This is a genomic window from Rhodococcus sp. 05-2254-6 (assembly GCF_002258565.1).
Classification (GTDB): domain Bacteria; phylum Actinomycetota; class Actinomycetes; order Mycobacteriales; family Mycobacteriaceae; genus Rhodococcoides.
The window spans coordinates 1-57,671 of sequence record NZ_NOZF01000126.1; the positions used below are offsets into that span (position 1 = coordinate 1).

The following is a 57,671-nucleotide window of genomic DNA, read 5'->3' on the forward strand; positions in this document are numbered from 1 at the left end:
GGCTCGCGGTTGGCGCGGCCGAGTGCTTGCGTGACGCGCTGGCCGACGCGGTGTCGCATGAAGCTGGCATCACCGAGATAAGCGACGACGAAGCGCTCGAATTCGCTGCTTGCTTGGGGTACCGATGTGATGATGACGAGCTTGCACAGGTCGCCGGCGAGGTCGAGACCGTCGTAGCGGCCGGCGGCGATGAGGTGGCCAGAGGGTGCGTGAGTCCAACTGTCGAATGCGGAGTCGTCACTGGGCTTCAGCCTAAATACAGTGAGCTTTTCCGCCAACAATTTGGTCTGTAGGGCGTCGGCTTCTGCGTGGCTCGAGCACAGCCACGCCGTTCTGCCGCCCGCTTCGGCCGACTGTTCGAGCGCCCAGGCAAGTGTGTTCGGACCGAGCGCTTCGTCTGGGCTGGGGTTGAGTACGAACAGACGCTCACCAGTGGATGCCGCATTCAACGGGTCGGCGGTTGACAGGGCCATAATCTGTCGGCCGCCTACTCGTCGTTGCAGGTCGTCCATGGTTCCGAGCGTTGCCGACAGGTAGATACGCTGCTTGGCACGTGAGTACCACTTGTTGAGGGTTGTCGGCGGATGATAGGGCCGGATCTCGATCCCGGAAGGCCCGATCAGTACCCCGCAATGCCCGAGGTGGTCTCGGATGGTGGGCCACACATATTTGGCTTCTTGGGCCTCGACGTACGGCGATGCTTCAATGGCGTTACGTATACGTTCCTCAAGAGTCTTCCAGTCCTTGAAGGACAGTAGTTCTGGCGGAGTACCAGACCGGGCTGTTCCGTCCTGCATGGCGTGCAGTCCGGGGTATGACGATGTGTATGTGATCACGAACCCGCAGATCGTCCGATAGAGCGACCTGGCCGCACCGCTTTCGTCGGGGATGCGAAAGGTCTGCATAGAACTCAACGGTTGTTCGGCGAGGTGAGCATCGTCGAAGATAACGAGGTCGGCGGGCTCGGGGACTGGGCTGGAGTTGAAGTAGACCCAGTAGTTCATTACGCCGACGACCTGACCCTGGTTGTAGTCGTCGAGCGTGGTCCCGCCGTAGGACTTGCCCGCGAAAAGGACCACCTCCAACCCGAGCTCCTCCGCTTCCGCTCGAACCCGCTCGGCGAGTTGACGTGTTCCGGCCAGATAGGCGACAGTGCGGCCTTGATCAAGCGCGTAGTCAGCGATCAGCAGAGCAACTAGTGTCTTGCCCTCGCCGGTGCCCATTTCGATTGCCAGGTCCGGAGTGGCCAAATGTTCTGCGGCATATGCGCTGAGAACTTGGCTCTGGCTGGGACGTAGCCCGATGAAACGTGCAGATCCCAACGCAGTCATGCGGTTTGCGAAGTCCGGCACGGTGCCATCGATCGTCAACGTCACATACCCTTCGTCGAGCCCAGCGGCTTTCGACTGTACCTGCGAACTCCCATGTTGTTTCAGGGTTTCCGACTCGCTGAGTTTGAGCGATAGCTGCCGACGCTACGGGTGCTATCGGCAGGTCGATGCTGGTTCCGCTAAGTATGCTGCGGGGCCATTTCGACGACGATGCAGTCGTGCTTGATCGGGGTCAGCCTGCAGTCATCGTGACTGAGGTCTAGGAGCGGACAGCCACGACCAGTACGAACAGCCGGTCGTCCGATCATTGTTCGGCATTGATTGCGATGCGAAATTCTCCTGCGAATCCGGTTCCGTCGACGGCAAACGTCCAGTCACCGGCGTCGTTCCGTGCCAGCTGTTGCACGCCGTTGGCCGTGTTGTCGGCGAGAAGTCCCAGCTCGGCCTCGTATTGCGGGTCGTTGCTGCCGAGAAACCGTTCACCGGTGTGCACGAACACGGCCGGTCCACCAGCGCGAGGGAACACCTGTACGTAATACTGCTTTCGGAAGATCACGTTGTCGGAGAACCCGACGCCGTAGCTGTCTCTCTCGCCGACGTATACATCGAGGCGGAAGACCAGACCCGGCACGTCCGTGTCAGGTTTGTCATCCTGATCGACCCAGCCTTCCCAGACCAACCGATCCGGCCCAGCCCACCCCGTGGTGCGATCGCCGGCATCGTCCAGGGGATTCCTGAGTTCACCTTCCAGGTCGGGTGGCCCGCCGAGCAGGTCCGGACGGTCGAACGGGCCGTAGCAGTTCTCCGCCTCCGGGCTTTGGTGAAACAGCTCGAAGTCCACGTACCGCGGTTTGATCGTCACCCCGAAGTAGAACTCACTTTTTCCGAAACAGTCCTGTCCCCGCTCGACTTTTGCCTCGTCGAGCCAGAGCTGGATGCGATGCGACCCGTGCAGGAACCGCATCGCTATCTCGTAGGATTCCCTGCACGTCACCAGTGAGTCCACCCCGCCGTGGCACTTGTGTACGAAGGTGCGGGGCGCGCCGGGAAGCTGCGCGGCGGACTGTTTGACGAGCCCATCGCTGCGGTTCGTACTTAGCGAACCTCCGTCGAACAGGGTGGACAGCCGATTTGCCAACGAAGCTCCGCTCGCGCCGTAGGTGCGGTAGTTGGTGCCGACGACAGTCAGGATCCGCTGGATCGGAAACGCGTCCAAGACCTTCAAGAACCTCGTGCTCGACGGCGAGAACGAGGCCAGTTCGTCGCTTGCGTCGCGCGCGCCCGGCAGCAGGTCGAGCAACCAGCGGGGCACGCGTTGAAAGGCAATCCCGCGGTGCGGTGTGCCGAGGGTGACGACGCGATGCACCAGTCTTTGAGCTGAATGGTGTGCGTTCTCTTCCATCGCCAACAGGGCCTCCCGCATAACCAGCCCACCCATGCTGTGGGCGATGACGTCGACGCCGTCGAATGTCTGGTTGTGCTGTTCTGACGACCGTTCGATCAGGGAAATGAGGCGGACCAGCCCTTCCGCGTATCGGGCCAGGGTCCGCGGCGAGAGGTCGTAAAATCGGTACACCCATATCGTCCCGGAAGTGGCCTCGTTGAGAACGCGCGCGGCCGTGCGCGGATCGATGACAACGCTGCCGCCTACATCAGAGGGGTCGTATTCGCCCGTGTCGGCGGGTCCTTCGACATTCTGCGCGTAGTAGCCCACAACGTTGGTCGCGTCTGTGTAGCGGTACCTCTTCGCTTTCAGTGCGCGGAGCAGGAAGCCCTCGTAGATGTAGTTGTCACCACGCTTGGTGGGGTAGACCGTGCCGTCGTTGTATCCCTGATACGCACTACGCTGATCATCAGCGACATCGACGCCGCCGAACCCCCTGATCAGGATTAACGGTCGGCATTTTATTTCGCCCATCTGAACCTCCACGAGTGTTCGTCGCAGCAGGCACATGCCCCCGCTGTAACTCGTCGTCCTTGACTCAAATCGACGGGTGGAGATACCTGAGGTGCAACCGCGAACCCGCTGAGCTGGTCGTTGCGGCCAGGCCGCTTCTGATGGTCCTCGTGTTGGGGGGCGATGTCACTGGTAGTTAGGGCTGACAACCGTTTGAACGGCAGACCCGTTGGCCTGCGGATGAGAATTCGAGCTGTTCGTGGTGTCCGGTCCTGACGCTAGTGTGCATCGACAGAGACAGCCAACAGGGGCCTTGGCCTATCGGTGGGGGTGAATGATCATGCGAGACAAGAGCGGTGGAGATGTGAACGTCGACGGAAGCGGGGACGCCGTAGGACACGTCGTGGACAGGTTCGCCGCGGTGATGACCGAATTCGACGTCGATACTGCCGGCGTGGGTGTGCCGTGTATCGATTCGGTGTGGCAGGGGGAGTTGCGGGGATGAGGGGCCGGCAGCTCGTCGTTGTTGACGTCCACACCACGGGGCCGTCGTTCGAGGCTCACGAGGCCTTCGAGCTCGCCGCGATCGACGGTGCATCCGGGAGGGTGTGGGATCTCGCGCTGCCTTTGACATCGGCACAGCTCGAACGGGCGGATTCAACATTCCTGCAGCTCAGCGGATACCACCGTCGACGGCTGGTGGAAAAGGCGCAGCATGACGCGTTGACCATTGGAACGGAGCTCGCGGCGCTCAGTGATGTGTTGGCTGGAAACACGCTCGGCGGCGCAGATCCGGAGATCCATGCGGCATTTTTGAGCAAGGTCTTTCACCGGCATGGTGTCCGGTCGCGTTGGCACCACCTGCCCGCAGATATCGCGGCGTTGACCGCCGGTGCCCATGGGATCCCCGCAACCAACATTCCGCGGCTGGAGGTGTGCTGCGAATTGTGGAATGTGCAGCTCGCGGAATTTCCTTCGGCGCTGGATCGGGCGCACGCTGTCGCCGATTGCTTCGCGGCGTTCGACCGCAGAAGCGGACGGGAATCGGTGTCGGCAACGCTCAGAGGCGAGTAGGTGTTGAAGCAGCCGCTTATTGCGCTGGGCCACACCTGAGCCCCGCAGTTCTGTCTCGGTAGTCACGCTATCGCAGGCGGCGAATCCAGACGAATGGTATTCTACGAGTTAATACTCGTATTTGATGGCAGCGGCCGTCACCGTTGGACGTGGGGATCTGATGGATCTGTTCATCGATGTCATAGCCTCAATCGCTTCCTGGTGTGCTCCGATGGTTCTGCTCGTGGCTGCCGCAATCCTCTTGGTGGAATCCGGCTTGCTCGTCGGGTTTCTCCTCCCGGGTACTGGCACGGTTCTGGCGGTCGGTGCTCTCGTGGGGCTGGGCGAACTTGATCCCGTCGTGACGGCGATCGTCCTGATCGCTTCGTCGACAGCAGGGGCTCAGCTGGCCTTTCGGTCCATCAGGCGTGGATCGTGTCGCGCTGATATCGCCGGCGCAGGCCGCTTTGCGCGCCTGATCAACAGGGTGCTTGCTCGGGCACGTCAGTTGTTTTCGGGGGATGCGCGCGTCGGGACAGTGACCACGCATTTCGTCGGAGGCGCGAGGACCTTGGGGCCACGTCTCGCTGCGGGTTCCTCGTTGTCGTTCTCGAGGTTCGCGGTGTTGAATATCGTCGCCGCAACCGTGTGGGTCACTCTTCTGTTGACCACGGGAAGCGTGTTGGGAGCCAACCCCGCGTGGATCCCCTGGGCCACTGGCGCTTTCGTCGTGGCCGTAGTTGGAGTCATCGCAATTCGGGCATTTCGGCGCAGTGACGCTCCGGTTCCCGGCGGCACAATTCCCGCCCGTCGATCTGATCGACGGGGCGGGAATGCGGCTGTGCCGTGCAGTTGTGCCCGTGTCATTCGCGGCCGGCTGATACCCAACTCATGTCGGGTGCTCGGGTTCCGGTGACGGCGTCGGCGAGGGTGTCGAGGACGGCGAGCTGGTCCGCGGTGAGTTCGATGTGCACCGAGCCCGCGTTTTCGGTGACCCGATCCGCATTCCGAGTGCCGGGTATCGGAACGACGGGCAGCGCGAACTGTGTACCTTTCACCCGTAGCCACGCCAATGCGATCTGGGCGGGCGTGGATCCGTGCTGTGACGCGATGTCTGTCAATGGGGCGAGGGCGTCGGTGTTCGTTTCGAATGCGTCGAGTTGAAAGCGGGGTAGATACCGCCGAAAGTCGTTGTCGCCGAGCTGTTCCTGTTTCACTTTTCCGGTGAGCATTCCGCGTCCCAGTGGGGAGTAGGGAACGAATCCGATGCCGAGTCGAGCTGCGGTCGGGACGATGGCGTTCTCGACGTCGCGGCTGAACAAGCTCCATTCGGACTGGACCGCGGCGAGCGGATGGGTCCGGTGCGCTCGTTCTAGTTCGGGGGCGGTTACTTCCGATACTCCGATGTGCCGGACTTTTCCGTCGGCGATGAGCTCGGCCATCGCTCCGATGGTGTCGTCGATCGGGATGTGTGGGTCGACCCGGTGAAGGTAGTAGAGGTCGACGACGTCCACGTCGAGGCGACGCAGGCTGTTGTCGATGCACTGGCGGACGTAAGCCCTGTCTCCGCGGCTTCTGCGGCCGGGTTCGGTTACGGAGGTATCGATACCGAATTTGGTGGCGACGGTGACCTCGTCGCGACGGTCGGCGAGGAGTCTGCCGATCAGTTCCTCGTTGGTCCCGAGGCCGTACACATCTGCGGTGTCGATGAAGTCGATGCCGAGGTTGACGGCGTGATGCAGGGTCTTCAGTGCTTGGTCGGGGTCGGATTCGCCGTACATCGAGGTCAATGCCATGCCGCCGAATCCGAGTGCGGATACTTCGAGGCCTGTTCCGAGGTTCACGTGTGGGAAGTCGGTCATGATGCTGTCTCCTTGGAGGCGCTCGTTTCGGGTCGACCGCGTTCGACTGCCTGTGTGTCCGCGGGTCCGGCCACTGCGGTGAGGTAGGTCCGTATGGCTGCAGGGTTCTGCAGCGAGCCGGTCATGCCCACTATGCGGTCGGGACGCACGACAGCGACACCGCCCTGTCCGAGCTCGCTCGAAACGATCTCGTGGGTGTCGATCACGGTGGGAGTTGCGCTCAGAAGTGTGGTGGGGGAGTGGACCACGACCACGACGTGCAGCCGCGACCCCCACGAGTCGAGGATGGCATGTAAGGCCCGGAGTTCGTCGATACTGGTGATGGTGGCCAGCGCCAGGACTCGTCGGTCATCGAGGAGGTCGGGCAGCAACTTGTCGACCTCTCCGTCGAACTGGACGGGATGCGGGGGCAGGAACTTGCCCGGCGAGATGGTTCGACCGCGCCCGCCCCCGCGGGCCACTGACGGGCCGTAGGCCGTATCGATCTGCGCCAGTTGAGGAACGACACGCCGGGTGAGGAGCCCTGTCGCCGAGAGGATTCCGAGGATTCGGTCGCGGATCCACCGCGAAACGGCAGCACGAGTTGTCCACAGTTTCGTCTGAAGATCGGTCATCGCGGCGACCGATTCTGCGACGGGTCGTCGTTCGAGTTCATATGTTTCGAGTAGTGCTGCATCGGCTCCGTCGACCGCTACTGCTGCAAGTTTCCACGCGAGATTCGCCGCGTCCTGTATTCCGGTGTTCATACCTTGACCTCCCGCAGGACTGTGAATATGTGCAGCGTCGCCGGCAAGGATGAATCGGCCCGACACGTAGCGCGAGGACAGTCTCCGGTGTACTCGAAAGTCGCTCTGCCAAAGCACATTACTGACCCGGAAGCGGCCGAGGCCGCGTTGGCCGAGCATGATGTTGGCGCGATCGGTGATCTGAGTCGGCGGTATGAGCGCAGGGGAAGCGGACTGACGGTGTCCGAGAAATACCCGGTGTCCACCACCTGGGAGCGGGACGACGACCGTCACCCCGTCCGGGTGGAGATGGTACTGAGCCTCCCCGACCGACCCATCGGTTTCTAGGGTGCCGTCCACCAGCAGAAAAGCGTCGTCGTAGCTGTCGCCGTCGAAGTCGATGGCCGCTGTTTTCCGCACGGTGCTGTGTGCACCGTCGGTGCCCACGATCCACTCTGCTGTTGTGGTGAAGCGGATTCCGCTCGGACCGACCAATGACGCCCTCGCCCCGTCGCTGGGCCCGGCAGGGTCCGGATCGAGGGCACCGAGGAACTTGTGCCGCCAGCGGACCGTACCTCCCAGCGCCTGGTAGAGCTCGAGGAGAGCTGCCTCGACGAGGGGCTGCGGAAGGGACAGTGGTTTGTGCAGGCCGGGCTGGTCGAGGCCGGTGAAGTCGACGTGGCCGATCTGTGACCCTTTCGACCAGTACGACGCTCGGTCGAGAGTGACGCCGGCATCGAATACCGCGGGATCGACACCGAGGATGCGCAGGCTCTCCTGGGCGGCACTCCAGAGTACGAGGGCTTTCGGTTCGGTCGAGGGCCCCGACTTGCCGTCGATAATCATGTGGTCGACGTTCCTGCGGGCGAGCTCGCAAGCAAGCGTCAGACCTGTGGGGCCCGCGCCGACGATGAGGACGGTGTGCTCGGTCATGTCCGGACTCCTGACGGGCGAGGCGGGGCGAGGCTGGATTGTTCGGCCGAGATCACGTCCTCGTATCCGGTGGACGGCGCGTCGCGGGGTAGGGGAGAGGCCGCTGCGTGCGGGTCTGCTGCCGCGGGGTCGACGAGGAAGTCCTTGCGTCTGATGAGGGTGAATGCCGCGATCGCACCGATGAGGGTGACGATTCCCGCGATCGTCGTGACCTGATGCAGCGCCGAGATGAACGCGATTTCTGCTGCCACCCCAACGTCCTGCCCGGTCTCTTGCAGCGCCGCGACGGCCCCGGAGGCCACGGCGTCGACGGTGGCGTCGAGCTGGGCCGGAGTCAGGGCGGATCCGTACGCGGTGTCGAGTTCGGATTCGATGGTGCGATGAGCCAAAGCTCCGAGTACCGCCACGCCCAATGCCGCACCGACCTGCTGGAATGTCTCGTTGATCCCAGCTCCCATCCCTGAGTCTTCGGCCCGAACGAGAGCCACTGCCGCGCTCGCACGGGGTGGATTGTGTAGTCCCATACCGAGTCCCGCGATCACAAACCCCGGTAACAACGCCGTCCAGCTGTCACCGACGTCCGCGAATCGAAACAACAGAAACCCGATTCCTGTGCACAACAGCGAGATTCCGATCAGAATCGATGTCGAGATCCGGGCGCTCAGTATTCCGCCCACGGCACCGGATATCAGCAGGACGCCGGTAAGCGGCAGGAACCTCAATCCGGTCTCGATAGCCGAGTAGCCCAGCACGCCTTGCATCCACAGCACCGAGAACAAGATGGTGGCCGTGACGGCGAAGTTGATCGCAAACGTTGCCGCGGACAGGCCGTTGAAGGAACGGTTTCCGAACAGGACCATGTCGAGCATGGGATTGCGGACGCGGCGCTCGACCACAGCGAAGCCGAGGAGGGCGAGCACACCGACCGCCAACGCTACCGCGGTACGTGGGTCGGTCCATCCCACGACGGGTGCCCGGATGATTGCAAAGATCAACGCGAACAGACCTGCGGAGAACAGTGCCAGACCGAGGGGGTCGAGACCGCGGCGCGCGGTCGATGTCTGGTGGTCCCGGACTTTCAGAGCGACGACGGCCAGAATGATCAGTCCCACAGGGATATTGAGGTAGAACACCCATCGCCAGTCCACTTCGGTGAGGATGCCTCCGATCAACGGTCCCGCAGCGATGGCGATGCCCGAGGTGGCCCCGAAGATGCCGAAGGCGGTTCCTCGTTGGCGGCCGTGGAACGTCGCTGCGATCATCGCTGGGCCGACGGCGTACATGATGGCCGCGCCGAGGCCTTGAACTCCACGTGCTGCGTTGAGCAGAGTTGCTGACCCAGCGAGACCGCAAGCCACGGACGCGAGGGTGAAGGCCAGCGCGCCGACGGCGAAGATCCGGGTGCGGCCCAGTCTGTCCGCGATCGAGCCGGCGGTGAGCAGAAACGCGGCCAGTGCCAGGGCGTAGGCGTCGATCACCCATTGCAACTGCTCGAAGCTGGCCGAGAGGTCTCGTTGTATCGCGGGCAGTGCGACGTTGACGACGGTGAGGTCCAAGAACAGCATGAATGTTCCGAGGCAGACCGCTGTCAGCGTCCACCAGCGTTCGGGGGCCGACTGCAGCGGTTCGGGGGTGCTCATGCGGACTCCTCGAGGAGCGCGTCCGCGGTGGGTTGCGCGGCCGGCTGCTGGCGTCCGAACCAGGCGTCGATTGCCTCGATGGCTCCCGCGGTGTCGGTGAAGTGATGTATCTGCATTCCGTGCGCTCGGGCGGCTTGGCAATTGCGTAGGTCGTCGTCGACGAACAGGCATCGAGCGGCAGGGACGCCGAGTCGTTCGGTCGTCCGGCGGTAGATTTCGGGTTCGGGTTTGCGGACACCTTCGTTCGCGGAGACGACCTCGACGCTGAACAGGCCTGTGGGGACGATTCCTCGCCACTCGGGTTCCCATTCTCGGACGTTGTTGGTCAACAGTCCCAGAGTTCGTCCTTCGGATTTCAGCGTGTGCAAGTAGTCGAGAAGTTCCGAGTTGGGGACCCGGCCGGAGAACCATGCCGGCCGGAACTGTGACAGGTCGATAGCGCGTCCGGTCATGGTTTCCAGTGCCGATCCGACTCGGTCGAGGAAGGCCGCTTCGGTGATTTCGCCGCGTTCGAGCGGGGCCATGATCGTTTCGTCCGGGTCATCGTGCGCGGTGAACAGGGCACCCATCAGGTCCTCCGGTTGCACGGACATGTACTCGGTGAACGCCGCGATGGTGTCGGCGATGGGGTTGGTCAGGACGCCGCCGTAGTCGACGACGAGAACGAGGGGACCGGTGTCGATACTGTTGTCGGACATCGTCATCCCACCTCGACCTGCGAGCGGACGATGACGACGTCACCCTGGACGAGTTCGAAAGATGCGACGATCCCAGTCCCGGACTCGGTGGGTGCGGTGTCGATCAAGCGGCAGTAGACAGGAAGCTCGTGTTCGGCGAAGTCGAGGAACTGGATGTCGTAGCGCACCGGGGAACCGACCGACGATTCCGGCAGTGAGTGGGTGTCGAGGACGGCGCACACCGATGCCTGCCTGCACGCTTCGGTCAAGAGCATCCCCGAGACGTGGTCGACCTTGTGATCGGAGAGCGACGGGTGGTTGTTGTCGACGACGACCTCGTACGTCGTGTCGGGGTGTTCGGTGCCGGTGGAGGCGATGACGACGTTCTTCGAGTCCCGCCGGGCAACGCGTGCAGGCGGAAGCGGCACGGCGGCAGAGGTATACGGCTGATCGGGGGTGTTCTTCGCTGCCCGCCCGGCCGCGCGCATCTCGGCGAACATCTGCTTGGGCATGAAGCTCAGGGATCCGACGAATTCGCCGACAGGCACGCCGTCGAGAACGGTCTGGTACCTACCGACCGCCCCGGTCAGGTACCCCTCGACGTGGAACCGCTTCTCGAATTCGACTCGGATGACCAACCGGCCCGGTGTTTCCCCGACCTGGAGGGCAGCGAGGTCGGTCACCGACACCGAGGCCTTGCGGAAGACGAACGCCCAGTCCTTGGGTACTCCGTAGAACTGGTGACTGATCAGGATCGAGGCCTGCCTGCATGCCTCCACGAGGATCATGGGGTCGTACCGGTCGTCGAGTCGGTCGCTGTAGAGGGCATGCCCTCGCGGTAGCTGCGCGGCGACGACGAATCGGTTCTCGCCCGTCGCAGCAGCGTCGGTGAGGAAGACCTCGCTGACAGCTGCGCGGTGGACGAGGCTTCGCGGCACAGTGCGATCGAATGTCAGTTCACTGGCGATATCGAACGGTGGTGTGGTGACAGTCATTTCTTCCCCCAGGAAGGTGGTCGCAGATTTTCTGCTTTGTGCGAAACGCACCGATCGGTACGTGGTTTCAAGTACAGCGCCACGTTTTCGATAAGTCAATTCTTTTCACGTTAATTCCAAATGTTCGGAAAGTGATTCCCGTAACAATATAATTTCAGTTCGAGCGCAGATATACCGCCAGTAATTCGAGCACTATTGTGAGCCTGTGCACACGGTTAAGTGCACAGGCTCGCAATAGTGCGTTCAGCTATTTGATGCCGATCTGATGCGGTCAGTGGGGTTGTCGGGCGTCGAGCCACTGGTCGAGCGAGTCGAAGACGATGGCGGCGTTCCGTGCGTGGCCCATGTAATGGCCTGCGTGAGGAATCGTGATCGCCTTTCTGTCCGATGTTCCGGTGAACGATGCAATATGTTCGTCACCGAATTGCACGCGTGCGTCGTCCTGTCCGTAGAGGCCGAGAACTGGAATGTCTATGCTCGACATTTTGGCCAGGTCGAGAAGAATTCCGGGGCCTTGTGAAAGCATGTCGCCGCACGGGTGTTGGTTCTGATAGGGCGCTGCTGTATCGATTACTTGTTGTTCGGTATCGGCATAGTTTCCTGTCACGAATTCAGTGGTTCCTTGGTCGTAAAAGGTGTAGCCCTTGGCGGCGGGATTGTTTTCCGATGCCGAGCCTCCGGTGAGGCAGCGTGGTGTGGCGGCGAAGAATCTGACGTAGGCCTCGGGTGTCAGTCCGCGATCGGCCCAGTCCATGACGACGAGAGCGTCGACGTCGTCGAAGGTGTAGGCCTCGATCTGGACGATCTGCCCGCCGTTCGACTGGCCGGCGAGGGTGATGTGCCCGAAGGTGGGGGCCGTTCCGGATGCATCCCATTGATAGGTGCCGGTACGCAGCGCTTGGACGATCTGATGGGCCATCGTTGCTTGGGACCCCACGCACATGGCCCCGCCTGCCGGAGCGTCGCTCGTGTCGTATCCGAGTCTGTCGATCGTCAGTGAGGTCTGTCCGCGAGCGGCCATTTCGTAGGTGTGGTGGTATCCCTCGACTGGAAGACGCCAGTACCATTCGCCGGCTGCGATGCCGTGTTCGTAGAGGGTGATGGCGTTGCCGAAACCCTCTGCGGGAGCGGTGAGATGGCCACGGATGGTGTAGGTTCCGCCGTCGGCGGTGCACGGGACGGCTGTGTCGTTGGTGTTGCGGACTGTGAAGGACACCGGTACGTCGATCACGTCCGATCGGGTCGGCTGCGCGGAGGCGATGGCCGTTCCACCGAGAAAGATGGCGGTCGACGCGACGGTTATCGCAATCGCGGCGAGGAGCCGTGAGAGGGGGTGATGGCGGCTGTCGAGCATGGGGTACTCCGATCGGGGCGGGGATGTGGTGGCTGGGAGCGTGCGAGTGCAGTGCTCATACAGGGGTTTTGGGTCTTCCAGGGTCGACTTCGGTACCAGGTGTATCGACGCGTGGAGCATCGGTGATGCCGATGAGCTGGTGCAGGCGTGCCAGTGGGCGCGGTGCCCACCAGTTCCAGCGGCCGGTCAGGGCCATGATGGAGGGGACGAGGATCGCTCGGATGACGGTGGCGTCGATCAGGACCGCCAGTGCCATGCCGATTCCGAGTTGCTGAAGGAAGGTCACCCCGGAAGTGGCGTAGGTGGCGAAGGATGCGGCCAGGATGAGAGCTGCTGCGGTGACGACGGGTGCGGAGCGTGAGATGCCATCGATGATGGATTGGCGATTGTCTCCGGTACGGTCGAATTCTTCTTTGATGCGCGAGAGCAGGAAGACTTCGTAGTCCATCGACAGGCCGTAGGCGATGCAGAACATCAGGATGGGGATGCTCGGCTCGATGGCACCGGTAGGGGTGAAACCCAGCAGCCCAGCAAGATTGCCGTTCTGAAAACCCCACACCAGGACACCGAACATGACCGTCAGTGACAGCAGATTCAGAATGGTGGCTTTGATGGGGGCGATGATCGATCCGGTCATCACGAACAGAATGGCGAAGGTGATCAGTGCAATGAGCACGGCCACGAGCGGGAGCCGGGCGGTGACGCCGTCGGTGTAGTCGTCGAGCATCGCGGGTGAGCCGCCGACGAGTACCTGGCCGGGAGGCTCCACCGACCGTACCGCGGAGACGAATCCGGCTCTGTCGTCCAGTGATTCGCGAGTCGGTACCACCGAGAGGTAGCTGCCTGCGGTGTCGGGAGTGAAACGGACGGCGCCGTTCGGTGGAGCAGTGAGCGCCCTGTCGGGTTCGACGGTGCCCAGTGCGCTGTCCACTCGTAGCACCTGGGGCAGTGCTGCGAGATCGGAGGCGTACCGAGCGAGGCCGTCCGGTGCGATGGTCGGTGCGACGAGCAGAATTGCGTCTGCATCCTCGCTGGCGTAGTCGTCGCGGATGGTGTCGTACAGGGCGCGGACCGGAACCGACTGCGGCAGGATGCGATCGTCCGGTGCGCCGAACCGAACGCCTAGTACCGGCGCTCCGAGCAGTATCAAGATCACCACACCGGCGATCGCGAACACTGCAGGTCGGCCGGTCGTGGCCACGGTGATCCGCCGCCACACGGTACTTCCGTCGGTGTCCGGTTCCTTGCGCCGTAAGGCGCGGTGCCCGAGCAGCACCAATGCGGCCGGGAGTACGACCGTAGCGGCGAGCACGGCGGTGGCGACGACGGCTATCCCGGCGTAGGCGAACGAGGCCAGGAACGGGAACGGGAAGACCAGCAGAACGGCCAGTGACGCGGCGACGGTGGCGCCGGAGAACATGATGGTGCGTCCGGCTGCCTGCGCTGCTCGCTGCACGGCCAACGTCAGGTCAGCGGTGCGGCGGGCTTCCTCTCGGAAGCGGTAGATCAGGAACAGTCCGTAATCGACGCCGAGTGCAATGCCCATCACCAGCGCGATGTTCGCCGCGAAGGTCGATACTTCGGTGAAGGCTGCCACCACGCGCATGATGGCCAGGGTGCCGACGACGGAGAACAGTCCGGTTGCGAAGACCACTGCGGCGAGACGGAGCCGCCGTAGGACGGCCCACAACAGTGCGATCACCAGCGGGGCGATGATCAGCTCTGCTCGGAGAAAGTCGGTCCTGGATTGTTCTGCGACGGAGCGGAACACCTCGTCGCTGCCGCCGAGAGCGATGTCGATGTTCGAGGTAGCCGACCGGCTGAGTGCCTCGTCGAGAGCGGGAAGGACCTGTTGCCGGATTTCGGTGGCGTCGCCCGGTGCCCACGCCTGGATCAGCGCCGAGCTGCCGTCCCCGGCGGCGAGGGTCGGAACCTCTTCGGTCCAGTAGGACCATGTGTCGTCGATGCCGGGGAAGGTGTCGACGAACTCGGTCAGACGTAACCCGTCCGCGGCGACGGCCGAGCTGTCGACGTCGCCGGTCTTCGCGGTGACGAGGATGGTGATGTTGGGTGTGCCGGTCTGAAAGGTGTCGTTGAGCAGCGCCTCGGCTGCCGCAGACGGGGCGTTGGTCGCCTCGAACCTGTTCAGGGACAGTGCATTCATCGCACCGGCAGCGACTGCTGCGAGCACGAGGAAGAGGACGCCGGCCACTACGAGGGTGAGGCCGGGTCGAGTTGTGGCGAATCGGGTGGGCATCGCGGGTCCCCCTGCTACCGTGGATACGAGCGATTGCTCGTGATTTGCGAGAATACGAGCGAAAGCTCGTCTTGTCTACCGGAAAGCCTGGAGTTCACATGCCGAATACCTCGACGCCAACTACCTCTCCTGCACCCAAGCGTCAGGATCGCGGACTCAAGCGCATCGCTGCGATCCTCGACGGTGCGGAGGAGTTGTTCGGAGAAGTCGGGTTCGACGCAGCGACCACGAACGCTATCGCCAGCAAATCGGGCATGTCACCGGGTTCGCTGTACCAGTTCTTCAGAAACAAGGAAGACATCGCCGCAGCATTGGCGGAACGCTACGTCGTGGAGTTGACCGACGCCCAATCGGCCGCGGTCGATCCGCGACCGGACGGCTTCGTGGAATCTCTACCGCAGTTCATCGACCGGGCCGTCGACAATATGGTCGCCTTCAATGCGGCCAATCCGGCTTTCCTGCAACTGTTCTCGCGAGCAGATACCCAGCCTGCCCTGTATACCGCAGTCGTACCATTGCAGAGCGAACTCTCCCAGAGGGTCGCCCAGACCTTGGCCGCACTCGCACCGACCCTGTCCAGCGAACGCATCGACCTCCACGCGCTGGTGGCCTTGCAGATCACCCGCGGAATGATGCCCGTCATCGCCGCAGAAAAAACTAACAAGAAGGACCAGCTCGTGACCGAGCTCAAGGCGGCACTGATTCGTTACCTGTCCGAGGCACTCGCCTCACCCTGACGGAACAGAGACCCGCGCCGCCGCAGGCCGTGCGTACTCCCAGTCTGAAAAAAGCTGCAGCAGTAGCTGTTTTGACGTTTTTCAGTTGTGCTGCCAGCAATCACTGCTTTTCGTACACTATGGGATCCGCGCCGATCGATACTTCGATGCGTGGTGGAGCATTCGGTCGAGGCTCAACGCCCCGCGTCGTATGCTCGGTCAGCGATCGGCGACCTTAGGCGCGCACCCGGCGGCGGACCATGCGACCGGCGTGCATCGCCGCAACTTTGGTCCAATCAGGGTGTGCAATTAGCCGTCACAGCTGGACCGATGACCGCCGGACTCACGCAGGTTCCGGTGTTGCCGCGCCGGTCACCGCATGACCTGGGGGACGGTTCGCTGTTTTTCGTTCTTTGGGTGTGTCGATCAATGCGTTATGTGCAGCATCGCGTACCCAGCCTGTGATTCTGTCGAGGGTTTCGGATGGCAGGTGCCATCGTTGCCAATACAGGGGAATGGTGACGTTGTGGTCGGGGTCGAGGTGAACGAGTGTCCCGTCGGCGAGGTCGCGTGCGATTTGTCCTTCCGGTAGCACGCCCCACCCGAGTCCGAGTCGAGCTGCAGTCAGGAATTCGCGGTTCGATGGGAGGTAGTGGATCGGGGGCTCACGGTGCGCCTTGATCTTGCGTAGATAGGCGTGTTGCAGGTCGTCCTTTTTGTCGAATCGCAGCATCGGGAGGCGGCTGGGATCGCAACCGTCGGAGTCGGCGTCGCGAATGAGTGAGGGTGCGCACGCGGGCCAATAGACCATGGCTCCGAGCGGTTCGACCGTACAGCCAGGTGCTGCGGTGCGTGAGGTCGTCACGGCGGCCATGACCGCGCCTTGACGCAGTAGAGCGTCTGTATGGTCCTGATCTTCGATGTGGAGGTCCAGCAGTATCCGTCGGTCGACGGCTATCGCTTTCATCACCGGTTGGAACCACGTCGAGACCGAATCGGCATTGATAGCAAGTGAAAAGCGCAGCGGTGCAGCAGTATTCGTTGTCGTTGAGCCGCCGCGTAGCTCAGCGTCGGCGTCGACGGTGAGGACTTCGATCTGCCGCGCGAGTCGGAGCAGGGCTTGCCCGTTTCTGGTGGGTAGTACCGGCCTGGTTCGCTGTAGCAGCGCGGCCCCCGACGCTCGTTCGAGCGCGGTAATGCGTTGGCTGACTGCAGAAGACGAGATGTGCAACGCCGTTGCAGCTCCCTCGAACGACCCTGAATCGCAGATCGCGGCAAGTGTGGCGAGCTGATCGTGGTTGTACATCCACAAATACTAAACCTAGATCAGCGATACTTAGGAAACGTGCATCGATGCTGGAGCGGTCGTACCGTTCTTGCCGTGAACAACCCCGTTCTGGCCTATCTCCCCGTCGCTATCGTCTTCGGAATAATCCCAGGTCCTGACGTCATGTTGGCGGTCAAGCACTCGCTTACCGGCGGTGTGCGTCACGGCATCGCCGTAGCTTTGGGTGCGGCGACGGGGTCGATGGCCTGGGGCATCGCTGCGGCCGTGGGGTTGGCGTCCTTGCTCACCAGCGTCCCCGGGGCATTCGACGCGGTACGTATCGCAGGTGCCGCCTACCTGGTGTTTCTAGGAATTCAGAGTATCTGGCAGCGCAAGGGCAGCTTCACCGACGTCGATGCCGCGACTTACAACGCGCACCAGCCGAAGTGGTCGCGAGCGTTCATGACCGGTTTCGTCGCGGACCTGTTGAATCCGAAAATGGGTGCGTTCTACCTGGCGGTGCTGCCGCAGTTCATTCCGCGCGACGGGAACGTTTTCGTTTGGTCCATGCTGCTCATGTCGATCGAGTTCGTGGTGGCGCTGATATGTCTGTCCTCGTACGCACTTCTTGCCTCGTCCGCTCGCCGGTTCTTGGAGAAGGGCCGCTTGGGGGCGTGGCTCGAGCGTGGACTGGGTGTTGTTCTGGTGGGATTCGGCGTCCGGCTGGCCTTCGAGTAAACACCCCCGCCGTCCGAGCCCTTCTCCCTTCGCTCTTTCAACTACTCGACCCGAGCCCGACCTGACTTGATTGTGTAACGACGCCTTGGCCCGGGTCCGCGCCCCGGGCCGTCCAATCCCGCCAGGTCTTGGCTTTGCCGTGCCCTAACCCGAACTTTCCTGTACCGAAACCGAACCATCACGCACACAGAGGGGTACCGATCAATGAGCGAAAAGCTCTGGGGTGGAAGATTCTCCACCGATATCACCGACGATGTACTTCGCTACACAGAGACAGCATCGGTAGACAGCAGAATGCTCGAACACGACCTGTGGCAGAACATCGCTCATGTTCTGATGCTCGGTCGCGCGGGAATCAACACCGAACCCGACACCAAAGCGCTTCTCGCTGGGCTGCTCGACATGGAGAGCAGCCGAGCCGACGGTGGATTGCAGCTCGACGTCCGACAAGAAGATGTGCACCTCAACACCGAATTCATGCTCATCGAACGGATCGGACCCGTCGGCGGCCGCATGCACACCGCACGGTCCCGAAACGATCAGGTGCAGACCGACGCACGCATGGTCACCCGCGAGTGGCTGCTCGATGCCAGCGAAGAACTGCTCATGTTCGTGCAGGATCTGCTCGGGTGCCCCGAGTCGGAACGAGAAGCAGTTCTACCCGGCTACACGCATTCGCAGGCAGCGCAACCGATTTCGGTAGCATTTTGGAAGGCTGCGCACGCACAGGCCTTGCTGCGTGATGCCTCCCGACTGATGGATGCCTGGAAGCGCATCAACATCAATCCGCTCGGCGCGTGTGCGCTCGCCGGAACTACATTCGCCCTGGACCGCGATTACACCTCCCGGCTTCTCGGGTTCGATGCACCGATGGTCAATGCGCTCGATGCGACGTCGACGAGGGACTGGACAGTCGAAGTAGCGGGCGCAGCTGCCAGCGGTGCTGTGAATCTATCTCGCATGCAGGAAGAGATCGTCACCTGGAGCTCGAACGAATACGCTCTCGCCGAAGTGCACGATTCGTTCGCGACCGGTAGCTCGATCATGCCGCAGAAGAAGAATCCGGTGGTTGCAGAACTGGCGCGAGGGAAGTCCGGTCGCGCGGTGGGTGCGCTGGTGCAACTGCTGGTGATGGAGAAGTCGGTCGGTCTCGGGTACAGCTGCGACCTGCAGGAGGACAAACCGGTTTACTGGGGCGCCCTCGATACGTACCTCGACACCATTCGCCTGTGCCGACGCCAGAACCTGCACACCGCGTTCGACGGTGCTCGCGGCAGAGCCCTGTGCTGGGACAACTTCTCGACCGCGACAGAGATCGCCAACATCTTGGTCTCTCGGTTCGACGTTCCTTTCCGCACAGCCCACCGCATCACCGGTGACCTCGTCAACGCCGCCCTCGCAGCCGGTCACACCCTGCGCAACGTCGCGTTCACCACCACTTTCCTCCGCGAGGAACACGACATCGACATCAGTGAGGTCGACATGAAGCAGATATGCGATCCGCTCCACACACTGCGCAGCTACATCTCTGCCGGATCCACCGGACCGACGCGGGTCTCCGAACAGCAGGAGCAAGGCCTGGCCGACGTGACCGACAGACTCGCCGAAATCCGGCAAGCCAGAACCCGCCTCTGGGAGGCGAAGGCGGAATGCCTACGAGCAGCGCGATCCGTCGTCGGCGGCGTGAGCGTGCCCGAACTCGCGATGGAGGTCGGGGTATGAGCATCGTCCTGGCATATTCCGGCGGATTGGACACATCCGTTGCCGTGCACTGGCTCAAAGAGCGCTATCAGACCGAGGTCATCGCGTACTGCGCGAACCTCGGCCAAATCGAGGACCTCGAGGCCGTCTCGAAGCGCGCAACCGCGGCCGGCGCGTCGGAAGTTATCGTCGAAGACGTCCGAGACCTGTTCCTCCACGACTATGCAATCCCGGCTCTCGCCGCCGGCGCTGCATACGAGGGAAAATATCTTCTGGCTGCACCGTTGTCTCGACCGTTGATCGCCGAGCGGCTGGTCAGCATCGCTCGCGAACGCGGTGCATCCGCAGTCGCTCACGGTGCCACGGGCAAGGGAAACGATCAGGTCCGGTTCTACACCTCCGTGCGGGCGTTGGCTCCCGAGCTCGACATCCTCGCACCTGTCATCGATTGGGAAATGACCTCCCGCGGTAGCGAAATTGCCTACGCCGATCGTCACGGTATCGATGTGGGTGTCAGCAAGACGACGCCGTACAGCATCGACACCAATATCTGGGGCACCAGCATCGAGTGCGGGGATCTCGACCTCATCGACCACGCTCCACCGCCCGATGCATGGCAGATCACGACCGCGCCGGTGCAGGCACCGGATCGTCCAACAACGATCACGATCGAGTTCGAAGCAGGCATCCCCGTCGCTCTCGACGGCCGCAAGCTCGACCTGATCGACCTGGTCAGCGAACTCGGGGACACAGCGGCCGCGAACGGTATCGGGCGTACCGAAATTCTCGAGAGCCGCATCGTCGGATTCAAGAGCCGCGGAATCTACGAAGCACCCGCTGCAACAGTTCTTCTCGCTGCACGAACCGATCTCGAAGCACTCGTACTGGACCGAGAGACGCTCCACCACAAGCGGTCCATCGCCGACCAGTACGCAGAGTTGGTCTACTACGGCTACTGGTTCACCGATCTGCGTGCAGCACTCGATGCTTACTGCGCCCGTCTGGCTCACCGCGTGACGGGCACAGTGACCGTCGAGCTGTACAAGGGCTCCGCTCGATGCATCGGCCGGACGTCCCCGAAATACGGCCGATACAGCTCGGCTCTGGCCGATTACGAAGAGGCAGACACCTTTCTACACGAAGCAGGTGCCGGATTCGCGTACTGCTGGGCTCTCCCACTCACCGAAGGAGTTGTCACTCGATGAAAGACACCCGCTCTGTTCTGCTCATCTCCGACGGATCACGGTGGGGCGAACTCGCCCACGACTTTCTCCGCCGCAGATTCGCCGACGTCGACTGGTTTGCCTGGGACTACGGCGATCCAGTAACTCGATCGTTCGATCAGTGGCACGGGTGCGACCTGCTTCTGTCCTTCAAATCGGACTTCATCCTGTCCGAGGCCACACTCGATCGAGTGCGGGAACTGGCCGTGAACTTCCACCCGGCGACCCCGAACTACCGAGGGATCGGCGGATATCGCTACGCGATCGACGACAACCAGACGCAATTCGGGGCCACCTGCCACATCATCACCCCGAAGGTAGATGGCGGTCCGATCATCGCAGTCGACCGATTCGACATCGTCCCAGGCGAATCCGAGACGAGCTTGAGCGAACGCACCGCCGCCGCCGCACTGGCTCAATTCCATCGAATCGTCACCACAATATGCAACGGCACCGCTATCAGCGCCGATCACAGCGAACAATGGGGACAACGTCTCTACACACGCCGCGCCCTCGACGCAGACCGCCGAAAGCGTGGGGAGCTGGTCGAAGCGTGAGAACACTGCACTCACCCTCCGCCACCCACGAGCCCCACGATCGGCCCAGGTCGCCCGAAGCCCATGGCGGTACTGCAGTTCGCAACGGCCCCTTGGCGATCATCGAATTCGACGGTGAAGGACACAACACGTTCTCCACAGACAAGATGCGCGGCATCACCGAGTTGGTCTGGCAGCTAGGGGACACCCCGGATGTCGAGGGGCTGGTTCTGTACGGGGGAGACGGTCGATCCTTCGGTGTCGGCGGTGACTTCAACGAAGTCAAGGACTTCACGGGAGGCTCCGAGGTCAACCGATGGATCGACGCCTGCGTGGACATGTATCGAGCAGTTCTGTCGATCTCGAAACCGACCGTGGCAGTCATCGACAAATACTGCATCGGCATCGGTCTTCAGTTGGCACTGTGCGCCGACTGGCGCATCGGAACGTCGACGTCGGACCTCCGTATGCCCGAGCTCAAGTTGGGTATCTCCTGCATACTCGGAGCTCCGCTCCTGCAACGCCGAGTAGGGCCTGCCGTGGCGAATCGAATGATCATCGGGTGCGATCGATGGCTCGGTACCACCGCACTCTCCGACGGCCTCCTCGATGAACTCGTTGCAGCCCATAGTGACCCGCTCGCTGCAGGATGCACCCGAGCACAGGCACTGGCCGAGTACCAATCGGTGCCGTTTGCCCGCACCAAGGCGTTCGTCAACCACGATCTGCTGCTCGACATGGAACGAGCCCGTATTGCAGCAATAGCCGGCCACCGAGCGGGGTTCGCTGCAGGCGATGCGGCCCAACAGAAGATGCGCACAATTGTCGGAGACAACCCATGACCCCAACCGATCATGGGTGGGTCGTCTTTTCGCACAGCGGCCGCATCCGCCGTGTTGGCGGACATACCGGCCCCGTTCTGAACCGCAACGACGGAACAGTCATGATCACGACGCCGCTGCACGGCGAATGCCGAGTCTTTCTCTCCCGCACCGATGATGCACGGACATGGGCGGTGGGAGCGCAATTCGCGGCGACCGCCGCGAGTGTCGGTCACCGCGCAGGAACCACCACGGCACTTCGCCCCGGGACGACTCTGGTCTGCTCCGCCGACGGAGAGTTGTCGGTGCACCGCGCTGTCCCCCGATCGTCGCCGTCGGGCGGTGTCCCAGGGTGTTCGCTCGAACAGGCCATGGGGTGGCTCGACCATGGATTACGCACTGCAGCAACGGAAATCGCATCGTCGGGTCGTCCCATTCGCTTACTGCTCTCCGGTGGTGTCGACTCCGGACTCCTCGCCTCCTACTTGTGGAGGGCCGGTGCCGACGTCCGTGCACTGACCCTCCGCACACCCTGGGGTGACGAAATCGACGGTGCCTCTCGAACAGCGCGCCACGTCGGTCTGCCGCTCGACGTCATCGACGTCACCGCACAGGAATCGACAGCGGCGATCTACCCGTGCATGCAGCACACTCAATCCGATGATGCAGAAGTCATCACCGTGCATCTGCTGGTGACAGTGGCCTTCGAGTTGGCGCGAGCATGTGGTGCCGACCTCGTGACCGGACTCGGCAGCGATCTGCTCAACGCCGGAAGCGATTTCGGTATGGGCGCAGTCGCCGGCGATCTGAACGAACGTATCGACGACGCCAGCGCATCAGGAATGATGGTGACCGGCCAATTCACCCCAGGGCCGCGCATGTACCACCCGTACTGGAGTCCTGCTCTACTGCACCTTCAACAGAGTGTCCCCGCTCAGCTGAAGACCGTCGACGGCATCGAAAAGTACTACCTCCGCGAGCTCGCGGCCTACCAACTGCCCCGTGAGACTGCGTTCGGGAGAAAAGTCGCAATCCACCAAGGGGCGGGTTTGTCAGCAGGGTTGGACGGCGCGCTCGGAGAACAACTGGCTGCCGTCTGTGCCCAAATCCGGGCACAGACCCTCGATGAGGTCCCTCTGGGAAACCACGATGTTGCGGTCGGCGGTGAGCAGCGGTGACGGCCACCGATCCCGGAGATCTCGCGGCAGTGGCCACCCGGGATGGATTCGCTCTGGTCGGCGACGTCGACTTCGGCAGAAGCGACTTCGAGGTCTTCGTGCAGGGGCTCGGGACTCTCGCCACACATCGGTTCGGCACCGGAAGCGCAGGTCTGCTCGATCTCGACGCAAGCCCGCTACCGGACCGCGTCGTCACCGGGCGCAGTGCCCTGCCTCTGCACACCGACGGCACACTTGTCGGGACCTGTCCCAAATACATTGCGCTGTATTGCAATGCAGTCGATCAGCCCACAGGATCCGGACGCACAGAACTCTGTCTGCAATCGGATCTACTCGATGCAACACTCCCACCGGACCTGAGCACGGTGACCGACGTGGATTGGGAGTACTACGTCACCGACCAATCCCACTTTCCCGACGTCGCGCACCGCTGGCTGTCGATTCCACCTGCAGTGCGATCAGCAACGGGGACAACGCGGTTGAACGTGGCACTCCCGTTCACCGAGGAACGGACCACCCCCGCAGGATGGTCGGTCCGTCTGGCGGGCTCGACCGAAGAAGACAGCCGGGCCGTCTTCGCACGGCTCGACTCCTACCTGCGGGGCAGTACCAGCTTCTACTCGCACGACTGGGCCCCGGGTGATCTTCTCGTCCTCGACAACGAACAGGTTCTGCACGGGCGGACAACGATCGAACCGGGCAGCGTCAGACACTTGTTCCGAGGACAGATCAATGTCTGACGCGCGAGGGTTCCTCGCCGCACTGAACAGCATGCCCCAACAGGATCAGGACGCACTTCACCAGGGACGACGCCATACGACGTTCGGGGAGCTGTCGGCCGCGGCGATGGCATGGCGTGATGCACTGGCACCGGTGATCGACGAAGGCGACGTGGTCGTCGTCGATCATCACCCCGGGGCCGCAGACTTCGTTGCAGCACTACTGGGAACGATGGCCGCCGGCGGCGTGCACCTGGCGAGCCGGACGCGGCATCCAGCATGGGACCGACTGAGCGCACTGGGCCGCCGCTGGCACGCCATTACCGACCACGACATCGACCCCGACCTGCCCGAACTGGCCTCCGTGTTCGATGCAGCAACCCGAAAGCTCCGATACTGCAACCCAACGCGTCAATGCGACGTGACCGAGCACGACACCGTGCGAGGAAGAATCCTCGAAACATCCGGATCGAGTGGTGAGCCGAAATGGGTGTACTGGACCGAGGAATCGCTGTTCGCCGACCGCACCGACTGGTGCCAGCAGCTCGGTCTGACAGCCGACGATGTGATCATCAACATCCACCCCCTCGATTTCGCGCACGGGATGGACGTTCACGTTCTCGCGGGCTTGCTCTCGGGAGCACCCACGGTGCACCTCGACGCCGGTCTCCCGGCCTCTGCCCACGCGAGAGCGATTTGCGACTGGAACGGTACCTATATGAGCGCCCTTCCCTCGCACTACGACGCGATCGCAGCGTCACCGGCGGCATCGGAGCGAATGGGTGAACACCTGACCACCGCACTGACGGGCGGGGCTCTCCTGACGCCGACCACTGCGCGACTGATCCACCAGCGGTGCGGGGTCCACCTACGCAGGCTCTACGGGGCCACCGAGTGCGGCATCATGTGCGCAGATCTGCGGCCACAGTTGCAGAGCGCGGCCGAACTGCGGCCCCTACCCGGGGTGGAGATGCGAGTGCGCCCCATCCACGGAATCGACGCAGATACCTATCGAGTGGGCGAGCCCGAATTCCGCCGAGCGCACCGAGCCGAAGGCTACTGGGGACACCCGGACCGTACACAGAGCGCATTCACGGACGGCTGGTATCGAAGCGGGGACGCGGTGATGGTCCACGACAACGGTGCCATCAACGTCCTGGGCCGCATCGATGACGTATGGACAAACAACCACGGTCAACTCTGTTCGGCAGGCGTCCTGGTCGACGAGATCACCGCACTCGACGAGGTCGACGAGGTCGTCGTCTTCGCCCCAACGGCCACAGGAGCAGACACACCGACGACAGTACTGTGCCGCCTGGCACCCACCGGGGCAGACCTCGGACGAATCCACCTTCGCGTCACCGAAGTGATGAACAGCTGCGGTCTCATCGGAAAGATCACTCTGATGTCCGACTGGCCGAAAACGTCTGTCGGCAAGCCCGACCGGCGCGCATTGCTGGCATGGTGCAGAGCGTCCTGAGTTCGACATCACACGGATCAGAAAGGGCAGACATGAGCGCCGCGTCCCCACAAGGGTTTCACTGCTGGACAACCCATTTAGGACTGGCAGACGAAGGTAAAGACGACTTCTCCATGGTCATCTCCGACAGGCCGTGCACCTCGTCGGTCGTTTTCACGAAGTCACTGTTCGCGGGCCCCTGCGTCACCTTGAGCAAGACCTCGATCGAGCAGACCAGTCCGCGCGGGGTCCTCGTGTTGGCGAAGAACGCCAACGTCGCGACCGGCGCGGAAGGGCTCCGCAACGCCAGCGAGATACGCGCATCCGTCGCACGAACCGTAGGAATCGAACCCGATGCCCTGATAATGGCCTCCACCGGAGTCATCGGAGTGCAATATCCGATGGACACCATCCGCGCCGGACTCGACGGGCTCGGCCAGGGAACACCACTCGACGCGCACGCGGTGGCCCGAGCGATCATGACCACCGACACCCGCGCCAAGGTCTCCGAACGAGCCGTCGGCACCAGCACCATCGTTGGAATCGCGAAGGGCGTCGGGATGATAGAACCGGACATGGCGACCATGCTGTCGTTTGTCTTCACCGACGCCGACGTCCCCCAGGACACGCTCAACCGAATCTTTCGTGACGTTGTCGACCGCACCTACAACTCGGTCTCGATCGACACCGACACCTCCACCAGCGACACAGCGGCGGTCTTCGCCAATGGTGCCGCCGGCCCGGTACCCGATACCGAGTTCGAGCAGGCTCTCGAGGAAGTGTGCACGGATCTGGTGAAAATGATTGCCAGCGACGGCGAAGGTGCGACCAAGCTGATCGTCACTACGGTCTCGGGTGCATCGAGCGAGCGCCAAGCGCGCGTGGTCGGGAAGTCGATCATCAACTCTCCCTTGGTCAAGACGATGATCCACGGTGAAGACCCCAACTGGGGTCGAGTTCTCATGGCTATCGGAAAATGTAGCAACGAGGTGGACATAGAACCCGACAGAATCCGAGTCGCATTCGCGGACATCGATGTGTATCCGAGCTCGTCACTCGACCAGCACGACACCGTCGAGGTGGTTCGTGAACACCTTGCAACTGCCACCGTCGAGATCAACGTAGACCTCGGAATCGGCACCGACACCTGGAGAGTGTTCGGTTGCGACCTCACCGATGAATACATTCGAATAAACGCGGACTACACCACATAGAGATCACTCCAATCACTTCACCAACAGGCCGCAGTAACGTGGAGTGGGCATCCGGCCTCGACGCCTCGACCTGTCGAAGCCGTTACAGCACGTCGCCTGTGGCCGTTGATGTTGCCGGTTCTGCCGGACTCTGGACATGAGCAAATTAAAGACCGAACACGATTCGCGCCGGGGGGCGAAAATGGCTGCAACCGATAGAGAACCTTCAAAAAGGTTCCGAGACAATGCCCATAACGACCGCAATGCCACAACTCTGATCAAAACTTCCGACCACGCATCTAGCGAAGAGCGTAGTCACGAGCTGTACACCGTGTACGGAACCGCGTGTCACGCGCCTGAACGACAGTGTATGACACGACTCACTGCGCGAATAGTCGATGGGGACAGCTTAGCGTCGATTCGGTGCGGACCAGGAGAAATTACTCGTCGACAGGTTGATCTCGAAGCCGATCCACGATTCTCCGTGAGGATTCAATACGTCTTATCGGGCGAAGTAATTCTGTCGCAGAACGGCGTCCAAATATCGCTGAAGAGTGGAGGCATTGGCCTATACTATAGCGATTACAGTTATACAATGACTGTAACCCGTGCCAGCTGTTTAGCGGTAGTCACGTTACGGCAGAGGGTGGGCTCAAGAGAAGACTTCGACGCCGCCTCGGGTCGAGGTCTTCGCGTTGTGCCAAACGCTGAAGGTACGGGGAAAATACTCTCAGATACTTTACATTCTACTTCGAGAGAAATTGGAATGCTGAACACGTTCACGGCTCATAATGTCATCTCAGCCGTTCGATTACTGGCGTGGGAAGGAATGCACCCGCCCCATGGCCACGCACCGCCTGACCAGCAATCCGGCCTCGTAGCGACGGCGCGCTTGATGATCGAGAAGAATCTTTCTGATCCCACGCTCAATCCCGACCTACTCGCGCGCAAACTACATGTATCGGTTCGTCAGCTGCATCGCGCTTTCGAGCGAGAGGAGCGAACTCTGTCCGCTTATATAGCATATGAGCGCATTGAAAGGTGCGCTGCCGATTTGATCGACCCAAGCTTACAACAGATACCGATAGGCGACATCAGTGCGCGGTGGGGGCTTAGTGACCAGTCGAGACTTTCTCGGCTATTTCGCGAGTTGAAGGGTTGCTCGCCTTCGGAATTCAGAAGGTTTTACGCGGAACCCAGCTAATTCGAGAACACATCCACCGATCAATTCCGAGTGGTCAAGACCGGAACGAAGGTTCTCGTACCGGCGCGCCGCGTCGACGTGATCGAACTCGCTGGGCAACAAGTACACGACCGGGTGACGGATTCATCAAGACAAAATTCTTGACCTTGCTCGAGGTAGTGACGGTCCGGCTATCCGTCCACGGTAGCTACCACGCAACTCCGTCACGTCCGCGCGCACTCGCGCCGATCGGGGCATCGCCTTCACGGCATAAGACGATTGATCTGCGGGTTCTCGCGGTAGACGTGGCTGTAGTCGTTGTCGACTTTGGAGGGCCCGACTCCGAGGACTTGATCGTTGGCCGGTTGCGGCTTCCATGGTCTCCTCACGGCCGGCGCAGATGGGTGCCTACCTGCACTGGACCCCGTAGGGGACTTCGACCCCACTTGTCGCACGGTGCCAAAGTTTTGTCGCTTCGCGACGAAGAGCTGTGGAGGTATTTCCGCAATTAATTTCGATAAGTAGCGTCGAAGACATCATCAAGTCGCCGACCTTGCAGGTCGCAATGGTTCATTCGACATGTCGACTTGAGATACAGAAATGATGGGGAGAACCGAAGAAGGAGACTGTGATGATCTCGGCAGATCAATATGCGCGCGATAGCTATGAACGTGAGTTGAAAGCTCACTGGGACGCTAAAACAACCGATGACATCAATCTCCTACTGGGCGCTGATGATGATCTTTACCACCATCACTACGCGATTGGCGATTTCGACCGCTCTATTCTGGATTCCGTAGGTGAGGAGCGAGAGAACGCGATTTTGCGAGAGTTGCATCGAATGGAGAATGATCAAGTCGGACTGATCCTCGACGCCCTCGGTCCTTTGCCGCCCAACTCTCGCGGCATGGATGCCGGGTCAGGTCGCGGGGGAACATCTTTTCGTCTCGCTGGAGCGACGGAGAGCCGAATCGACGGCGTCAATTTTTGCGAACATCACGTCGCGTTCGCCGAGCAGATCGCACGCAAACGCGGTTGGGATAGCCGCGTTCAATTCCACCTCGGGAACATGCTGCAGGCACCATTTCCTGATCACACTTTCGATTTCGTGGTCTCAAACGAGACGACGATGTACGCCGACGCGTACGAAGCAATGGCCGAGTTCTCCCGCCTACTGCGACGGGGCGGTCGCTACGTAATGACCACCTGGTGCCGCAACGACGCAGTCGACCCACGCTCGGACGCGACAAGGCAGATCGATGAACATTACGTATGCCGAATGCACCGCCGAAGCACTTACTTCAAGGCCTTCGCGGCAAACGGCCTGATTCCGTACCGCGTGGCTCAGTACACACACGAAGCTATGCCGTACTGGGAGCTACGCAACAACAGCAAACTCCGCACCGGCGTTGAGGATGCGTTCCTCAGCGGCTACAGCGACGGTTCACTGAACTACCTAGTGATTGCGGCCGAACGCATCTGAGACATCCACCCGGAAACCACAAACTTGAAGGAGCCTGAAATGCCGAACCTCGACGTGGCAGTCCTCGGCCAGCATGACGTACAGCAGCGCCGCTACTGGGATGCCAAAAAATCCGACGATATCAACCTGCTGCTGGGCACTGAAGACGGCTTGTACCACCACCACTACGGAATCGGTGACTACGATCACTCTGTACTCGCTGCACCTGCGGAGCTGCGGGAGTCACTGATCCTGCGCGAACTTCACCGGATGGAGTCGCTGGAAATCAACCTTATCGTCGATGCATTAGGGGAGGTCTCACCGAGCTCTCGTGTCATGGACGCGGGATCGGGGCGAGGCGGAACGACCTTCACAATCGCTGATCGATTCGGCTGCCGGGTAGACGGGGTGAACTACTGCGCTCACCATGTCGAGTTCGCAGAGAAGTTGGCCCGTGAACGCGGGAGCTCGGACCGTGTGCAATTCCACTTCGCAAACATGGTTCAGGCCCCCTTCGAGGACAACACCTTCGATTACATCGTCTCCAACGAAACCACGATGTGTGTCGACCTAGGGGAGGCGTTCACCGAGTTCGCCCGGTTGCTGCGCCCCGGCGGCCGCTATGTCGCAGTCACCTGGTGCCGCAACGACGTAGTTGCTGAGCGTTCCGAGGCATCACGGTTGATCGACGAAGAATATCAGTGCGCTATGCACACCCGCAGTACTTATTTCCAAACTCTGGCAGCAAATGGTCTGGTGCCGTATCACGTTCAGCGATACACCGACGAAGCCATCCCGTACTGGGACCTGCGCAACCAGGCAGCGTTGCGCACAGGTGTCGAGGAACCATTCCTCCAGGGCTTCCGCGAACGCAGCATCGACTACTTGGTTATCGCGTGCGAGCGTCTGTAGCGGTGGCCTGAGATATCCGAGTTATCCACGCGCCAGCGATCCTCGGCATCGGCGCGCCACTTCGTCCTTCTACAAACAATCGAAGGGATTCCGGTATGGCCGGAACGGCTGATTTACCTTTAGAAATGCGACGCAACGGCCTGAACCCGACCGAAGAGCTCGCCCAGGTCCGTGACCGCGACGGTGTTATCCCAGTAGGAGAACTCTACGGGGCCCCGGCTTTTCTCGTCTGCCGTTACGAAGACGTCCGGCGAATCTTCGCAGACTCAAACCGGTTCAGCAACGCCCACACGCCAATGTTCGCAATACCCAGCGGCGGCGATGTGATTGAAGATGAACTAGCCGCCATGCGCGCCGGTAACCTCATCGGACTCGATCCCCCCGACCACACCCGCTTGCGTCATATCCTTGCTGCGGAGTTCTCAGTGCACCGGCTCAGTCGCCTGCAGCCGCGCATCGCAGAGATAGTGGACAGTGCATTGGATGGTCTCGAGCAAGCCGGGCAACCCGCCGACCTTATGGACCGTTACGCGCTACCAGTCTCTTTGCTCGTACTGTGTGAGCTGTTGGGAGTGCCCTATGCCGATCGCGACGAATTGCGAGATCGAACAGCACGCCTCCTGGATCTGTCGGCATCTGCAGAACAACGAGCGGTTGCCCAGCGAGAAGACCGTCGATACATGGCCACCCTGGTTACCCGTGCGCAGGAACAACCCGGTGACGACTTGTTGGGAATTCTGGCGCGCAAGATTGGCGACAACCTCAGCACCGACGAACTTATCAGCATCATCAGTCTGATCATGCTCGGTGGACACGAGACCACAGCAAGCATGATCGGCCTCAGTGTACTGGCCCTTTTGCATCACCCGGAACAAGCCGCCATGATGATCGAGGACCCGAACTGCGTCAATTCCGGAATTGAGGAATTATTGCGGTGGTTGTCGGTCGCCCATTCGCAGCCACCGCGCATGGCAGTAACCGAGGTGCAAATCGCCGGGGTGACCATTCCGGCAGGATCTTTCGTCATCCCGTCCCTATTGGCCGCTAATCGCGACAGCAATCTGACGGACAGACCCGACGACCTCGATATCACCAGGGGAGTAGCCGGTCACCTCGCCTTCGGGCATGGCGTCCATTTCTGTCTTGGGCATTCACTCGCTCGGATGACCCTGCGCACGGCCGTGCCGGCGGTACTGAGGCGCTTTCCCGACCTAGCCCTCTCACCCTCGCACGACGTTCGGCTCCGCTCCGCCAGCATTGTTCTCGGCCTCGAAGAACTACAGCTGACGTGGTGAGAAGCGAGCGGTCATGAAAGTCGTCGTGAACGAGCGGAGGTGTTTCGGCTCCGGTCAGTGCGTGCTCGTCGCGCCCGAGGTCTTCGAGCAGAGTAACGACGGCACAGTCACATTGCTCGTGGACAAACCTTCCCCAGACAACCATTCGCTGGTACGCGCGGCTGCACGTTCCTGCCCAGCTACTGCTATCCGCTTCGAAGAGAATGCGATGCGACAAGAGCCAACCGAATTCAGCTATGACGATCTGCCTGCTCTGATCTCCCGTATGCGGGGAGACGAAAGGCACTCGTTCTCATCCTCATCGACGATGGACGTGCTGTGGGTACTCTACGACGAAATCCTCAACGTATCCCCCGAGAGCCCCGACGACGACGACAGGGACCGCTTCTTGCTGTCCAAAGGTCACGGCCCGATGGCCTACTACGCGGTACTTGCGGCCAAAGGGTTCCTCCGACCAGAGCTCCTCGATACCTGGGCGACAAAGAACTCACCACTCGGCTTCGCGCCGGATCGAACCAAAATCTCGGGTGTAGAAATGTCGGGTGGCTCGCTCGGCCATGGCTTGCCGCTCGCAGTGGGCGTCGCGATGGGACTCCGTATACAAAATCGTCACGCACCGAGAGTCTTCGTGCTCATCGGCGATGGAGAGTTCGATGAGGGCAGCAACCACGAGGCGATGGCTTTTGCAGGACGCGCGCGCTTGAACCAACTGACGGTCATCGTCCTGGACAACGGCACGGCAAGTATGGGTTGGCCGCATGGAATCGATAAACGGTTCGACGGTGAGGGTTGGGACACAATCAACATCAACGGTGCTGACCATGAGGAGATCGCTGCGGCACTGAATCGAGATCACAACGACAGACCGCTCGCGGTGGTCGCCACCGTTACTCGGCAATCGGCCCGTTCGTCCATTCAGCAGAGATGAATCGCCATGAATTCCGCAGACACGCAAGAACCAAAGTCCTTCAACCACACTGACATGTGGACCGCATTCGGAACGACCATGTCTGGTGCATTGGAAACAGACCCCCGCGCCGTAGTTGTGCTGGCCGACATCGGAGCCCACCTCTTCAAAGCGGCCGCGATCGCAGATCCCAACCGCGTGATCAACGTAGGGATCAGGGAACAGCTGATGATGGGGGTAGCCGGCGGGCTCGCCATGTGTGGCATGCGACCCGTGGTACACACAGTCGCCGCCTTTCTCGTCGAGCGGCCTCTTGAACAAATAAAGCTGAACTTCGCCCAGCAAGATGTCGGCGCAGTCCTGGTCAGTTGGGGAGCCTCCTACGACTTGTCGGAGTTCGCCTTCTCCCATTTCACCCCGGGCGATATCACCGTCATCGATTCGATGCCCAACTGGACAGTTCACGTGCCAGGCCATCCACAGGAGGCCGCCGATCTTCTCCTCGAATCGCTACCAGGCGATGGACGGGTCTACCTACGGCTGTCGAGTCAGGTCAACCGTTACCCCCATGCGGTCCGAGGGACATCGTTCACACCTATCAAGTACGGCACCCGCGGAGTCGTCCTCGCAGTCGGGCCCTGTTTAGATGCGGTGCTGTCGGCAACCTCCATGCTCGACGTAACCATCCTCTACGCGGCGACGATTCGCCCCTTCGACGCCACGGGCCTGTGTGCCGCGGTGCAAGCCGTGAACCGTCCGAACGTCGTGTTGGTCGAGCCCTATCTGGCAGGCACCTCGGCGCACCAAGTCTCGTCCAGTCTCGTCAGCCATCCCCATCGGCTGCTCTCCCTGGGCGTTCGACGTGAGATGGAAGATCGCCACTACGGAACCCCCGACGACCACGACCACATTCACGGACTTGACGCCCGTTCCCTGAGTAATTCGATCAATTCCTTCCTCGGCTGAGCACGACCCGCGAGAGAAAGGAATCGGGATGAAGGAATCAACCATGGCACAGACGCAAGCAAGGTTTGATCGGGTGCGATGGGAACCCGGCGTATACGCAATCGTCGGTGCCACCGGAATTGGAAAGAGCGCCGAAGCGAGCAAGTTGGCATTGAGTCACTCGGCTCCGATTGTTGTTGCCGACCGTATCCAGTGTTACTCCGATCTCCTGGTCACCAGTGGTCGAGCGTTCGACGCGAAAGTGGAAGGGCTCAACCGCGTTTGGCTCGACAACCGGACCATACATCAGGGCAACTTCGATCCGGACGAGGCCTTTGACCGGCTGATAAAAGTACTGACCTCGTACGTTGATCGCGGCGAAGCGGTGGTAATGGAGGGCGGTTCGATATCGCTCATTCTTCGATTCGCGCAAACGATATCCAACCTACCGTTCCCAGCTGTCGTGAATGTTATGCCTATTCCTGATAGGCAACACTACTTTGCCCAGCAGTGCGCAAGGGCACGACAAATGTTACGGGGAGATTCAACGGGCAGGAATTTACTCACCGAACTGGCGGAAGCGTGGGTTCTAGGCGATCAGCACAACTTCATAGCCTCGGTTGCGGGTCTGGACTGTGTACTCGACTGGTGCGCCACGCATTCCGTAACACCAGAGGAGTTGGCCAACCGAGACCTCACCACGGAGGTGCTCGACGAACTGGCGGCATCAATGGGTGGCCGGTATGTCGAGCACGGCGTCCTTCAGCAGGAAATATTTTTAAGAACCTTCGGTGCCCCAGGTGTGACCGCCAGATGAGCGGGATCTGGCACACCGACGACGTGCACCTGACATCCGCCGGGGCTGATTTCGGAAACTGCATCCATGCGAAACCGTCCGTCGTTGTCGTGCCACGGACCGTGGCCGACGTGCAGGAAGCCCTGCGCTACACCGCGGCGCGGAACCTATCGCTCGCGGTGCGCGGATCCGGACACTCGACTTACGGGCAATGCCAGGCAGATGGCGGAGTCGTGCTGGACATGAAAAGGTTCAACACCGTCCACGACGTTCGATCGGGGCAGGCCACGATCGATGCGGGTGTGCGATGGAGCGACGTGGTCGCTGCCACGCTCAGCCGCCAGCAAGCCCCTCCGGTACTCACCGACTATCTCGGGACCACCGTCGGCGGAACGCTTTCGGTCGGAGGCTTCGGGGGATCGAGTCACGGCTTTGGCTTGCAAACCGACAACGTGGACTCTCTTGCTGTAGTTACCGGATCGGGAGATTTTCGGGAATGCTCCGCCGTATCGAACAGTGAACTTTTCGACGCCGTGCGCGGCGGCCTCGGTCAATTCGGCGTAATCGTCAACGCGACAATCCGTCTGACCGCTGCTCACGAGTCGGTTCGACAGTACAAATTGCAGTATTCCAACCTCGGCGTATTCCTTGGCGACCAACTCCGCGCCATGTCCAACAGACTATTCGACCATGTACAAGGACGAATTCGTGTCGATGCCGACGGCCACTTACGTTATCGACTGGACCTAGCCAAGTACTTCACCCCACCACGAAGGCCAGACGACGATGCGCTGTTGTCATCGCTCCAATACGATTCGTGCGCCGAATACAACTCGGACGTAGATTATGGTGACTTTATCAACCGTATGGCGGATCAGGAGCTTGATCTTCGGCACACAGGTGAGTGGTTCTATCCACATCCATGGGCCAGCCTGCTGATCCCGGCAGACAAGATCGAGCAGTTCATCGAAACTACCAGCTCCTCATTGACGGATGACCTAGGAAACTCCGGGCTGATCATGGTTTACCCGATTCCAACAACACCGATCACCGCACCGTTCATTCCGATTCCTCACTGCGACACATTCTTCATGTTGGCCGTACTTCGAACAGCATCCCCAGGGGCCGAAGCCCGAATGATTGCCAGCAACCGCCTGCTCTATGAACAGGCTCGGGATGTAGGCGGGGTGGCCTACGCAGTCAATGCTGTCCCCATGTCACCGGGAGATTGGTGTACGCACTTCGGTTCGCGATGGCAGGCCATCGCACGGGCTAAGCGTCGCTTCGACCCATACAGGATCCTCGCCCCTGGATACAGAATGTCATTCGACTGATGAACCTTCGACCAATGCCCGCGACTACGGTCTCGGCACAGGCCCGCCCGACCCCCAAGAGCGTCACGGTCTTCTGCGGAGCTATGCCAGGGCGCGGGACCAAATATGGACAGCTCGCAGAGGGGATGGGGCGTGCGATTGCTAGATCGAAGCTGCGCCTCGTTTATGGTGGCGCCCGAGTCGGCCTCATGGGCACCCTCGCGAACGCGGCCTTGGACTCCGGCGGAACCGTCGTTGGCGTGATCCCTGAGAGCTTCACTGCGATACCCGAGGCTGCGCATCATGGACTGACAGAACTACACGTCGTCCATGACATGCACCAACGCAAAGCTCTCATGGCCGAACTCGGTGACGCATTCATTGCCCTCCCCGGCGGTGTCGGAACCGCAGAAGAGTTCTTCGAGGTCCTTACGTGGTCACACCTGGGGCTTCACAATAAACCCTGTGTACTGCTGAACGACAACGAGTATTACCGCCCCTTGCTCTCCTACATCGAGCACGCTGCCGTCGAAGGATTTATCACCCCCGCAACCCGGTCTCGCGTAATCGTCTGCAAAGACATCGAGGGGGCTATCGCGGCCATTCGCTCACCCTAATTAGTGGGACTTCTGCCTGGCCGGTAGATCTGCTCCGTCCTCGGTGCATTCTATATCGCTCACGTTCCACCCAGTTCGTCCGTATACGAAATTTGGAGGCACGTCGATGTCTGTACGAAAATTTCACCTAGGCTGGTTTGTCGGTTTCTTTGCTAACGATTTCACCGGCGACTTCTCGCCGCCTGAAGAGCCATGGGATGGCCGATTCTATGTCGAGATGGCGAAGTCGCTAGAGCGCGCAGGATTCGACTACATGATGTTCGAGGACACGGTGTCGGTACCCGATGCATACGGGCGATCCTTCGATGCGTACCTGAAACACGCCCTGTGGGTGCCGAAACACGACCCAGTGCCGTTGGCGTCGGTGATCGCGGCCGCGACCGACCGCATAGGCGTAATCGCTACGATGTCGACGGCCTTCTATCCCCCATACATGCTGGCACGCACTGTCTCTACGGTCGACCACATCGCTGGTGGGCGCTTTGGATGGAACATCGTCACCACCGGTCAAGATCAGGCCGCGCGCAACTTCGGCATGGATCGTCTGCTGCCGCACGACAAGCGCTACGAGGTAGCACATGAGTACGTCGACCTTGTCCGAGATCTATGGAATTCCTGGGATCGAGACAACATCGTCCGTGACCGCGAGTCAGGGACTTATGTTGCGCCCGGCACTGTTCGGGCAGTGAACCACACTGGGGAGCATTTCCGTTCGGCGGGTCCGCTCAACACGGTGCACCCACCCAATGGGCAACCAGTTTTCGTCCAAGCTGGCGGATCCCCCAAGGGCCGCGACTTCGCCGCGAAGTACGCCGACTCGATTGTTGCCAACGTCAACACCGTGGAGACGATGCGGGAGTTTCGTGACGATGTCCGTAACCGGGCGCAGGCACACGGTCGAGACCCTGACGACATCAAGGTTCTCTTCATCGCGATGCCAGTACTCGGTGCCACTATGGATGAGGCTCAGGCCGCGAATAAACGGAGAATGACCAGCGACCGGGCCATCGAAAACATTCTTTTGCAACTGTCTTTCGTCACCGACATCGACTTCTCTCAGTTTCCGCTCGACGAAGTACCTCCGCAAGACTTGACAACCAATGGCGAGCAGTCATCACTGGAGAGCTTCCTGCAGCACGGTAGCGGTAAAACTCTGCGCGAGCTGACCATTGATTACCTCGCTCCGTCTATCGAACTGGTGGGGACGCCTGATCACGTAGCGGAGCGCATGGGGGAGATCGTCGACGAGGTAGGCGGTGACGGATTCTTGATTTATACCGGGTCGAACTCGCTCACCCGCCGATTCATCGCTGAGATTACCGACGGCCTCGTGCCAGCTTTACAACGAATTGGGCGAACGCGGGTGGGATATTCGTCGGTGTATCTACGTGACAACCTTCGTGAGTTCTAGTTTTGGTGCTCGTTCGCGCCATCTCCCGAGGCCATCCCATGATCAGAAACGCTCCTGGTGGTGCCGGGCTCGTGATCATCGAGCTGCACGTCCCCTATCGAACAGCAATTTAAGTGACAGGAATTTGTGGTGACTGTGGATTACTCTATTCGGGGGCTCGCTCCCAGTGAGGCGCTCTACGTCGACTTGGGAGTTTTCATCGGGTATTCGGTGCGGGCTCGCGGCGATTTGAACATATCGGGGCTCTCGGCGGCATTTGCGACATTGCGACGCTCGTATCCTGTGTTGGCTGCGCACGTGGAGACGATCGATGGAGACCATATGATCGTCAAACCATCCGGTCCGCTGCCCGGCCTCAGCGTGCACACAGGGGATCCCGGTCAGCCGCTGAGCGGGGTGAACCTCAGTGCGGGCCGCGCCCTTTCCGGGCTACACGTCGTCGGCGATTCCGCCTGCGCGAGTGTGACTTTACTAACCCACCACTGCATAGCCGACGGTCGCCATTCTGTAGATTTGCTCAGCGATCTGTGGTCTTTCTACACCGACATTGTGGAAGGAAAGACCCCTGACGCGGTTGTTCATGGCTATCCCGAGTCGCTGGAAAAGCTGTTCTCCGAGAGAGGAATCGACACACCCGATGTCGGCAATGACGAACCATTAGAGTCGGCATTAAACAGGCCGCCGACGGCTGGCTATACCGAGCCACATCGTGCGATGACCCAACTGCGTTGTCGTTTGAGCAGGCGAGTCACGACCGGGCTCATCGACTTCGGACGTCACCATGGAGTTACGGTAAACGGCCTAGTATCTGCCGCTATCATGCGGACCGAGTCAGATCTGAGAAGTGTTCGGCTCGCCGACATCGCCTACCATTTTATTGTGGACCTCAGGCCTCACGTCACACCTGCAGTGGATTCCACCGCGGGAACAAATATTGTCGGCTTCCCCGTCTATCGGGCTACGGCCGAGTCCGTAGAAATCGTGGATCTGGCTCGCAGTTTAAATGAGGAATTGCACATCGATCTCGCCGCCGGCCACCTCCAAAGTGAAGCCCTGACAGCCGCGAAGATGGCAGTGCTGTTGCCTGAACCCAACGAGGTTCGTTGCACCAATGGAGGCACGGTTCCACCATTGCGATCGCCCGCAGGACTCAAACTCGAGGACTGCCGGCCCGCGCCAGCTGGGTTTTCCTTTCCTGTTTACATCGTCCATGGGTATGGCGGTCGACTGAACATCGAGTTTGCTTTGCCGCACGGAGCTTCCCGCTACGACATCGGCCGAGGCCGGGAACGGATCAGAACGCTCGAATCCCACCTTCGTTCCGTGGCGTGATTGACCAGGCACCGGTTCCGTGAGGCCGCGCCACGCAAGGTCAGCGGATCAACCGTTATTCAGACAGTCCCGGTCTCGCAGACGAGGCTCAGCGAAATTCCGCAACGCTTCGGAGATGCGTGGGGCGTTGAGATCGGTGATCGTGGCGAGGTAGACGTTGGCGCGGTGTCCGCGGTGAGCGAGGACGGACAGGAGTTGGAGACTGCGGTTGCAGGTGAGGCGGAGGGTGTCTACGACGCCTTCGAGGGAGTCGATGACGAGGTATGCGGGGGTGAAGTCGTGGGTTGTGGCTTGACCGTTGTCGATCAGAGTTTTGCGTTGGGTTGTGAATCGCCAAACGGAATCCATGATGTCGACAGGGTCCGGGTCGGTGTCCGCGGTGGTCGAGAACGTGGGGGTTCTGGACGGGCCAGTGATCATCCATACGTGCGGAGAGTGGCCGCTGAGGGTGTCGGCGAGGGTGTGTGCGAGGTGCGTCGACGCCGCGGGATCGGCGTTCAGGAGGAGATGACCGTCGCGCTGGGGGTGCCACGTTTTGGTACCCCCAGCGTCGTGCACGTCGATGCGGACAGCGATGTCGGTGTCGGGGTCGTCCAGCTCTGTCAGCATCGTGACGGTTCCTTGTGTTCGAGTAGGGAGGTGGGTCGGCTACGAAGCAATCTGTGCCGTGGGGTTGGTGATGCGGGTGCGGAAGAGGTTGGTGAGCTCGTCCGCTCCGGTTCGACCGTTGTCGGCCATCGGTTCGTTCGCGTAGGAGTTGTGCGAATCGGTGGCGAGCGAGGTGGCGTAGTTGAGCACCTCGTCGAGCACGCGGCCTGGGGTGAGATTATCGGCCAGCCGGTTCAAAAGGGGGAACTCGTCGAGGGGGAGTGCGCGGAGGGTCTTGCGGACCGCGTTGTTGACCTGGCCCACGAGTTTGCCGAGATCGGCCGGTAGAGCCACATAGTTCTGGGCCGCGGCGTTGGTGGAGATCCGCGCTGCGGTGGTGCCGATCGCGATGTACTCGTTGATAGGCAGCTTGGACACCACGGTCCCGATCATCGAACTGAATTGGCTCGCGAAGCTGATGACTTGGGGTGTGAGGGTCGCCAGCAGTGCCGGAACGGCGAACATGTCACCGCGGTGGATTGCATCGGTGAGCTGCGAGACGGTGGTGGCCATCGGGGCGATGTCTGCCCCGGGGATGGTCATTTCTGCGACCTTTGCGCTCAGTGTTGAGACGTTGCCGGCGAGGTCGAGTGCGAGCTGCGGCACGGTGAGCATGTTGCCTGTGGTCACTGCGGTGTTCAGTTTGCCGAGCGTGTCGGTCAGGGGTTGGCCGTCGAGACCGAGAAGCGTGGTGACGACTCCGGCGACCGAAGACGCGGGATCGGTGGCGTCGATCTTCGATCCGAGTTGCCCGATGAACTGTGTGGCGATGGCGTCGTCGGGGGTGTTGCAGTACGTGTCGTCGGGATCGCACACGCTGGCGGTGACGTTGTTGAGAGCTCCGAATCCCTTGGGTCGCGCACCGACGAAGCCGTTGCCGGTGGTCTTGGTTCCGAGTTGAACGCCGGCGGTCGGGCTCTGGCCGGGGTCGGCCATCAGGCCCACGGCAAAGATGCGATCGGCGCTCACCGGGCCCTCGCCGTTTCCGATCTTGCTGGCTAGATCTCCCGCGGCGTCGGCCCCTTGGGAGAAGCCGGTCAGCCCGAACTTGGTGCTCGGGCATTCGGCTGCCTTCTCGGAGATGTGTTGCGATGCGCGATCGATCGCTTCCTTCTTACTGGTTCCGTAGGTCTGGGCCTTGTCGTTCACGATCGTCGCGACGTAGGGAACTGTGTATGTCTGCAGTTCCTGGGATGAGAACTCGGAGTCGAGTGGGTCCACGACGTTGCGGAGCATTCCGACCGGCACATTCGGATCGGCCTGCTCGTTGGTTTCCGTGGTGCCGGGTATGGCCACCAAGATGTTGTCCGGGCATGCCGGAGCACCGGCTTGCGGATCGGCAATGGCGGAGGGAATGACGACGATGCTGGCAGCGACGGCGAGCCCGACTGCGCTGACAACGATCCTCTTGCGTGTACGAGATGCGGTCATGATGTGCGTCCTTTGTAGGTGAGAGCGGGGTTGGTGCAGGTGGACTTCAGCTCGCCAAGGCGGACTCATGGTGTGATCGGGTGTAGAAGAACGTCCGCTTTCCCGGCGAGGGAGTGTTGCCGGTGCGTGCTGCTACTCCGTCGCGGACTCGCGCGACAGCGCGGCTCAAGCGCTGTCGAAGGGCTGCCGGTGAGCAGTTCTCCTCGACGGCGAGCGATGCGAGATCGGCACCTTCGGTGACGAGATATGCACGGATCAGAAGTGAGTGCTCGTCGGCAGTGATGGTCTTGGACTGCACTGCCCATGCAAGAACCGAATGCAATTCCCGTGCCGATACCTCCCCCGGATTGCTGGTCGTGCGGTCATCGGATCCGTCGGCAACCCGGTGGAGCTGGTCGGGTTCGGCCGGCGTTTCCACCGCAGATTCGCAGGTCTTGGTGATCAGACCCAGCGTCCGAAGCGAGAGTGCCCCGGCAATCCCAGTGCCGCCGGGACGGTGCGAAGCGATCACCTCGTAGAACGCGGCGATGGTACGCGAGGCACGTTCTTCGCGGCTGTGATCGGTTCCGTCCAGCCGCGCGTAGCGATGGATTCGGACCAGCTTGGGGAGCATCAACCGGACCAAAACTGTGCCGGCGAGGGCGCTGCCTGCACTGTGCTCGGTGAGCAGAAGGGACAGGGTGGCGTCACTGTCCTGAGCGGCAAGCTCAGCGATGTCGGCCACGGAGCGAGCGGACGACCATGCGGGGTGTCGATCGGCCCACGTGCGGACTTCGCGGCCTGCGAGAGCGTCGACACAGAGATTGGTCCACTCGGCGTTGATCGTCGTAAACAGCGATGTGCTGTATCCGAGTGGGGTGGAGGAATGCGAGGAAGGCTGCGGCGAGGTCACTGGGGCGCTCCTGATAGAGGCAACTGAAGTTCGATCGCCTCTGACACAAACAGCGCCTTATATCCGCTGAGCTGCGGATTCTTACTCGAAAAGGCGGAGCTGTTATACCCGCCGGGTCCGGCGGAACCAGAAAACGGCAGCGCCCCGCGTTCGACATAGACCGCTGTGACCTGCGGTTACACGGCGACGGTGATAACAGCCCGACGAATCGCAGCGGGGCGGTGAAAAAAAGTTCGAGAAATTTCCGGTCGCCTCTGTCACAGACCCGCCCGCGAAGGGATCTACCTGTTCTCAGAAGCCCGTACACGGCGGGCTACCGACAGGAGGACCCCGGATGGACGACCACGATCCGTCGGCCGCATTGCTCTCGGACACCGCTCGCGTGCACTCGGTGTCCGAAGAGATCCGCGGCCTCGCGGCGCAACTCGGCGACAATCCGCTCAGCGCAGAGATCGCCAGCCGCGTCCGCGAGGTCGTGCTCGGTGAGCCGGCCGAGCAGGCGCGGGCAGCGCTCGAACGGATGATGGCGACCCGGGGTCGAGGCGCTCTGCGATTGGTCGACGAGGGCTTCGTACCCGCCACGGTCGAGCCGTCTCGGCACGAGGAGATCTCATGAAGATCCATCTCCGTAAGAAGGGCTCGAACAAGCCGACAGAAGCTGCGCCGGCCACCGAGCTTCATCAGTGGGCCGGCAAGCAAGCGGTCGCGACCAAGGCGATGAAGTGGGGTCTGTTCGCGGCGATCGGCTCCGGAGTGGTGGCACTGGTTCTCGTCTTGGCCGGCGTCGGGTCCACGACGCCGATCCAGAGCAAGGCAAACCCTCAGACGGTCATCGACACAGCCCGCGAAGCAGCAGCGACCGACCTCGCGCAGGACTTCGTGTTGACGTGGTTGCAATCCAAGCGAGGAGACGAGAAAGCCCTCGCGCGCTTCGTCCGCACCGACGGCATGTCGCTTCCGGCTCAGGCGAGCTATACCGCGTCCGAACCTCGAATCGCGAGCGTGAAAGCAATCGACCCGCCGGCGCGAAATCAGGGTCCCACAGGATCGACATCGCAAGGAGGACCGCTACAGGCGGCCGGCCAGAACTACGCGATCGTTGTGTCGGTCTCGGTGGTTCCGATCGGGGCAGACCCGGCGACGAAGCCGGAACGTCGATACTTCTCGGTCCCTGTCGTGTTCGTGGGAGACGACGCGCGGGCTGCAGCAGTCCCTGCTGCTGTGGCGGCCCCGGCAACCGGCGGTGACCTCACACTCGGCTACCGATTCCGAGTCGGCCTCGATCACTCGCTCACCCAGTCGATCAGCCAGTTCCTCTCGGCAATGGTTGCCGGTGCCGGAGAAATTTCTCGCTACACCTCACCCGGCACACCGATCCGTGCCGTCACCCCCGCGCCGTACACCAGTGTCCAGATCACCGACCTCGTCTCGGACACCGACTTCTCGGCGGGTGCGTCCGGATCCCCGGCAGATGGTGCGACGGTACGGGTGCTCGCCACCGCGACCGTCACAGCCACGGACCGAGCGCAGACCTCGACCGTGCAATACCCGCTGACAGCGATCGCCCGGGGTGGCCGGTGGGAAGTATCCGCGCTCGACCCGATGCCGTTGCTCGCGAACTCGACCGGACTCAGCGCAGCAACCCCAACCATTGCGGTGCCGACCTCGACTGGTGCCAGCACTACCTCCTCCGTTCCCGCAGCGCCCGTTCAACCGAACTGACGCTCTGCTCCCCCTATCCGAAAGGTACGAACAATGACCATTACCTCGATCCTGGCCGATCCGTCGTCGACCGTCGTCGCCGAAGGAATCATCGAATGGGCCAACAACAAAGGTGCGGAGGTGCAGGGCCTCATCCGCACTCTCGTGGGCGTCGGCGTCGCCGGGTTCATCGCCGCGATTGCTTTCAAAAGTCACTTCGCCATTGCCAAAACACTGGTGGCGATCGTGGTCGGCGGGGCACTGATCTGGGTGATGTGGAACATCACCGCCGTCAAAGACAGTGTCGGCGACGAGCTTCCCGGCTCCGCCTCGCCACAAAGCAGCGAGGTCGTCGTGGTGCCCGATCCGATCGCGGCGTTCATCTGACACTGCTCGGCCAACTCACGAACACCTCGATTCAACGACCCCCGCAGGAGTGTGACCGACCATGACCGAACAGCAGGCCTCCTCGCGGAGCGTGGTCAAGATGTTCACCAAAGCGCGCAATTTTCCGCAGCTGATCGGCAAAGCGCCAGACGGCCGAAAGATCCCCGGTGGCCCCTACACCCTGACCCAGTTCGTCGGCGCGGGTATTGCAGGCGGACTGCTGTGGCTGACCCAGTCGCTGTGGGCGCAGGGCAGTGTCATCACCAACGGTGTCATCTTCCTCGGTGTCACCGGCGGCACCCTGTGGGCGTTGGGGAGGCTGCCGCAGGGAGCACGGAATCCGATCTCAGTAGTCCGGGGTGTCGGGCGCGCGGCTACCGGGGCGATGTCACCGTCGAGGATCAATGGCGAGCCGATCCGGATCAAACGCCCTCACGCGGTACTGGGGTCGGTGATCATCCTCGACACCCCGCCAAGCCACGACGCTGCTATCAGTGAACCAGCAGTCATCAGAGCATCCAGCGATCGAGTAGAGAACGCCGCGGCACCGGTGGAGCTCGACGACAACGCAGCGCCGGCCGCACCAGCATTCAGACCTCTGACCCAACCGCGGCCGGAGCGAAAGATCGCACCAGCGCCAGCCCGGCCGCGATCGGACGGCGAACGCCAGCGCTCGCAGAGTCCAGCCCTGGCCGAAGCGTTCGGCGTCGCCAACCTGGCACCGGCGAGCAGCGTTCAGCAGCTGCTTGCCATGGCTGCAGCGGCCCCCACCCCGACCCGAGAGAAGGCGTAATGCAACAACCGAACCGGCTCGTCACCTCGAACTTGCGCTGGACCCGCTCCGGAGTCGTCTGGGCGGACTACGTCCTGACCGGAATCCCGTACGGGTACCGGCCGATCGAAGACCGACAGACCGCGCGGGCGATGCACAAGATGTTGCTGCGCGCTCTTCCTGGCGAATCTCTCCTGCTCAGTGTCGCGGTCAGTCTGGACCCAATGACCATCGTCGAGCGCATGGAACGGGGTGTCGATCTCGATCTCCATCCCGCGTGGGCAGACGAATGCGACGCCACGATCGACCGCCTGGAGGAGATCCGACCCGGCCAGCGAATCTACTGGCTGTCCATCCCCCTGGCCAACCACGGCTTCGGTGACACCGTCAAGGCCGCAACGTCCGCCGCATGGTCCTCGGTGGCCGATCTGCTGGGGATGCCGCCCTCGTCGATTCCCGTCGAGGAGAGAGAACGCCGCGCAGCTCAGGCCGCGCAGATCGCCGCGGCCATCCCTGCCTTCTACGATGCGACCCCCGCAACCCCCTCCCAGATGGTGTGGCTGCACCAACATGCTCTGCAGCGCGGCCTCGGCCTCGATACCGACATGCCCACCGCTCTAGATCATCCGGCAGGCACTGCTCGAGGATCCTTCACTGCCGCGCGGCTCGACGAAGGGGCTCAAAGCGATCGCCCCGAATCGGGCTGGCGGGCCAAGGCGCCGACCTTGTCGCGTGTGCTCAAAGTCGACCAGCCGTGGGAGGTAACGCCACCGCCGGCCAGCTATCAGTGCTTCCTGGTGCTCGCCGCCACTCCTTCGGGCGGCACGCTGTTTCCAGGCTCGGAGTACCTGACCCTCGCGGACAACCTGGGCGGCGTCGATGTCGACTGGGCAATTCGGTTCAAGAACTCCGCTGCATCGGAGGTTCTGAAGAAGAACCGCCGCGCCTTGGTGCAGATGAACGATCAATACACCCAGCGAGAAGACGAATTGAGCACCGGCAGCGTCCTCGACGACGCTGCCGTCGCCCTCGCGGAATACAACGCGCTTCTGGAGGCGGACGCAATGGAGATGGAAGTGCAATCCACCACCGTCTTCTGTGTCGCCGCCGCGGACGAAGAGACGGCCATCGCATATCAGCGCGAGCTGGCGAAGGAGTTCGAGGGTTCGACCTACAGGTTGCAGTCACCGATCGGATTCCAGGAGGAGCTGTTCTGGGCAATGACACCCGGCGTGCCGACGCCGGCGATCTGCAACGAGTTCGCGCAGATCACCACATCCGAACATTTCGCCGCGTACGTACCGGTCACCCGCAACGATCTCGGCGACGGAGACGGCCCGCTGATCGCACTCAACATTTCCTCGGCCCGCACTGGCGTCGTGCACCACGACATCGCCAAGAAAGCGTCACGTGACGTTTCGGGTTCGGTGGGAGTGTGTGGCAACTTGGGATCAGGCAAGTCCGGCTACTTGAAAACAACCGGTAACCAGGTCGTCGACCGCGGCGGCCAAGTCATCGTGGTCGACCGGACCCCTCTGGGCGAATACGCACTGTGGGCCGAAGCGATCACCGACGCGGTGGTCGTCGATACCGCAGCACCGGACGTCACGATGGACCCTCTTCGGCTGTTCTCGCCCGCACGAGGAGGGGAAGTTGCGGTGTCTATTCTGTTGCCGCTGTTGCAACTTCAGCCCGACGACCGTTTGGGGGTACTGCTGTCTCAAGTGCTCGAGCCGGAATACCGCGCTCGCTTCGGCAATTTCACTACCCCAGGCCTGGTTTCGCACCTCGAGAAGGACTGCACCCTCGACGGAGCTGCCGAGCTTGCCGGAAAGTTGAAGGTCTACGCGACCAAATCCTATGCAGCAGCGCTGTTTCGGCCGGACCTAGAGCCGTTCAATCCACGCGCAGGAGCCATCGTCTTCCGCACTCACACACTGGAATTGCCCTCGGAGCGAGAAGTGGAGAACGAGCATCTGTTCAAGCAGATGTCGCTCCAGAAGCGGGTAGGGCGAATGATGTACACCCTCATCGCGCAGATCGCCCGCGGCATTTGCTTCGCGGACCCCAACACCCTCGCGGTCTTCCTGCTCGACGAATGCCATCACCTGACGCGCTCGAGCGAAGGTGTCGAGATCATCATCGACTTCATTCGAGACGGCCGCAAACACGACGCCGCGGTGATGCTCGGATCGCACGACCCCGAAGCAGACTTCGGCTCCGAGACGCTGCGAGGGCTCATCCCCACCCGGCTCGTGTTCCGGCAGACGGATCGACGACTAGCGCAAAAATCGTTGAAGTGGCTCGGCGTCGGGGAAGACGATCTCGGACTGCTCAAAGAGCTGATGGAGAACACATCGCCCGTCGAAGGCAAAGACGGATACGTCGCACCGCATCGCCGCGGAGAGGGCTACATGCGCGATCCCGCCGGCAACGTCGGCCGCATCAAGGTCTTACTTCCGGCATCGGAAGCGAGATACCAAGCGGCGAGTACGACTCCGAAAGAATCGACTACCGAGCGCGCTGCGGAGTTGGCGACATGGTGATGTCGAAACGAGTTGTGCGCCGGCCAGGTTCGATTGGCGGCGGCGTCAAGATGGTTCTCGAGCTCGTGCTGTGGTCGTGGATCCCGCGGTCGTGGTGCAGTGTTCTCGCTCGCTTCCTCGGCCCTGTCTTCAAGTGGGTAGTGGCATCTCGAATCCGCCGCGCGATCGTCACAGGTGTCGCTGTCTGGCACATGATCGGTCTGCTGGCGATCGCCCTGGCGTCACCGGCTCATGCCGACCCGGGTGAAACCCTGCCCACCAACAGCACATTCAGCTGGATGGAAGTCCGTGACTCTCACGGAATTCTGGTCTGGGACTACTTCATGTCCATCGACGAAGGCTCGGTCGGGCACCCGATGTACACCGTGTTCTCCACCTTCATCATGCTCGAGTACGAGGTGTACCGCGGGGTGACCGGCTTCGCGATTTGGTTCGTCACCTACGCCTTGCGGTTCGAGTGGCTCGAATTGTTGACTGCGCCGTTCCGTTCGATCGGCGATGCCATGCAAACGGTCACCGATCAGTTCCAGCTCACGGGCCTTCTTCTCACCGCTGCTGCAGGCATCGGAGCGTGGTGGGTCATTCGCGGACGGTGGACGACGGGAGTGTACGAACTCCTGATGGCAGCAGCGATCGCCGCTGCGGCAGTGGGGATCCTGTCCAATCCAGTCGAACGGGTCGCAGGACAAAACGGCCTGATCATGCAGGCGCGCGACGCCGGCGTGCAGCTTGCGGCAGGCCTGGCCAACAAGGGAGACACGACGTCGAGTTCCGACGAACTCATCGACCAGATCTCGGAACAGATGGCCGACACGTTCATCAGGCAACCCACCCAACTGCTGAACTTCGGCCGAGTCATCGACGGCTCGCCCGACGGAGAACGTTGCACTCAAGCCTGGGACGCCGGCCACGAAAAAGCAGACGGCAACACACGAGACACCCTCAAAGACAACATCAAAGGCTGCGGCGGCGAAGGCGCAAAACAGATGAAGGACTTCGCCGATCACCCCGGACCGGGACAGGTCGGGTCCGGGGTCGCGATGCTACTGGCCGGTGTCATCCTGCTCGGATTCGCCACAATTCTGGCGTTCACCCTCATCCTCGCGGTACTCACCGCCCTCGCATCGGCCGTCAAGGGAATTGTGGTGACCGTCGTTGGAATTCTGCCCGGATCCGGCCGCGGAGCATTGTGGAAAGCCCTCGCCGCGGTGCTGATGTCGATGGTCATCGTTATCTTCGCGGTGGTGTTCCTCGTCGGATACATGATCGTGATCGGACAGTTGTTCAGAGGAGACGGCGACTCTCCGCTGATGATGAAATTCATCCTGACCGACATCGTTCTGATCGCGGGCATCATTCTCTACCGCCGCGCAGTGAAAGGACTACGCAAAGCTTCCGACGCCCTCGCACGCAAGCTCGGAAGCAGACCAGGAGCCGCGCCCACCGCGATATCGACCAAGACACCGACCAGCCCCCTCGCCCAAGCTGCCTACGCCGGACAAGTGGCCCGCCAGGCCTATCAAGGTGGAAAGGGACTGGCCAAGACAGCCAGCCATGCAACGGCCCGAACCGCCAAGGCGAGTAAAGCTCTCGTCGACGGGACGGCAGCCGCCAGCAGCGCAGCCACACTTGGAACTGCTGCCGTGGTCTACTCGGCCGGGAAGATTGCAACCGCGGGCGTCAAGAAGGTCGTCGGTCGACGGAGCGACGCCAAAGCTACCCAGGCGGCCACCGACACCACCAATGCTTCCGAAACCCACCCCAGCCTTCGCAAACCGATCAACATCGACCTTCCCCCGACGCAGTCGGTCGTCGGCTCCGGTCACTCCCACACTCCGGTCTCCAGCCCCGTCGGAGACCGATCGGCGGTCCGCTCTCACGGCGACAAGACAACGAACGCACCCGGTATCAAGCGGCCGGTGGCCACCGCTCCCGCACTGTCGACTCCAGGAAACCGAGAAGTTCGGGCCAGCCGCGCCACGGTGACCGGCCCTGGAGGCGGACGATTCCGTGAGTACTCCACCGATGAGGGCTCGCCGCTTCTGCTTCCCGACCGGTCCACGCGGCCGTCGAGTGCTCCGCGTCGTGCCCGACCGACCGTCCAACCAGGTGCCACCACGAATCCGACGGAAATCCTCCATCGAGCTGCGTCAGGCGCACGGCGATGACCTTGGTGGCCCCGCCTGAGACAGCGGTGTCGCCGAACTCGAAAGCGCCACGTCGATGGTGGAAACTCGCCCTGGCGGTCGGTATCGCCGCTCTCGGTGTACTCGTCGTCATTCCATTGATGGTCGTCGTACTCGTCACATCGTCAGGTTCCAGCGGTTGTGCCCCCACGGTCTCGTCCGGTACCGGTGGTGATGATGCATCGCCGTTGACCCCGTCCGGTCCCATCGGCAAGCCGACCCGCGATGGCACGACCACGATGACGTCCCCCTTCGGGCAGCGGTGGGGCACGATGCACCAAGGCGTCGACTTCGCGGGCCCGATCGGCACCCCGATCTACGCAGCCCTCGACGGCACTGTGGTCAAAGCCGGACCCGCTCAAGGCTTCGGAATGTGGATCGTCCTCGACTCGATCGTCGACGGAAAACCGGTCTCCACCGTGTACGGGCACATGTATCCCAACGGCGTCCTCGTCAAGGAGGGACAACAGGTCAAGGTCGGCGACCACATCGCCGACATCGGCAACGCCGGCGGCTCCACCGGACCACATCTGCACTTCGAGTACTGGGAAGGCGGCCGTTTACAGGGCGGAACCGCTATCGACCCGATGAGCAAACTCGGTCAGGCGGGAAGCCCCCAATCGTCCGGCGCTGATTCACCGACCGGCGCCGGTACCGCTGTCGATTGTGGCTTCGGCACGGCCGGCGGAGATCTCCGAACCGGATCCGTGCCGCCGGAGTTCGAGCCGTGGATCCGCAAAGCAGGAGCCGTGTGCCCAGGCGTGGGTGCTCCCCTGATCGCATCCCAACTCTCCGCCGAGAACGGTTTCCGCTACGGCCCGTCCGCTCCGGTATCGAGCACCGGAGCGTTGGGGCCCGCACAATTCATGCCGGGAACCTGGGCAACGTGGGGCAAGGATTACGACGGAGACGGGCGAGCCGACCCGAACTCCATCGGAGATGCAGTGATCTCACAAGCCCACTTCATGTGCGCCATCAACGGAGATATCACCGCAGCCATCGCCGCGAGAAAAGTGAAGGGCGACCCAACTGCACTGACGATTGCCGCCTACAACGCGGGCCCCGCCGCGGTGCTCGCAGCCGGTGGAATGCCATCCGGCGGTGACTACACCACACAAACACAGCCCTATGTGGCGAAGATTCTGGCCGGCCAAGCGCAGTACACATCCGAAGGTTCCACAGGCCGGTTCGTGCCGACCGGAGCTGACGGAGACAATGTCGTCGAGGCTGCACGCCAGTACCTCGGAACCCCCTACGTCTGGGGCGGCGGAGATATCAACGGCCCCTCCCGAGGAGGATTCGACTGCTCAGGACTGACCAGTTTCGCCTACTTCGCGGGCAAGCACATCACCCTGCCCCGCACATCCGAGGCCCAATGGGGAGTGGGTTCGGAGATCCCGATCGATCAAGCGATGCCCGGTGATCTCGTCTTCGGATCGTTCGAGGCGAACGGCCCTGGGCACGTCGGTATCTACATCGGCGGCGGTCAGATGATCCACGCCCCCACCACCGGAGACGTCGTCAAACAAGCTCCACTCATGGCTGGAATGAAAGCCCGGAGGATCTGATGTCCCTTGCCGGCCGACGTCTTATAGCCGTCCTCCTCGTCGTTGTAGCCGTGGTGACCATCGCCTGGTCCTGCAGCTCACCCGCCACCGATGAGCCGGAATCGGCACCGGAGACAACGAGCGCGCCAACCGCGCCGTCGCTACCCGAAATCAACACACAGCCAACCGAGACAACCGCTGTACCCGCTCCGATCAGCAGCGCCGCCACAGACGCGGAGACCGCAATCCGTCAAGCACTGACGACCGCCTTCACCTGGTACCCCAGCACCGACACGAGCTCGACCGACGCGTTTCTACGCGCCCGCCGATGGTTCACCGACAACCTCGCTGCAAAACTCTCCACCCCTGCAACGACCGAGCGAGGCCCCGGTGCCCAGTGGGAACAGTGGAAGAAAGAAGACGCCGAAATCACCGCAACCGTCTCGATCGGCTGCTCCGGATGCCCGGCAGATACCGCCGAGCGCATCTATCGAGTCGCGGAGATAACGCAATCGGCCGTCACCTCGGATGCCACGGTCCCCGTCGACTCCACCACGACCGTGTGGGTATCGGCAGTGCCGACCGCAGCCGGGTGGAGTGTGGACACTCTCGATTTCTGACCCTCGCCGCACATGACCCGGAGAGGGTCGCCGGCCACTGAACCGATCGCCCTGTACAGGCAACATGGAACGCACTATTTCCCGTGATCGGTGCCGCCGTTCATAGCCCTGTCGCGCTACGTGACAACCGGCTTCCGTCGGCCCTTAGCTCGCGGATCCGCGAGGAGGAGCCCCACCCCAGGCCGGTCGGGGTGGCTTGCGTATACCGAATCTCGTGGCAGTCACGCCGACGCTGGGGTTGGCGGATGGACGTTGCCCGAGGGTGCGTAAGAGAGGAATCGAACCGCATCCGATGAGCAGTTGATGAGGCGCCGATGCTGCCGCGAATTGGTGGTTATATGCCCCGGATGTGGGAAGGTCGCTGCAAGCCTTACTCGCTTCGCATCGCCGTTTGCAGCGTACCCCCCATGTCAAGGGGTGTCGAGCGCACATAGCTGTTCCCGCGACGGTCAGTCGCAACACGGAACGCGACTTGCCCGTCCCCAATCGCACCCTCACCGATAGAGCACTGGTGACCGATCGGTGCGCCACTGATGGGGCCATGAACGCATGCGCTGCAGCGCGAGATGAAAGGTTGTCGGAAAAAGATTCACCGCGGCTGTCACAGAAGTCGACGCACCTGGATCTACCTGTTCTCGAGAAGGCACGACGAGACAGGGAGTCCCCATGAGCGCACCGACACGACTACACGTAGCGAGGGCACGTTCGAGGAGCAGTCGATCTACGGCCGGCCCCCTGAGTCCTGTCATCGATCGAGGAGCGCTGCCGAACTTCGCTCGGATCGAGACCCTCAGGCTCGACGATCCCACCAACCGGATCGTGACCCTCGCAACCACCGACGAGGTCTGGTCGCTCGTCGTCGAGTGGAATTCGAGCAACCTGCTCGTCGACACCGAAGACGAACGATTGATCAGACTTGTCGATGCGGCTCTCCGCGCTGCGCACTGCCAGCCTCACGCCGCGTGCCGTTTCACCCTCGACTACAACCCGACCCATCTCAACAACGAAGTCGGCCGACGCAGCGTGGCCTTGACCGCAACGATGCGCCCAACTTCCGGTGACGGGATCCTGATCACGATCACCCGGGATGCATGATGTGCGCGCTACCCAACCCGACTCAGGCACCCCTCGACGGATACCGGTCGCTACGTGATGCACCCTCGCTCGACCCCCAGAACAATCCGTGGATCCGCAACTGTGTGCTCTACGTTGCCGGTGGAGTCGTGTCGGCAGCACTGGGCCCGATCCTGAACCTCGACACAGCGATCGCATGGGGTGGAGCAGCACTCGGCGTCGGCGCGGGCGCGGCCGTCAGCTACAACGGCTATCGCGCCACGATCCGAGCCGAAGAGACCGATCGTGCGATCGAGCAGCTCTGCCGGCTGACCGCGTCACCGCCGACCCGTGATGTCCTGACGGCGACTCGGTGGAGCGGCCAGTGGCCCGGCCGTCCGGGCAGAATCACCGTCCGCTACCAGTCGGCCGCGCTCCTTCTCGACGAACAGTGGGAGCCCCGCGTCGTCGAATTGCTCTCCCAGCAGAGCTGGGGCCGGTACCGGATCCAGAAGCACAACACACGCAAACGCCGTCTCGTTCTCGTCCCGGACACACGGTCCGTCTCCGAGACGCATGTCTCGCCCGAACTCGTCAAAGCCACGCGCACGATTCTCGCGCTGCTAGGGCCGACCGGAAAGATCACCAGACACGAGACGGACCCGAGCACCGGGGATCTTGTAGCTGTCGAAGCCACCCATGAGGTCGGACATCGACTCGAGTCCGAGGGCTATCGGGCCCGAGTACAACGAGTAGTGAGCGTCAATCTGCCCGGTCGGTGGCGTGCTCGCTGGAACCTCGAAACGGACTGGGTGCGTTTCGAGGTGCGCCCGACCTTTCCGAAGAAGCTCTACAACCCGGCCGGCCTCGGCGACGCGGAATCCACGACCGATCTCGGCGACCTCGCGCACTCCGACTACGACTCGGTCGCGATTTCGTACGGCGAGGACGAGGACGGCAACCCCATGGTGTGGCGGCCGGCGATCGACCCACACTTCATGCTCGTCGGTGCATCCGGAACCGGAAAGACCGTCACCGCACACACCCTGCTGACACAGCTCACCGCGCACGGTTGGCCGGTATGGGTCGTCGACGGAAAAGGGGTCGAGTTCTTGGGCTTCCAGGACTGGCCGAATGTACAGATCGTCGCCAGCCACATGGAGCACCAGGTCGCGGTCATCTATCGGTTCTGGAATCTCATGGAAACCCGGTACTCGCTGATCGTCAACGGAGAAGCTACCGAGGCCGACTTTGAGCCCGTCGTTCTGTTCATCGACGAGTACGCCGACTTCCGAGGCAACCTGCTCAACTGGTACTCGAGCATCAAAGGTAAGGGTGATCCCACCAAGCCGAAGACCCTCCAGGAAGTGGCGTCGATCGGACGAAAAGGCCGCACAGCGAAGTGCCACATGGTGCTGGGAACGCAGCGACCCGATGCCGAGTACTTCGGCGGCGACATGCGAGACAACTTTCGCCAGCGCGTATCGATGGGCCGTCTGAGTCCGCAGGGCGCGTTGATGATGTGGGAATCGGCAACCACTGGAGTCGGTATCCCGCGCGGATGTCGTGGGCGGGCGACCAGTGTCAACGACCACAACCAAGCGGTCGAAATTCAGACCTACTTCACTCCCGACCCCCGCAAGACTGAGCCCGGGGCCGACGACGCAGCGGTGCTGGACCGCCTGCGTCCTCTCGAAGTGCGGCACGAGCGGTTGGTGATCCTCGACCCGGATCCCGGCGGCACCGTGGACGGCGACGAAGAGATCCGTTTCCATCACGTCTCCGGCGCGCCCTGGGCGCGCGCGTCGGACCATCCCAATCTCGATCCCGTCGCCAGGCGAAAGACGCGCGCGGACAGTGATTCAGCTCGTCGCGCATCGTCGCCGATGGCAATGCTCAATCTCGACACCCCCACCGTTCGCCAGCCCAAGCCCGACGCGCAGACGCCGAAAGAAAAAGCCGTGTCCGGCGTCCCGGGCTCTCCGATGCACAAGGACCGCCCGCACCTGCAGGTGGTCCCCGACGCCGGTACCGACGTCGACGACTGGGAGGGCTACGGCGAATCCGAAGACACTGCTCCGGTCGACCTCGTTGCCGGCGACCTAGTTCTCCTCGACGAGGACGCCGGGATCTGGGTCGTCGTCGACAACGAACCCGACATCTACGGAGACGAGTCGGGTGACGACATGGTCGGGCTGACCTGGCGTGGCGACGGCGACGACGAGGGGGTGCTCGACATTCCTCTCGACGCGACTGTTCAAGTTCGTCGCCCCCTTGCCCTCGCCACCTGAATCACTCTGCGACACACACGATCAGAAGAGGAACAACCACATGTCCCAACACGGCAACAACAGCAAAGCCCTCTCCGACGACGATCAGATGGCGCTGATCTGGATCGCCCCACTCGCAGCCACCATGGCTCTCGGATCCGCAGGCCTGTGGTGGTCGACGGCAATCGCCTGGCTGGTCGAGCACTCCATTCTGATCGCCAGCGAGGCATCCCCGATGGTGCAGATCCCAGCATCGGACGGTGCCGGGCTCGACGGTCGACGACTGATCATCGCTCTCGCCGTCGTCGTCGCCCTCGGTGCCGTCGCGATCAGCGCCGGCCGCTCGGCCTACTCAGCCCGACAGGCTCGACTGCACCGAGGAGACCGGGGATGAGAACGAAAGCCACCAGTGGTCGCCGCGCAGAACTACGCGCGATCGCGAGCAGAGAATCGTTCACGATGCCGCTCGGTCAGTGTGTCCGAGACAGCAACTGGGCCGCCCGCGAAACGGCGGTCGCAGAGCTGCTGCAGTCACGGATCCCACGTCTCGAACGGCGCCGGAAAGCAACCGTCGCTGCAGCGCATCTCCTCGAATCGTGCGAGACCTGCCCGCTCGCGGCCTTCGTCGCATGCCGCACAAGAGCCGAGGCAGATAGCTATACCGGCGTCGCGGCAGGCGGACTGTACGACCGAGGAACTCTCATCACCGAAGAAAAACGACCCGACGGTCTGGACGCGATGCACTCCCGCGAGGTAGTGTCCCCAACATCTGATGTGCGGTCTGACCAACCGCATCAACTGAAAAGGGATGCACCATGACTGACGTCGACGTGGTTTCGCGTACGCAAAACAATCTTTCCCCCGCACTGTGTGATGCAGTGCCCGATAGCAATACAATGAATCCTGACCGGAATACCGGTTCATGGAGTCGCTCGACGACGCCGAGGGGTGGTTCCTTCGGCCCGACGAGCGACGGCAGTGACGCTGCGCGTGCGCGACGTCGCTCCACTCCCGCGGCGGGATCTAACAGAACATCCCGCCGCGGGAGTGCCTCGTCGGTACCCTCCGGACCCGCCCGCCGCCACCTGCTGTCGTTGCGGCTCGGCGGTATGCCCGACCAAATGATCCTCGATCTCACGAAGCTCAGCCTCAGTGATGTGGAGACAGTCGCCAACCACAAATGCTTCGAGACCACCGCAAGCATCTCGAAAGCTATTCTCGACGTCACCTTCCACCCCACCCGGGGACGGGCGATGACCTTAGGTGTCGGAGCTCAGCGACGGATCCGGGCCCTCGTCGCGATGGGCTACTCGGTGCAAGCGCTGTCCGAACTGACCGGGCTGTCGGTGCCCAAGCTTTCGACGTTGCCATCGGATCAAGTTGTCCCCAGTGAACTCTGGTCCGTCATCAACGACGTCTACGACCAGATCTCCATGACACCCGGCCCCGACGAGCAGGTCCGGAATGCAGCCCGTGAGCAGGGATGGGCGACGCCTCTTGCTTGGGACGATGACGAAATCGACGACCCCCGAGCACGTCCACATTCGCCCCGAGGCATCCGCGGCGTGGACGAGGCGGCCGTCTACCGTCGCCTGTGCGGCGAATGGAGACTGCCGCTCACTCTTGCAGAGCAAGCCGAGATCGTAGGAATTTCGCTCCGTCGGCGGTGGTCAACCGAGCACCTGGCCGACGTACTCGGAATCGATCTCGACTCAGCGGTGAAAAAGAAGGTCCGCTACCGTGCCCGGATGGCCGTGCACGCCGCTCGCTCCGATGGTGAACGAGAAGCCGATGTTGCGTAGCGACTACGTCAGAAGTGTCGTGGTCGCTCTGGCGGCAGGCGTCCTATGGGCCTTGATCGCGGCGTCGTCGGCATCCTGGGCCAGCACTCAGGCATCAACTGCTGCGACTGTCGGCCGCGTCTCGATTGTCGCGATAGCAGTGATCGTCGGGGTAGCTCTGTCGGCCGCGCTGCGGACCACCGTCATCGCGGTGTGTGCACGGGTCGAGATCTCCGTCGACGAGGCGGCGCTGGGGACGAAAATTCCCGTCATCGTCTCCGGTGTCGTGTGGGGCGTCATCTCCGCTTTCGTCAGTACTCCGACGAGTGCGCCGCCGGCGGCAATGCTGTTCTTGGCTCTGGTAGTGCCCTGGATTGCGTGGATCGACCAACGCGTGCAACGGATTCCGACTGCTCTTGCGTATCTGGCCGCCAGCGGAACTGCAGCAATGATCTTGCTCACCGGTGTCGTTCACGGCACCTGGGGCGCGGTCGGTCGCGCCCTTCTGGCCGGCCTGGCCGCCGGCATATTGTTCTTCGCGCTTGCAGTGCTTCTGCGCGGCGGAATCGGTATCGGCGATGCGCGACTGGTGGTCTCACTCGCGATGGTCCTAGGCTACGTCGGCTGGACATCCCTCGGTGCGGCGCTGGTGTTCTCGATCCTGACGGCTTTCGTCGGAGTGATAGTCGTGCGGGTCCTTCGAGCGATCAGATCCGAGCCTGCACGGTCGCATATCGCGCTGGGCCCGTACCTCGCACTCGGCACCGCGCTCACTCTCGTCGCATCCTGATCCGCCTGCGCGCAGTTGCGTCCTGCTTTTTCTTCCCTCCCCGAACTCGACAGCTCCCGAAGAGGTGATTGCCATCATGGCGAAGACACATCAGACCGCATGGACAGCCATTGCCGCAGCCGTGATGGTCGCTGTGGCGGCCGCGGCTGCCGTGGTGATCACGACGGATCACCACGAGGCCGACACTGCGCCACCACCACCCCAGGTCTTCCACGACGTCATCACCGTTGCGAGCCTTCTCGACGCCCTGCCCGTCGTCGACGATATCGACAGCACGGCCAGGTGGCCCGACGGTCAGCGCTTGGCGGAACTTCTCGTGCGGCCGCCAGGCAGCGATCACGGATGCGACACCAGGAACATCGCATTGGCAGCGGAGCTCGAGGCCGTCACATTCGCTGCCGGAACGGACAATTGCGTTGTGGCACAGGGCGTGTTGAATGATCCATACACCGGTGTCACCGTCGAATTCGATGCAGCATCTGAGAAAGATGCTGCAGCAAGCGATTACGTCTACCCGCTGGACGCGGCGTGGGCGTTGGGTGCTGCTGCATGGGCACCCGAACAGCAGCAACGCTTTGTCAGCGACGTACAGACCAACA

At 61.9% G+C, this 57,671-nt stretch carries 50 protein-coding genes (1 of these 50 running past the window's edge); 37 read left to right on the plus strand and 13 right to left on the minus strand.

The annotated features are described in order from the left end of the window. Both CH256_RS27710 and CH256_RS16020 read right to left on the minus strand, forming a co-directional pair. The coding region (locus tag CH256_RS27710; RefSeq protein ID WP_143536596.1) for a DEAD/DEAH box helicase family protein at positions 1–1,376 on the minus strand (1,376 nt) is incomplete at its 3' end. A gap of 259 nt (positions 1,377–1,635) precedes the next feature. After that, entirely contained in the window at positions 1,636–3,249 is a 1,614-nt protein-coding gene (locus CH256_RS16020; RefSeq protein ID WP_032375847.1) for an esterase/lipase family protein, read from the minus strand. A gap of 319 nt (positions 3,250–3,568) precedes the next feature. On the opposite strand from CH256_RS16020, the gene CH256_RS28125 reads away from it, so the two are divergent. Together CH256_RS28125 and CH256_RS16025 are read left to right on the plus strand one after the other, a co-directional pair. Then, positions 3,569–3,733, plus strand: coding sequence for a hypothetical protein (locus tag CH256_RS28125; protein WP_155289035.1), 165 nt, complete (start codon positions 3,569–3,571; stop codon positions 3,731–3,733). Positions 3,734–3,834: 101 nt separating this feature from the next. After that, positions 3,835–4,302, plus strand: coding sequence for a hypothetical protein (locus CH256_RS16025; protein ID WP_139278538.1), 468 nt, complete (start codon positions 3,835–3,837; stop codon positions 4,300–4,302). A gap of 842 nt (positions 4,303–5,144) precedes the next feature. Here the strand turns inward: CH256_RS16025 and CH256_RS16035 are convergent. The 7 genes from CH256_RS16035 to CH256_RS16065 form a co-directional block, all read right to left on the minus strand. After that, positions 5,145–6,143, minus strand: coding sequence for an aldo/keto reductase (locus CH256_RS16035; RefSeq protein WP_015586110.1), 999 nt, complete (start codon positions 6,141–6,143; stop codon positions 5,145–5,147). Beyond that, positions 6,140–7,801: an FAD-dependent monooxygenase gene (locus CH256_RS16040; RefSeq protein ID WP_015586111.1), complete on the minus strand. Its 1,662-nt coding sequence runs from the start codon at positions 7,799–7,801 to the stop codon at positions 6,140–6,142. Before CH256_RS16040 ends, CH256_RS16035 begins: the two co-directional genes overlap by 4 nt. After that, on the minus strand, positions 7,798–9,441 hold the full coding sequence (locus tag CH256_RS16045) for an MFS transporter (RefSeq protein WP_015586112.1): 1,644 nt from the start codon (positions 9,439–9,441) through the stop codon (positions 7,798–7,800). Before CH256_RS16045 ends, CH256_RS16040 begins: the two co-directional genes overlap by 4 nt. Next, complete coding sequence (locus CH256_RS16050) at positions 9,438–10,139, minus strand: HAD family hydrolase (protein WP_052047793.1); 702 nt, start codon at positions 10,137–10,139, stop codon at positions 9,438–9,440. Before CH256_RS16050 ends, CH256_RS16045 begins: the two co-directional genes overlap by 4 nt. 2 nt (positions 10,140–10,141) lie before the next feature. Next, positions 10,142–11,113 (minus strand): ScbA/BarX family gamma-butyrolactone biosynthesis protein, encoded by a 972-nt coding sequence (locus CH256_RS16055; RefSeq protein ID WP_015586114.1) that lies wholly within the window; start codon positions 11,111–11,113, stop codon positions 10,142–10,144. Positions 11,114–11,384: 271 nt separating this feature from the next. Continuing rightward, positions 11,385–12,467 carry an alpha/beta hydrolase gene (locus CH256_RS16060; protein ID WP_015586115.1) on the minus strand — a complete coding sequence of 361 codons (1,083 nt, stop codon included), beginning with the start codon at positions 12,465–12,467 and terminating at the stop codon, positions 11,385–11,387. Between the two features lie 55 nt (positions 12,468–12,522). After that, positions 12,523–14,724 (minus strand): MMPL family transporter, encoded by a 2,202-nt coding sequence (locus tag CH256_RS16065; protein WP_052069823.1) that lies wholly within the window; start codon positions 14,722–14,724, stop codon positions 12,523–12,525. Positions 14,725–14,822: 98 nt separating this feature from the next. On the opposite strand from CH256_RS16065, the gene CH256_RS16070 reads away from it, so the two are divergent. Further along, positions 14,823–15,461: a TetR/AcrR family transcriptional regulator gene (locus tag CH256_RS16070; protein WP_015586117.1), complete on the plus strand. Its 639-nt coding sequence runs from the start codon at positions 14,823–14,825 to the stop codon at positions 15,459–15,461. A gap of 322 nt (positions 15,462–15,783) precedes the next feature. On the opposite strand, the gene CH256_RS16075 is transcribed toward CH256_RS16070, so the two are convergent. Continuing rightward, on the minus strand, positions 15,784–16,746 hold the full coding sequence (locus CH256_RS16075) for a LysR family transcriptional regulator ArgP (RefSeq protein WP_015586118.1): 963 nt from the start codon (positions 16,744–16,746) through the stop codon (positions 15,784–15,786). Positions 16,747–16,821: 75 nt separating this feature from the next. Here CH256_RS16075 and CH256_RS16080 point away from each other — a divergent pair, with 75 nt between their 5' ends. The 20 genes from CH256_RS16080 (at position 16,822) to CH256_RS16175 (ending at position 38,448) form a co-directional block, all read left to right on the plus strand. Then, a complete protein-coding gene (locus CH256_RS16080) occupies positions 16,822–17,445 on the plus strand; it encodes a LysE family translocator (RefSeq protein ID WP_032364998.1) in 624 nt (207 codons plus the stop codon). Positions 17,446–17,649: 204 nt separating this feature from the next. Next, the gene (gene argH / locus CH256_RS16085) at positions 17,650–19,167 is read left to right on the plus strand and encodes an argininosuccinate lyase (protein ID WP_052047792.1); all 1,518 of its coding nucleotides are present in this window, start codon (positions 17,650–17,652) and stop codon (positions 19,165–19,167) included. Further along, positions 19,164–20,351, plus strand: coding sequence for an argininosuccinate synthase (locus tag CH256_RS16090; protein WP_015586121.1), 1,188 nt, complete (start codon positions 19,164–19,166; stop codon positions 20,349–20,351). Before argH ends, CH256_RS16090 begins: the two co-directional genes overlap by 4 nt. Further along, on the plus strand, positions 20,348–20,926 hold the full coding sequence (locus CH256_RS16095; protein ID WP_032364999.1) for a formyltransferase family protein: 579 nt from the start codon (positions 20,348–20,350) through the stop codon (positions 20,924–20,926). Before CH256_RS16090 ends, CH256_RS16095 begins: the two co-directional genes overlap by 4 nt. Beyond that, positions 20,923–21,747: an enoyl-CoA hydratase/isomerase family protein gene (locus tag CH256_RS16100; RefSeq protein WP_052047791.1), complete on the plus strand. Its 825-nt coding sequence runs from the start codon at positions 20,923–20,925 to the stop codon at positions 21,745–21,747. Before CH256_RS16095 ends, CH256_RS16100 begins: the two co-directional genes overlap by 4 nt. 101 nt (positions 21,748–21,848) lie before the next feature. Next, positions 21,849–22,904, plus strand: coding sequence for an asparagine synthase C-terminal domain-containing protein (locus CH256_RS16105; protein ID WP_033188359.1), 1,056 nt, complete (start codon positions 21,849–21,851; stop codon positions 22,902–22,904). Next, entirely contained in the window at positions 22,901–23,644 is a 744-nt protein-coding gene (locus tag CH256_RS16110; RefSeq protein WP_015586125.1) for a TauD/TfdA family dioxygenase, read from the plus strand. The genes CH256_RS16105 and CH256_RS16110 overlap by 4 nt, the downstream gene beginning before the upstream one ends. Continuing rightward, positions 23,637–25,103, plus strand: coding sequence for a class I adenylate-forming enzyme family protein (locus CH256_RS16115; RefSeq protein WP_032365002.1), 1,467 nt, complete (start codon positions 23,637–23,639; stop codon positions 25,101–25,103). Before CH256_RS16110 ends, CH256_RS16115 begins: the two co-directional genes overlap by 8 nt. A 32-nt stretch (positions 25,104–25,135) precedes the next feature. After that, on the plus strand, positions 25,136–26,296 hold the full coding sequence (gene argJ, locus CH256_RS16120; protein WP_032365003.1) for a bifunctional glutamate N-acetyltransferase/amino-acid acetyltransferase ArgJ: 1,161 nt from the start codon (positions 25,136–25,138) through the stop codon (positions 26,294–26,296). 874 nt (positions 26,297–27,170) lie between these two features. Beyond that, entirely contained in the window at positions 27,171–27,479 is a 309-nt protein-coding gene (locus CH256_RS29010; RefSeq protein WP_368665489.1) for a helix-turn-helix transcriptional regulator, read from the plus strand. Positions 27,480–28,089: 610 nt separating this feature from the next. Next, entirely contained in the window at positions 28,090–28,941 is an 852-nt protein-coding gene (locus tag CH256_RS16130; RefSeq protein WP_015586129.1) for an SAM-dependent methyltransferase, read from the plus strand. 39 nt (positions 28,942–28,980) lie between these two features. Further along, the gene (locus CH256_RS16135) at positions 28,981–29,832 is read left to right on the plus strand and encodes an SAM-dependent methyltransferase (protein WP_032365004.1); all 852 of its coding nucleotides are present in this window, start codon (positions 28,981–28,983) and stop codon (positions 29,830–29,832) included. 95 nt (positions 29,833–29,927) lie between these two features. Beyond that, positions 29,928–31,127, plus strand: a complete 1,200-nt coding sequence (locus CH256_RS16140) for a cytochrome P450 (RefSeq protein ID WP_015586131.1) — start codon at positions 29,928–29,930, stop codon at positions 31,125–31,127. 13 nt (positions 31,128–31,140) lie between these two features. Next, positions 31,141–32,055, plus strand: coding sequence for a 4Fe-4S domain-containing protein (locus CH256_RS16145; RefSeq protein ID WP_080730063.1), 915 nt, complete (start codon positions 31,141–31,143; stop codon positions 32,053–32,055). Between the two features lie 6 nt (positions 32,056–32,061). Then, positions 32,062–33,000 carry a transketolase family protein gene (locus CH256_RS16150; RefSeq protein WP_015586133.1) on the plus strand — a complete coding sequence of 313 codons (939 nt, stop codon included), beginning with the start codon at positions 32,062–32,064 and terminating at the stop codon, positions 32,998–33,000. 28 nt (positions 33,001–33,028) lie between these two features. Beyond that, a complete protein-coding gene (gene fas4, locus CH256_RS16155; RefSeq protein WP_015586134.1) occupies positions 33,029–33,796 on the plus strand; it encodes an adenylate dimethylallyltransferase Fas4 in 768 nt (255 codons plus the stop codon). Then, positions 33,793–35,109 carry an FAD-binding protein gene (locus tag CH256_RS16160; protein ID WP_037192296.1) on the plus strand — a complete coding sequence of 439 codons (1,317 nt, stop codon included), beginning with the start codon at positions 33,793–33,795 and terminating at the stop codon, positions 35,107–35,109. Before fas4 ends, CH256_RS16160 begins: the two co-directional genes overlap by 4 nt. 14 nt (positions 35,110–35,123) lie before the next feature. Next, positions 35,124–35,705: a TIGR00730 family Rossman fold protein gene (locus CH256_RS16165; RefSeq protein WP_202902193.1), complete on the plus strand. Its 582-nt coding sequence runs from the start codon at positions 35,124–35,126 to the stop codon at positions 35,703–35,705. Positions 35,706–35,811: 106 nt separating this feature from the next. Further along, positions 35,812–37,116, plus strand: coding sequence for an NtaA/DmoA family FMN-dependent monooxygenase (locus tag CH256_RS16170; RefSeq protein WP_015586137.1), 1,305 nt, complete (start codon positions 35,812–35,814; stop codon positions 37,114–37,116). A gap of 129 nt (positions 37,117–37,245) precedes the next feature. Beyond that, positions 37,246–38,448 (plus strand): phthiocerol/phthiodiolone dimycocerosyl transferase family protein, encoded by a 1,203-nt coding sequence (locus CH256_RS16175; RefSeq protein WP_032365006.1) that lies wholly within the window; start codon positions 37,246–37,248, stop codon positions 38,446–38,448. Positions 38,449–38,496: 48 nt separating this feature from the next. Here CH256_RS16175 and CH256_RS16180 read toward each other — a convergent pair whose 3' ends face one another. From CH256_RS16180 to CH256_RS16190, 3 genes are read right to left on the minus strand one after another with little or no spacing between them, the layout of a single operon-like run. Beyond that, on the minus strand, positions 38,497–39,057 hold the full coding sequence (locus CH256_RS16180; protein WP_015586139.1) for a hypothetical protein: 561 nt from the start codon (positions 39,055–39,057) through the stop codon (positions 38,497–38,499). Positions 39,058–39,096: 39 nt separating this feature from the next. Continuing rightward, entirely contained in the window at positions 39,097–40,527 is a 1,431-nt protein-coding gene (locus CH256_RS16185) for a cutinase family protein (RefSeq protein WP_015586140.1), read from the minus strand. Between the two features lie 46 nt (positions 40,528–40,573). Further along, positions 40,574–41,419, minus strand: coding sequence for a hypothetical protein (locus CH256_RS16190; RefSeq protein WP_015586141.1), 846 nt, complete (start codon positions 41,417–41,419; stop codon positions 40,574–40,576). A 334-nt stretch (positions 41,420–41,753) separates the two neighbouring features. Here CH256_RS16190 and CH256_RS16195 point away from each other — a divergent pair, with 334 nt between their 5' ends. The 14 genes from CH256_RS16195 to CH256_RS16265 form a co-directional block, all read left to right on the plus strand. After that, positions 41,754–42,035 carry a hypothetical protein gene (locus CH256_RS16195; protein WP_015586142.1) on the plus strand — a complete coding sequence of 94 codons (282 nt, stop codon included), beginning with the start codon at positions 41,754–41,756 and terminating at the stop codon, positions 42,033–42,035. Beyond that, positions 42,032–43,141, plus strand: a complete 1,110-nt coding sequence (locus tag CH256_RS16200; protein WP_015586143.1) for a conjugal transfer protein — start codon at positions 42,032–42,034, stop codon at positions 43,139–43,141. The genes CH256_RS16195 and CH256_RS16200 overlap by 4 nt, the downstream gene beginning before the upstream one ends. Positions 43,142–43,174: 33 nt before the next feature. Further along, the gene (locus tag CH256_RS16205; RefSeq protein WP_015586144.1) at positions 43,175–43,507 is read left to right on the plus strand and encodes a hypothetical protein; all 333 of its coding nucleotides are present in this window, start codon (positions 43,175–43,177) and stop codon (positions 43,505–43,507) included. Positions 43,508–43,568: 61 nt separating this feature from the next. Further along, entirely contained in the window at positions 43,569–44,300 is a 732-nt protein-coding gene (locus CH256_RS16210) for a hypothetical protein (protein WP_015586145.1), read from the plus strand. Next, the gene (locus CH256_RS16215) at positions 44,300–46,825 is read left to right on the plus strand and encodes an ATP-binding protein (protein WP_015586146.1); all 2,526 of its coding nucleotides are present in this window, start codon (positions 44,300–44,302) and stop codon (positions 46,823–46,825) included. Before CH256_RS16210 ends, CH256_RS16215 begins: the two co-directional genes overlap by 1 nt. A 50-nt stretch (positions 46,826–46,875) precedes the next feature. After that, positions 46,876–48,993, plus strand: a complete 2,118-nt coding sequence (locus CH256_RS16220; RefSeq protein ID WP_141216644.1) for a hypothetical protein — start codon at positions 46,876–46,878, stop codon at positions 48,991–48,993. A gap of 119 nt (positions 48,994–49,112) precedes the next feature. Continuing rightward, on the plus strand, positions 49,113–50,579 hold the full coding sequence (locus CH256_RS16225; protein ID WP_072692242.1) for a peptidoglycan DD-metalloendopeptidase family protein: 1,467 nt from the start codon (positions 49,113–49,115) through the stop codon (positions 50,577–50,579). Beyond that, entirely contained in the window at positions 50,579–51,178 is a 600-nt protein-coding gene (locus CH256_RS28640; protein ID WP_015586149.1) for a hypothetical protein, read from the plus strand. Before CH256_RS16225 ends, CH256_RS28640 begins: the two co-directional genes overlap by 1 nt. Before the next feature lie 666 nt (positions 51,179–51,844). Further along, positions 51,845–52,273: a hypothetical protein gene (locus CH256_RS16235; protein WP_015586151.1), complete on the plus strand. Its 429-nt coding sequence runs from the start codon at positions 51,845–51,847 to the stop codon at positions 52,271–52,273. Further along, positions 52,273–54,522, plus strand: a complete 2,250-nt coding sequence (locus CH256_RS16240) for an FtsK/SpoIIIE domain-containing protein (RefSeq protein WP_052049378.1) — start codon at positions 52,273–52,275, stop codon at positions 54,520–54,522. Before CH256_RS16235 ends, CH256_RS16240 begins: the two co-directional genes overlap by 1 nt. A gap of 40 nt (positions 54,523–54,562) precedes the next feature. Continuing rightward, entirely contained in the window at positions 54,563–54,895 is a 333-nt protein-coding gene (locus CH256_RS16245) for a hypothetical protein (RefSeq protein ID WP_015586153.1), read from the plus strand. A gap of 727 nt (positions 54,896–55,622) precedes the next feature. Beyond that, positions 55,623–56,303, plus strand: coding sequence for a hypothetical protein (locus CH256_RS16255; RefSeq protein WP_052049379.1), 681 nt, complete (start codon positions 55,623–55,625; stop codon positions 56,301–56,303). Continuing rightward, a complete protein-coding gene (locus tag CH256_RS16260; RefSeq protein WP_141216645.1) occupies positions 56,293–57,072 on the plus strand; it encodes a hypothetical protein in 780 nt (259 codons plus the stop codon). The genes CH256_RS16255 and CH256_RS16260 overlap by 11 nt, the downstream gene beginning before the upstream one ends. 76 nt (positions 57,073–57,148) lie before the next feature. Further along, on the plus strand, positions 57,149–57,671 hold the 5' portion of the coding sequence (locus CH256_RS16265) for a hypothetical protein (RefSeq protein ID WP_015586157.1). The gene runs 227 nt beyond the window's last position; 523 of the gene's 750 nt are visible here — the first part of the coding sequence; the start codon lies at positions 57,149–57,151; its stop codon lies beyond the right edge, outside the window.

Bases quoted from the DNA above. Each gene is read 5' to 3' on its own strand.
- CH256_RS16040 (WP_015586111.1), bottom strand. From the start codon at position 7,801: ATGACCGAGCACACCGTCCTCATCGTCGGCGCGGGCCCCACAGGTCTG.
- CH256_RS16160 (WP_037192296.1), top strand. From the start codon at position 33,793: ATGAGCGGGATCTGGCACACCGACGACGTGCACCTGACATCCGCCGGG.
- CH256_RS16210 (WP_015586145.1), top strand. From the start codon at position 43,569: ATGACCGAACAGCAGGCCTCCTCGCGGAGCGTGGTCAAGATGTTCACC.
- CH256_RS16220 (WP_141216644.1), top strand. From the start codon at position 46,876: ATGGTTCTCGAGCTCGTGCTGTGGTCGTGGATCCCGCGGTCGTGGTGC.
- CH256_RS16055 (WP_015586114.1), bottom strand. From the start codon at position 11,113: ATGACTGTCACCACACCACCGTTCGATATCGCCAGTGAACTGACATTC.
- CH256_RS16065 (WP_052069823.1), bottom strand. From the start codon at position 14,724: ATGCCCACCCGATTCGCCACAACTCGACCCGGCCTCACCCTCGTAGTG.
- CH256_RS16170 (WP_015586137.1), top strand. From the start codon at position 35,812: ATGTCTGTACGAAAATTTCACCTAGGCTGGTTTGTCGGTTTCTTTGCT.
- CH256_RS16105 (WP_033188359.1), top strand. From the start codon at position 21,849: ATGATCACGACGCCGCTGCACGGCGAATGCCGAGTCTTTCTCTCCCGC.
- CH256_RS16075 (WP_015586118.1), bottom strand. From the start codon at position 16,746: ATGTACAACCACGATCAGCTCGCCACACTTGCCGCGATCTGCGATTCA.
- CH256_RS16240 (WP_052049378.1), top strand. From the start codon at position 52,273: ATGTGCGCGCTACCCAACCCGACTCAGGCACCCCTCGACGGATACCGG.
- CH256_RS16255 (WP_052049379.1), top strand. From the start codon at position 55,623: ATGATCCTCGATCTCACGAAGCTCAGCCTCAGTGATGTGGAGACAGTC.
- CH256_RS16140 (WP_015586131.1), top strand. From the start codon at position 29,928: ATGGCCGGAACGGCTGATTTACCTTTAGAAATGCGACGCAACGGCCTG.
- CH256_RS16205 (WP_015586144.1), top strand. From the start codon at position 43,175: ATGACCATTACCTCGATCCTGGCCGATCCGTCGTCGACCGTCGTCGCC.
- CH256_RS16115 (WP_032365002.1), top strand. From the start codon at position 23,637: ATGTCTGACGCGCGAGGGTTCCTCGCCGCACTGAACAGCATGCCCCAA.
- CH256_RS16215 (WP_015586146.1), top strand. From the start codon at position 44,300: ATGCAACAACCGAACCGGCTCGTCACCTCGAACTTGCGCTGGACCCGC.
- CH256_RS16050 (WP_052047793.1), bottom strand. From the start codon at position 10,139: ATGTCCGACAACAGTATCGACACCGGTCCCCTCGTTCTCGTCGTCGAC.
- argJ (WP_032365003.1), top strand. From the start codon at position 25,136: ATGAGCGCCGCGTCCCCACAAGGGTTTCACTGCTGGACAACCCATTTA.
- CH256_RS16200 (WP_015586143.1), top strand. From the start codon at position 42,032: ATGAAGATCCATCTCCGTAAGAAGGGCTCGAACAAGCCGACAGAAGCT.
- CH256_RS16150 (WP_015586133.1), top strand. From the start codon at position 32,062: ATGAATTCCGCAGACACGCAAGAACCAAAGTCCTTCAACCACACTGAC.
- fas4 (WP_015586134.1), top strand. From the start codon at position 33,029: ATGAAGGAATCAACCATGGCACAGACGCAAGCAAGGTTTGATCGGGTG.
- CH256_RS16245 (WP_015586153.1), top strand. From the start codon at position 54,563: ATGTCCCAACACGGCAACAACAGCAAAGCCCTCTCCGACGACGATCAG.
- CH256_RS16070 (WP_015586117.1), top strand. From the start codon at position 14,823: ATGCCGAATACCTCGACGCCAACTACCTCTCCTGCACCCAAGCGTCAG.
- CH256_RS16195 (WP_015586142.1), top strand. From the start codon at position 41,754: ATGGACGACCACGATCCGTCGGCCGCATTGCTCTCGGACACCGCTCGC.
- CH256_RS28640 (WP_015586149.1), top strand. From the start codon at position 50,579: ATGTCCCTTGCCGGCCGACGTCTTATAGCCGTCCTCCTCGTCGTTGTA.
- CH256_RS16225 (WP_072692242.1), top strand. From the start codon at position 49,113: ATGGTCGTCGTACTCGTCACATCGTCAGGTTCCAGCGGTTGTGCCCCC.
- CH256_RS16095 (WP_032364999.1), top strand. From the start codon at position 20,348: ATGAAAGACACCCGCTCTGTTCTGCTCATCTCCGACGGATCACGGTGG.
- CH256_RS16180 (WP_015586139.1), bottom strand. From the start codon at position 39,057: ATGCTGACAGAGCTGGACGACCCCGACACCGACATCGCTGTCCGCATC.
- CH256_RS28125 (WP_155289035.1), top strand. From the start codon at position 3,569: ATGCGAGACAAGAGCGGTGGAGATGTGAACGTCGACGGAAGCGGGGAC.
- CH256_RS16045 (WP_015586112.1), bottom strand. From the start codon at position 9,441: ATGAGCACCCCCGAACCGCTGCAGTCGGCCCCCGAACGCTGGTGGACG.
- CH256_RS16130 (WP_015586129.1), top strand. From the start codon at position 28,090: ATGATCTCGGCAGATCAATATGCGCGCGATAGCTATGAACGTGAGTTG.
- CH256_RS29010 (WP_368665489.1), top strand. From the start codon at position 27,171: ATGATCGAGAAGAATCTTTCTGATCCCACGCTCAATCCCGACCTACTC.
- CH256_RS16020 (WP_032375847.1), bottom strand. From the start codon at position 3,249: ATGGGCGAAATAAAATGCCGACCGTTAATCCTGATCAGGGGGTTCGGC.
- CH256_RS16035 (WP_015586110.1), bottom strand. From the start codon at position 6,143: ATGACCGACTTCCCACACGTGAACCTCGGAACAGGCCTCGAAGTATCC.
- CH256_RS16145 (WP_080730063.1), top strand. From the start codon at position 31,141: ATGAAAGTCGTCGTGAACGAGCGGAGGTGTTTCGGCTCCGGTCAGTGC.
- CH256_RS16165 (WP_202902193.1), top strand. From the start codon at position 35,124: ATGCCCGCGACTACGGTCTCGGCACAGGCCCGCCCGACCCCCAAGAGC.
- argH (WP_052047792.1), top strand. From the start codon at position 17,650: ATGAGCGAAAAGCTCTGGGGTGGAAGATTCTCCACCGATATCACCGAC.
- CH256_RS16185 (WP_015586140.1), bottom strand. From the start codon at position 40,527: ATGACCGCATCTCGTACACGCAAGAGGATCGTTGTCAGCGCAGTCGGG.
- CH256_RS16260 (WP_141216645.1), top strand. From the start codon at position 56,293: ATGTTGCGTAGCGACTACGTCAGAAGTGTCGTGGTCGCTCTGGCGGCA.
- CH256_RS16135 (WP_032365004.1), top strand. From the start codon at position 28,981: ATGCCGAACCTCGACGTGGCAGTCCTCGGCCAGCATGACGTACAGCAG.
- CH256_RS16090 (WP_015586121.1), top strand. From the start codon at position 19,164: ATGAGCATCGTCCTGGCATATTCCGGCGGATTGGACACATCCGTTGCC.
- CH256_RS16235 (WP_015586151.1), top strand. From the start codon at position 51,845: ATGAGCGCACCGACACGACTACACGTAGCGAGGGCACGTTCGAGGAGC.
- CH256_RS16060 (WP_015586115.1), bottom strand. From the start codon at position 12,467: ATGCTCGACAGCCGCCATCACCCCCTCTCACGGCTCCTCGCCGCGATT.